51 protein-coding genes (2 of these 51 cut by a window edge) are annotated in these 57,671 nt (G+C 56.7%); 34 read left to right on the forward strand and 17 right to left on the reverse strand.

The window, feature by feature from the left end; genetic code table 11:
• From leuO to mutT, 23 genes are all read left to right on the forward strand, one after another.
• Window positions 1-259 carry the 3' portion of a transcriptional regulator LeuO gene (gene leuO / locus V1599_RS06450; protein WP_112011111.1) on the forward strand. The gene continues 686 nt to the left of window position 1, outside the view, so 259 of the gene's 945 nt are visible here — the last part of the coding sequence; its start codon lies beyond the left edge, outside the window; it ends in the stop codon at window positions 257-259.
• A gap of 381 nt (window positions 260-640) precedes the next feature.
• Entirely contained in the window at window positions 641-2,365 is a 1,725-nt protein-coding gene (ilvI, locus tag V1599_RS06455) for an acetolactate synthase 3 large subunit (RefSeq protein ID WP_112011112.1), read from the forward strand.
• Between the two features lies 1 nt (window position 2,366).
• Window positions 2,367-2,858 (forward strand): acetolactate synthase small subunit, encoded by a 492-nt coding sequence (gene ilvN, locus V1599_RS06460; RefSeq protein ID WP_112011113.1) that lies wholly within the window; start codon window positions 2,367-2,369, stop codon window positions 2,856-2,858.
• A gap of 178 nt (window positions 2,859-3,036) precedes the next feature.
• Window positions 3,037-4,041 (forward strand): catabolite repressor/activator, encoded by a 1,005-nt coding sequence (gene cra, locus V1599_RS06465; RefSeq protein ID WP_006173866.1) that lies wholly within the window; start codon window positions 3,037-3,039, stop codon window positions 4,039-4,041.
• Window positions 4,042-4,643: 602 nt separating this feature from the next.
• Window positions 4,644-5,102 (forward strand): division/cell wall cluster transcriptional repressor MraZ, encoded by a 459-nt coding sequence (gene mraZ, locus V1599_RS06470; RefSeq protein WP_112011114.1) that lies wholly within the window; start codon window positions 4,644-4,646, stop codon window positions 5,100-5,102.
• 2 nt (window positions 5,103-5,104) lie between these two features.
• Window positions 5,105-6,046, forward strand: a complete 942-nt coding sequence (gene rsmH / locus V1599_RS06475; RefSeq protein WP_014068893.1) for a 16S rRNA (cytosine(1402)-N(4))-methyltransferase RsmH — start codon at window positions 5,105-5,107, stop codon at window positions 6,044-6,046.
• Window positions 6,043-6,408 (forward strand): cell division protein FtsL, encoded by a 366-nt coding sequence (gene ftsL, locus V1599_RS06480; RefSeq protein ID WP_006173860.1) that lies wholly within the window; start codon window positions 6,043-6,045, stop codon window positions 6,406-6,408. The genes rsmH and ftsL overlap by 4 nt, the downstream gene beginning before the upstream one ends.
• Window positions 6,409-6,423: 15 nt before the next feature.
• On the forward strand, window positions 6,424-8,190 hold the full coding sequence (locus V1599_RS06485) for a peptidoglycan glycosyltransferase FtsI (RefSeq protein ID WP_112011116.1): 1,767 nt from the start codon (window positions 6,424-6,426) through the stop codon (window positions 8,188-8,190).
• Entirely contained in the window at window positions 8,177-9,664 is a 1,488-nt protein-coding gene (gene murE / locus V1599_RS06490) for a UDP-N-acetylmuramoyl-L-alanyl-D-glutamate--2,6-diaminopimelate ligase (protein ID WP_395301225.1), read from the forward strand. Before V1599_RS06485 ends, murE begins: the two co-directional genes overlap by 14 nt.
• Window positions 9,661-11,019 carry a UDP-N-acetylmuramoyl-tripeptide--D-alanyl-D-alanine ligase gene (gene murF, locus V1599_RS06495; protein WP_297118612.1) on the forward strand — a complete coding sequence of 453 codons (1,359 nt, stop codon included), beginning with the start codon at window positions 9,661-9,663 and terminating at the stop codon, window positions 11,017-11,019. The genes murE and murF overlap by 4 nt, the downstream gene beginning before the upstream one ends.
• A complete protein-coding gene (mraY, locus tag V1599_RS06500; protein WP_028016681.1) occupies window positions 11,013-12,095 on the forward strand; it encodes a phospho-N-acetylmuramoyl-pentapeptide-transferase in 1,083 nt (360 codons plus the stop codon). The genes murF and mraY overlap by 7 nt, the downstream gene beginning before the upstream one ends.
• A 2-nt stretch (window positions 12,096-12,097) precedes the next feature.
• Window positions 12,098-13,414 carry a UDP-N-acetylmuramoyl-L-alanine--D-glutamate ligase gene (murD, locus tag V1599_RS06505; RefSeq protein ID WP_297118606.1) on the forward strand — a complete coding sequence of 439 codons (1,317 nt, stop codon included), beginning with the start codon at window positions 12,098-12,100 and terminating at the stop codon, window positions 13,412-13,414.
• Window positions 13,414-14,658: a cell division protein FtsW gene (gene ftsW / locus V1599_RS06510; RefSeq protein WP_112011120.1), complete on the forward strand. Its 1,245-nt coding sequence runs from the start codon at window positions 13,414-13,416 to the stop codon at window positions 14,656-14,658. The genes murD and ftsW overlap by 1 nt, the downstream gene beginning before the upstream one ends.
• Window positions 14,655-15,719 carry an undecaprenyldiphospho-muramoylpentapeptide beta-N-acetylglucosaminyltransferase gene (gene murG / locus V1599_RS06515; protein ID WP_395301226.1) on the forward strand — a complete coding sequence of 355 codons (1,065 nt, stop codon included), beginning with the start codon at window positions 14,655-14,657 and terminating at the stop codon, window positions 15,717-15,719. Before ftsW ends, murG begins: the two co-directional genes overlap by 4 nt.
• A gap of 56 nt (window positions 15,720-15,775) precedes the next feature.
• The gene (gene murC, locus V1599_RS06520) at window positions 15,776-17,251 is read left to right on the forward strand and encodes a UDP-N-acetylmuramate--L-alanine ligase (protein ID WP_112011122.1); all 1,476 of its coding nucleotides are present in this window, start codon (window positions 15,776-15,778) and stop codon (window positions 17,249-17,251) included.
• Entirely contained in the window at window positions 17,244-18,164 is a 921-nt protein-coding gene (locus V1599_RS06525; protein ID WP_395301227.1) for a D-alanine--D-alanine ligase, read from the forward strand. Before murC ends, V1599_RS06525 begins: the two co-directional genes overlap by 8 nt.
• Before the next feature lies 1 nt (window position 18,165).
• The gene (gene ftsQ / locus V1599_RS06530; RefSeq protein ID WP_112011124.1) at window positions 18,166-19,008 is read left to right on the forward strand and encodes a cell division protein FtsQ; all 843 of its coding nucleotides are present in this window, start codon (window positions 18,166-18,168) and stop codon (window positions 19,006-19,008) included.
• On the forward strand, window positions 19,005-20,261 hold the full coding sequence (ftsA, locus tag V1599_RS06535) for a cell division protein FtsA (protein WP_112011125.1): 1,257 nt from the start codon (window positions 19,005-19,007) through the stop codon (window positions 20,259-20,261). Before ftsQ ends, ftsA begins: the two co-directional genes overlap by 4 nt.
• A gap of 61 nt (window positions 20,262-20,322) precedes the next feature.
• Window positions 20,323-21,474, forward strand: coding sequence for a cell division protein FtsZ (gene ftsZ, locus V1599_RS06540; protein ID WP_112011126.1), 1,152 nt, complete (start codon window positions 20,323-20,325; stop codon window positions 21,472-21,474).
• Between the two features lie 101 nt (window positions 21,475-21,575).
• On the forward strand, window positions 21,576-22,493 hold the full coding sequence (gene lpxC / locus V1599_RS06545; RefSeq protein WP_112011127.1) for a UDP-3-O-acyl-N-acetylglucosamine deacetylase: 918 nt from the start codon (window positions 21,576-21,578) through the stop codon (window positions 22,491-22,493).
• 278 nt (window positions 22,494-22,771) lie between these two features.
• Window positions 22,772-23,275, forward strand: coding sequence for a secA translation cis-regulator SecM (gene secM, locus V1599_RS06550; protein ID WP_112011128.1), 504 nt, complete (start codon window positions 22,772-22,774; stop codon window positions 23,273-23,275).
• 57 nt (window positions 23,276-23,332) lie between these two features.
• The gene (gene secA / locus V1599_RS06555) at window positions 23,333-26,038 is read left to right on the forward strand and encodes a preprotein translocase subunit SecA (RefSeq protein WP_112011129.1); all 2,706 of its coding nucleotides are present in this window, start codon (window positions 23,333-23,335) and stop codon (window positions 26,036-26,038) included.
• A 57-nt stretch (window positions 26,039-26,095) separates the two neighbouring features.
• Window positions 26,096-26,488, forward strand: a complete 393-nt coding sequence (gene mutT / locus V1599_RS06560) for an 8-oxo-dGTP diphosphatase MutT (protein ID WP_297118580.1) — start codon at window positions 26,096-26,098, stop codon at window positions 26,486-26,488.
• Window positions 26,489-26,517: 29 nt separating this feature from the next.
• Here mutT and yacG read toward each other — a convergent pair whose 3' ends face one another.
• Genes yacG through coaE form a run of 3 tightly spaced genes read right to left on the reverse strand, consistent with a single transcriptional unit; the run spans window position 26,518 to window position 28,088 of the window.
• Window positions 26,518-26,715, reverse strand: a complete 198-nt coding sequence (gene yacG, locus V1599_RS06565; protein ID WP_112011131.1) for a DNA gyrase inhibitor YacG — start codon at window positions 26,713-26,715, stop codon at window positions 26,518-26,520.
• A gap of 9 nt (window positions 26,716-26,724) precedes the next feature.
• Window positions 26,725-27,468: a cell division protein ZapD gene (zapD, locus tag V1599_RS06570; protein ID WP_112011132.1), complete on the reverse strand. Its 744-nt coding sequence runs from the start codon at window positions 27,466-27,468 to the stop codon at window positions 26,725-26,727.
• Window positions 27,468-28,088, reverse strand: coding sequence for a dephospho-CoA kinase (gene coaE, locus V1599_RS06575; RefSeq protein WP_112011133.1), 621 nt, complete (start codon window positions 28,086-28,088; stop codon window positions 27,468-27,470). Before coaE ends, zapD begins: the two co-directional genes overlap by 1 nt.
• A gap of 228 nt (window positions 28,089-28,316) precedes the next feature.
• Here coaE and V1599_RS06580 point away from each other — a divergent pair, with 228 nt between their 5' ends.
• Window positions 28,317-29,360 (forward strand): GMP reductase, encoded by a 1,044-nt coding sequence (locus tag V1599_RS06580; protein WP_395301228.1) that lies wholly within the window; start codon window positions 28,317-28,319, stop codon window positions 29,358-29,360.
• 32 nt (window positions 29,361-29,392) lie between these two features.
• Here V1599_RS06580 and hofC read toward each other — a convergent pair whose 3' ends face one another.
• From hofC to nadC, 4 genes are all read right to left on the reverse strand, one after another.
• Complete coding sequence (hofC, locus tag V1599_RS06585; protein WP_112011135.1) at window positions 29,393-30,589, reverse strand: protein transport protein HofC; 1,197 nt, start codon at window positions 30,587-30,589, stop codon at window positions 29,393-29,395.
• Entirely contained in the window at window positions 30,579-31,961 is a 1,383-nt protein-coding gene (gene gspE / locus V1599_RS06590) for a type II secretion system protein GspE (protein WP_112011136.1), read from the reverse strand. Before gspE ends, hofC begins: the two co-directional genes overlap by 11 nt.
• A gap of 12 nt (window positions 31,962-31,973) precedes the next feature.
• Window positions 31,974-32,411, reverse strand: coding sequence for a prepilin peptidase-dependent pilin (gene ppdD, locus V1599_RS06595; protein WP_297118564.1), 438 nt, complete (start codon window positions 32,409-32,411; stop codon window positions 31,974-31,976).
• 174 nt (window positions 32,412-32,585) lie between these two features.
• Entirely contained in the window at window positions 32,586-33,479 is an 894-nt protein-coding gene (gene nadC, locus V1599_RS06600) for a carboxylating nicotinate-nucleotide diphosphorylase (RefSeq protein ID WP_112011138.1), read from the reverse strand.
• An 87-nt stretch (window positions 33,480-33,566) separates the two neighbouring features.
• Between nadC and ampD the strand changes: the two genes are divergently transcribed.
• A complete protein-coding gene (ampD, locus tag V1599_RS06605) occupies window positions 33,567-34,130 on the forward strand; it encodes a 1,6-anhydro-N-acetylmuramyl-L-alanine amidase AmpD (protein ID WP_112011139.1) in 564 nt (187 codons plus the stop codon).
• Complete coding sequence (gene ampE / locus V1599_RS06610; protein WP_112011140.1) at window positions 34,127-34,981, forward strand: beta-lactamase regulator AmpE; 855 nt, start codon at window positions 34,127-34,129, stop codon at window positions 34,979-34,981. Before ampD ends, ampE begins: the two co-directional genes overlap by 4 nt.
• 18 nt (window positions 34,982-34,999) lie before the next feature.
• Here the strand turns inward: ampE and V1599_RS06615 are convergent, their stop codons facing one another.
• The 4 genes from V1599_RS06615 to V1599_RS06630 all read right to left on the reverse strand — a co-directional run bounded on the left by V1599_RS06615 (window position 35,000) and on the right by V1599_RS06630 (window position 39,161).
• Window positions 35,000-35,950, reverse strand: coding sequence for a family 43 glycosylhydrolase (locus tag V1599_RS06615; protein ID WP_112011141.1), 951 nt, complete (start codon window positions 35,948-35,950; stop codon window positions 35,000-35,002).
• The gene (locus tag V1599_RS06620; RefSeq protein ID WP_112011142.1) at window positions 35,943-37,352 is read right to left on the reverse strand and encodes a glycoside-pentoside-hexuronide (GPH):cation symporter; all 1,410 of its coding nucleotides are present in this window, start codon (window positions 37,350-37,352) and stop codon (window positions 35,943-35,945) included. The genes V1599_RS06615 and V1599_RS06620 overlap by 8 nt, the downstream gene beginning before the upstream one ends.
• A 165-nt stretch (window positions 37,353-37,517) precedes the next feature.
• Window positions 37,518-38,888 carry an aromatic amino acid transporter AroP gene (gene aroP / locus V1599_RS06625; RefSeq protein WP_112011143.1) on the reverse strand — a complete coding sequence of 457 codons (1,371 nt, stop codon included), beginning with the start codon at window positions 38,886-38,888 and terminating at the stop codon, window positions 37,518-37,520.
• A gap of 27 nt (window positions 38,889-38,915) precedes the next feature.
• A complete protein-coding gene (locus V1599_RS06630; protein ID WP_395301229.1) occupies window positions 38,916-39,161 on the reverse strand; it encodes a hypothetical protein in 246 nt (81 codons plus the stop codon).
• 263 nt (window positions 39,162-39,424) lie between these two features.
• Between V1599_RS06630 and pdhR the strand changes: the two genes are divergently transcribed.
• From pdhR to traT, 5 genes are all read left to right on the forward strand, one after another.
• Window positions 39,425-40,189, forward strand: a complete 765-nt coding sequence (gene pdhR, locus V1599_RS06635) for a pyruvate dehydrogenase complex transcriptional repressor PdhR (protein WP_112011145.1) — start codon at window positions 39,425-39,427, stop codon at window positions 40,187-40,189.
• A 241-nt stretch (window positions 40,190-40,430) separates the two neighbouring features.
• Entirely contained in the window at window positions 40,431-43,094 is a 2,664-nt protein-coding gene (gene aceE, locus V1599_RS06640; RefSeq protein WP_297118548.1) for a pyruvate dehydrogenase (acetyl-transferring), homodimeric type, read from the forward strand.
• A gap of 14 nt (window positions 43,095-43,108) precedes the next feature.
• Complete coding sequence (aceF, locus tag V1599_RS06645) at window positions 43,109-45,004, forward strand: pyruvate dehydrogenase complex dihydrolipoyllysine-residue acetyltransferase (RefSeq protein ID WP_395301230.1); 1,896 nt, start codon at window positions 43,109-43,111, stop codon at window positions 45,002-45,004.
• Window positions 45,005-45,179: 175 nt separating this feature from the next.
• A complete protein-coding gene (lpdA, locus tag V1599_RS06650) occupies window positions 45,180-46,604 on the forward strand; it encodes a dihydrolipoyl dehydrogenase (RefSeq protein WP_112011158.1) in 1,425 nt (474 codons plus the stop codon).
• A gap of 193 nt (window positions 46,605-46,797) precedes the next feature.
• On the forward strand, window positions 46,798-47,529 hold the full coding sequence (traT, locus tag V1599_RS06655; RefSeq protein WP_112011148.1) for a conjugal transfer complement resistance protein TraT: 732 nt from the start codon (window positions 46,798-46,800) through the stop codon (window positions 47,527-47,529).
• Between the two features lie 49 nt (window positions 47,530-47,578).
• Here the strand turns inward: traT and V1599_RS06660 are convergent, their stop codons facing one another.
• A complete protein-coding gene (locus V1599_RS06660; RefSeq protein ID WP_395301231.1) occupies window positions 47,579-48,370 on the reverse strand; it encodes a DUF2950 family protein in 792 nt (263 codons plus the stop codon).
• 10 nt (window positions 48,371-48,380) lie between these two features.
• On the reverse strand, window positions 48,381-49,856 hold the full coding sequence (locus V1599_RS06665; protein ID WP_395301232.1) for a DUF3300 domain-containing protein: 1,476 nt from the start codon (window positions 49,854-49,856) through the stop codon (window positions 48,381-48,383).
• A 403-nt stretch (window positions 49,857-50,259) separates the two neighbouring features.
• On the opposite strand from V1599_RS06665, the gene acnB reads away from it, so the two are divergent.
• Together acnB and yacL are read left to right on the forward strand one after the other, a co-directional pair.
• The gene (acnB, locus tag V1599_RS06670; RefSeq protein WP_395301233.1) at window positions 50,260-52,857 is read left to right on the forward strand and encodes a bifunctional aconitate hydratase 2/2-methylisocitrate dehydratase; all 2,598 of its coding nucleotides are present in this window, start codon (window positions 50,260-50,262) and stop codon (window positions 52,855-52,857) included.
• Between the two features lie 184 nt (window positions 52,858-53,041).
• The gene (gene yacL / locus V1599_RS06675) at window positions 53,042-53,404 is read left to right on the forward strand and encodes a protein YacL (protein ID WP_112012780.1); all 363 of its coding nucleotides are present in this window, start codon (window positions 53,042-53,044) and stop codon (window positions 53,402-53,404) included.
• Window positions 53,405-53,434: 30 nt separating this feature from the next.
• On the opposite strand, the gene speD is transcribed toward yacL, so the two are convergent.
• The 3 genes from speD to V1599_RS06690 all read right to left on the reverse strand — a co-directional run bounded on the left by speD (window position 53,435) and on the right by V1599_RS06690 (window position 55,548).
• A complete protein-coding gene (gene speD, locus V1599_RS06680) occupies window positions 53,435-54,229 on the reverse strand; it encodes an adenosylmethionine decarboxylase (RefSeq protein ID WP_112012781.1) in 795 nt (264 codons plus the stop codon).
• Window positions 54,230-55,099 carry a polyamine aminopropyltransferase gene (speE, locus tag V1599_RS06685; protein WP_112012783.1) on the reverse strand — a complete coding sequence of 290 codons (870 nt, stop codon included), beginning with the start codon at window positions 55,097-55,099 and terminating at the stop codon, window positions 54,230-54,232. It lies immediately after the preceding gene.
• A gap of 101 nt (window positions 55,100-55,200) precedes the next feature.
• Window positions 55,201-55,548 (reverse strand): YacC family pilotin-like protein, encoded by a 348-nt coding sequence (locus V1599_RS06690; protein WP_014882582.1) that lies wholly within the window; start codon window positions 55,546-55,548, stop codon window positions 55,201-55,203.
• A 145-nt stretch (window positions 55,549-55,693) separates the two neighbouring features.
• On the opposite strand from V1599_RS06690, the gene cueO reads away from it, so the two are divergent.
• The gene (gene cueO / locus V1599_RS06695; protein WP_395301234.1) at window positions 55,694-57,262 is read left to right on the forward strand and encodes a multicopper oxidase CueO; all 1,569 of its coding nucleotides are present in this window, start codon (window positions 55,694-55,696) and stop codon (window positions 57,260-57,262) included.
• Between the two features lie 93 nt (window positions 57,263-57,355).
• Here the strand turns inward: cueO and V1599_RS06700 are convergent, their stop codons facing one another.
• On the reverse strand, window positions 57,356-57,671 hold the final stretch of the coding sequence (locus V1599_RS06700; RefSeq protein ID WP_297118516.1) for a glucose/quinate/shikimate family membrane-bound PQQ-dependent dehydrogenase. 2,075 nt of this gene lie beyond the right edge of the window; only the last 316 of its 2,391 coding nucleotides appear in the window; its start codon lies beyond the right edge, outside the window; the stop codon is at window positions 57,356-57,358.

The following is a 57,671-nucleotide window of genomic DNA, read 5'->3' on the forward strand; positions in this document are numbered from 1 at the left end:
GCCGGATAAACAGGCCAGCGTTGCCTATCAGGGCATGGCGATGGTAAGCGTATTAAACGTGGTATCCCAAACGCATCTGGTGGCTATTGCACCGCGCTGGCTGGCCGAAGAGTTTGCCGAGCAGCTTAACCTGCAGATTTTGCCATTGCCGCTGAAGTTAAACAGCCGCACCTGCTACCTCTCCTGGCATGAGGCTGCTGGCCGTGATAAAGGCCACCAGTGGATGGAAGAGTTGCTTACCAGCGTCTGTCGTCGCTAGGCCATTCAGGGTAAACCGTATTAAAGACTGCGGTTTATCCTGTTATTTTTCTGAAGTGAAGTATTTTATTCTGTTGTGATTTTTTTCATTCCAAGAGGATGTCGTGAAAAATAGATGATTTCCTGATTCACCCTCCTTTTTAAACATGATTTGTTAGCGCATTCTCTTATTCCAGTTGAATTAACCAGTTCCTGTCGTAATGCTTCTTTATTCTGCTTTGAACGCCATTTGCTCTTCCCCGTTTGCTAATTGCCTGCCTCATAACGAGCGGTTAAGGTAACCCTCACTCTGCATATAGAACTGGGTTATCCCGATCGCAAGACGGCTCGGAAATGATTTCTGCCCACTGTCTATCTATAACAAAAAGCCTGGAGGCAAAGCATGGAGATGTTGTCTGGCGCGGAAATGGTCGTCCGGTCGCTCATCGATCAGGGCGTGAAGCAAGTGTTCGGCTACCCGGGGGGCGCAGTCCTCGATATTTATGACGCGCTGCATACGGTGGGGGGTGTCGACCATGTTCTGGTGCGCCACGAGCAGGCCGCGGTGCATATGGCCGATGGGCTTGCACGCGCAACGGGCGAGGTGGGCGTTGTGCTGGTTACTTCCGGCCCCGGCGCGACAAACGCCATCACCGGCATCGCGACCGCCTACATGGACTCCATCCCGCTGGTCATTCTTTCCGGGCAGGTTGCGACGTCTTTAATAGGCTACGACGCCTTTCAGGAGTGCGATATGGTGGGGATTTCCCGCCCCGTCGTTAAGCACAGCTTTCTGGTGAAGCAAACGGAAGACATCCCGGGCGTGCTGAAGAAGGCCTTCTGGCTGGCGGCGAGCGGTCGTCCCGGTCCGGTGGTTGTCGATCTGCCAAAAGATATACTTAATCCGGCCAACAAGCTTCCCTACGTTTGGCCTGAGACGGTCAGCATGCGTTCATACAACCCGACAACGCAGGGCCACAAGGGCCAGATCAAGCGTGCGCTGCAAACGCTTTTGGCCGCTAAAAAACCGGTGGTGTACGTTGGGGGAGGGGCGATCAACTCGGCCTGCGAACCGCAGCTGCGCACGCTTGTTGAAACGCTGAACCTTCCCGTCGCATCCTCATTGATGGGGCTGGGCGCTTTTCCGGCAACGCATCGCCAGGCGCTGGGAATGCTTGGGATGCATGGCACCTACGAAGCAAATATGACGATGCATCACTCCGATGTGATCTTCGCCGTCGGCGTCCGCTTTGACGACCGCACGACCAATAATTTGGCAAAATATTGCCCGAATGCGACCGTACTGCACATTGATATCGATCCTACGTCGATCTCTAAAACGGTATCGGCCGATGTGCCGATCGTCGGCGACGCGCGTCAGGTGCTGGAGCAAATGCTGGAGCTACTCCCGCAGGAGAGCGCGTCCCAGCCGCTGGACGAGATCCGCGACTGGTGGCAGCAGATTGAGCAATGGCGGGCGCGGCAGTGTCTGAAATACGACGCGCACAGCGAACATATCAAGCCGCAGGCGGTGATCGAAACGATCTGGCGTCTGACCCAGGGTGACGCGTACGTTACCTCTGACGTGGGCCAGCACCAGATGTTCGCCGCATTGTACTATCCGTTCGACAAGCCGCGTCACTGGATCAACTCCGGCGGCCTGGGCACAATGGGCTTTGGCCTTCCCGCCGCGCTGGGGGTCAAGATGGCGCTTCCGCAGGAAACCGTGGTCTGCGTGACCGGGGACGGCAGCATTCAGATGAACATTCAGGAACTTTCGACGGCGCTACAGTATGAGCTGCCGGTGCTGGTGCTGAACCTGAATAACGGCTACCTCGGGATGGTGAAGCAGTGGCAGGACATGATCTACTCGGGCCGCCACTCGCAGTCGTATATGACGTCGCTCCCGGATTTTGTTCGCCTGGCGGAAGCCTATGGCCATGTCGGCATGCGCGTGACCAGTCCGGCGGAACTGGAAGCCCGACTCGGCGAAGCGCTTGAGCAGGTCAAAAACGGTCGCCTTGTGTTTATGGATGTCATCGTCGACGGCGCCGAGCACGTCTATCCAATGCATATCCGCGGCGGCGGTATGGACGAAATGTGGCTCAGCAAAACGGAGAGAACCTGATATGCGCCGGATATTATCGGTATTACTGGAAAACGAATCTGGCGCACTGTCACGCGTCATTGGCCTTTTTGCCCAGCGCGGCTATAACATTGAAAGCCTGACCGTCGCCCCGACCGACGATCCCACGCTGTCACGAATGACCATCCAGACCGTGGGCGATGCAAAAGTTCTTGAACAGATTGAGAAGCAGCTGCACAAGCTGGTTGATGTGCTCCGCGTGAGCGAGCTGGGGCAGGGGGCATATGTCGAACGCGAAGTGATGCTGGTAAAAATTCAGGCCAGCGGCTACGGGCGTGAGGAGGTTAAGCGCAACGCGGATATTTTCCGCGGGCAGATTATTGACGTGACCCCTTCTTTATATACTGTGCAGCTTGTGGGCACCAGCGACAAGCTGGACGCCTTCATCGCTTCGGTACGCGACGTGGCAAAAATTGTTGAAGTGGCGCGCTCGGGCATCGTTGGCCTGTCGCGCGGCGAGAAAATCATGCGGTAGTTGTCTGAAAGGTTCGCCTCTTTCTGCCCGGTCACCAAAGCCGGGCTTTTTTTTGCGTAATCAGCCGACAACGTGGATAAAAGCGGTTGCCGCGAAGGCTAATCTGCGTTTAGATGTTAAAATATTTAACCATAACCTTGACAGGGCCATGGACTTTTCTTTTTTTTGAGGGGCAATTGTGAAACTGGATGAAATCGCCCGGCTTGCCGGCGTGTCACGAACGACGGCCAGCTATGTGATTAACGGTAAAGCCAAGCAGTACCGCGTCAGCGATAAGACCGTTGAAAAAGTTATGGCGGTGGTTCGTGAGCATAACTACCATCCGAATGCCGTCGCCGCGGGCCTGCGCGCCGGGCGAACCCGCTCTATTGGCCTGGTGATCCCCGATCTGGAAAACACCAGTTACACCCGTATCGCGAACTATCTTGAGCGTCAGGCTCGCCAGCGGGGCTATCAGCTGCTGATTGCCTGTTCCGAAGACCAGCCCGATAACGAGATGCGCTGCATTGAGCATCTTCTGCAGCGCCAGGTGGATGCCATTATTGTTTCGACCTCTTTACCGCCAGAGCATCCCTTCTACCAGCGCTGGGCGAACGATCCTTTCCCCATTGTGGCGTTGGACCGCGCGCTGGACCGCGAACATTTCACCAGCGTGGTGGGCGCCGACCAGGACGATTCAGAGATGCTGGCCGCCGAGCTGCGTACCTTCCCTGCCGAGACGGTGCTGTATCTTGGCGCATTGCCCGAGCTTTCCGTGAGCTTCCTGCGCGAGCAGGGCTTCCGTACCGCCTGGAAAGACGATCCGCGCGAGGTTCATTATCTCTATGCAAACAGCTACGAGCGTGAAGCCGCCGCGCAGCTTTTTGAAAAGTGGCTGGAAACGCACCCTATGCCGCAGGCGTTGTTCACCACCTCGTTTGCTCTCCTTCAGGGAGTAATGGACGTGACGCTGCGCCGCGATGGAAAATTACCGTCCGACCTGGCCATTGCCACCTTCGGCGATAATGAGCTGCTGGACTTCCTGCAATGCCCGGTGCTCGCGGTGGCGCAGCGCCATCGGGACGTCGCCGAGCGCGTGCTGGAAATCGTTCTGGCGAGCCTGGATGAGCCACGAAAGCCGAAGCCAGGCCTGACGCGCATCAAACGCAACCTTTACCGCCGCGGGATACTGAGCCGCCATTAATTAAATTGTTGGGGCAGTTAAACTGCCCCAATCTTGATCTACCAGGGCTTAAGGTAATTCCCGGATGAAAATTAGGATAATTCTTTGAAACGGATAGTCTGCTATTAATCTTAATTCCTGCTGCGCATTTAAAATGCACATTTAAGGAAGATTTAACCCTTTTTTGATTGTTCTTTTGTATTATTTTGTTACAAAGGCCGCATGGCCGATGAATATTCAGACGTTTTTTCGACAGTGGTATCGTTCAGCGCGCCAGCGCGCACGCTCTGGAGCCCCCGTGTTGCATCTGGCGCTGTTATCCCCTCCCAATATGTCCTAAAATGCTGCCCGCGTCGCAAACTGACACTTTATATTTTCACGCGATGATATTGAGTGGTGCTTTAACGCCGATTGGATATTTGATTTTTTTCTTACAAATATTCATGACGTTAATTTTGCCTCGCCTGTTGTGCAGTTATTAATCAGGTCAGGCGATATCTGTAAATAGGGTGTAATACAGCCCTGATAGGGAGAGTCCTGGCTTGACAAGCTTTTCCCTCGCTCCGTAAACTCCTTTAGGTGGGAATTTGTGGGTTAAAGTGGTGATAAGGGGTGAGGCTGGCATGTTCCGTGGAGCGACGTTAGTCAATCTCGACAGCAAAGGGCGTTTATCGGTGCCAACCCGATACCGTGACCAGCTGGTTGAGAACGCTTCAGGTCAAATGGTTTGCACCATTGACATCAACCACCCCTGCCTGCTGCTTTACCCTTTACCCGAATGGGAAATTATCGAGCAAAAGCTGTCGCGACTGTCGAGCATGAACCCACAGGAGCGCCGCGTACAGCGGCTGCTGCTGGGACATGCGAGTGAGTGCCAGATGGATAGCGCTGGGCGGTTACTGATTGCGCCTGTGCTGCGGCAGCATGCCGGTCTGACGAAAGAAGTGATGCTGGTCGGGCAGTTCAACAAGTTTGAACTGTGGGATGAAACGACCTGGTATCAACAGGTCAAGGAAGATATCGACGCTGAGCAGTCTGATTCTGAAACGCTATCGGAACGGCTGCAGGACTTGTCTCTATAAATATGATGGAAAATTATAAACATACTACGGTGCTGCTGGATGAGGCCGTAAACGGCCTGAATATTCGTCCGGACGGCATCTACATTGATGGCACTTTTGGCCGCGGTGGCCACTCGCGTTTGATCCTCTCTCAGCTTGGGGCGGAAGGACGCCTGCTGGCAATCGATCGCGATCCGCAGGCGATTGCCGTTGCGCAAACCATCGATGACCCACGCTTTTCCATCGTGCATGGACCTTTCTCTGCGCTGGCGGATTATGTTGCCGAGCGCGGCCTGACGGGCAAGATCGACGGGATTCTTCTCGATCTTGGCGTCTCTTCACCACAGCTTGATGATGCAGAACGCGGTTTTTCCTTTATGCGCGATGGCCCGCTGGACATGCGCATGGACCCGACGCGCGGCCAGTCTGCTGCCGAGTGGTTACAAACCGCTGACGAAGCGGATATCGCCTGGGTGATCAAAACCTTCGGCGAAGAACGTTTTGGCAAGCGCATTGCGCGCGCCATCGTCGAGCGTAACCGCATCGAGCCGATGACCCGCACCAAAGAGCTGGCGGAAGTCATCGCGGCGGCAACGCCGGTGAAGGATAAGCACAAACATCCCGCGACCCGTACCTTCCAGGCGGTTCGCATCTGGGTAAACAGTGAACTGGAGGAAATAGAGCTGGCGCTAAAAAGCTCGCTCGACGTGCTGGCCCCGGGTGGGCGGTTATCCATCATCAGCTTCCATTCGCTGGAAGACCGCATTGTGAAACGCTTTATGCGTGAGCAAAGCCGCGGACCTCAGGTTCCAGCAGGGCTGCCGATGACGGAAGAACAACTCAGGAAGCTGGGCGGCCGTCAGCTGCGAGCACTAGGCAAGTTGATGCCGGGCGAAGAAGAGGTGGCAGAGAATCCACGTGCCCGTAGTTCAGTTCTGCGTGTTGCAGAGAGGACGAACGCATGATCGGCAGAGTGACAGAGACCCTCAGCAAAGTTAAGGGATCGTTAGGAAGTAACGAGCGCCATGCCTTGCCTGGCGTGATCGGAGACGATCTTTTGCGGTTTGGGAAACTGCCACTCTGCTTGTTCATTTGCATCATTGTGACGGCAGTGACGGTGGTGACAACGGCCCACCATACCCGTTTATTAACCGCGCAGCGCGAGCAGCTGGTGCTGGAACGCGATGCGCTGGATATCGAATGGCGAAACCTGATTCTTGAAGAGAACGCGCTCGGCGATCACAGCCGGGTTGAACGGATCGCAACGGAAAAGCTGCAGCTGCAGCATGTTGATCCTTCTCAGGAAAATATCGTTGTACAAAAATAAGGGAAAACGCGACGCATGAAAGCAGCGGCAAAAACGCTAAAACCAAAACGTCAGGAAGAACAGGCCAACTTTGTCAGTTGGCGTTTTGCGTTGCTTTGCGGCTGCATTTTACTGGCGCTGGGTTTCCTGCTGGGCCGCGTGGCGTGGTTGCAAATCATTGCCCCTGACATGCTGGTTCGCCAGGGCGACATGCGTTCTCTGCGCGTGCAGGAAGTGTCCACGTCCCGCGGCATGATTACCGATCGCTCCGGGCGTCCGCTGGCGGTGAGCGTGCCGGTGAAAGCCATTTGGGCCGATCCGAAAGAGCTGCACGATGCCGGTGGCATAACGCTTGATAACCGCTGGAAAGCCCTTGCGGATGCCCTGAAGATGCCGCTCGACCAGATGGCATCGCGCGTGAATGCGAACCCGAAAGGGCGTTTTATCTATCTGGCGCGTCAGGTGAACCCTGACATGGCGGATTACATCAAAAAGCTCAAGCTGCCGGGGATTCATCTGCGTGAGGAGTCACGCCGCTATTATCCTTCCGGCGAAGTAACCGCTCACCTCATTGGCTTCACCAACGTTGATAGCCAGGGGATTGAGGGCGTTGAAAAAAGCTTTGATAAATGGCTTACCGGCCAGCCGGGTGAACGTATCGTGCGTAAGGACCGCTACGGCCGCGTCATTGAAGATATCTCTTCAACGGACAGCCAAGCGGCGCACAACCTTGCGCTCAGCATTGATGAACGTCTCCAGGCGCTGGTTTACCGCGAGCTGAACAACGCCGTGGCGTTTAACAAGGCGGAATCGGGCAGCGCCGTGCTGGTCGATGTCAACACGGGTGAAGTGCTGGCGATGGCTAACAGCCCATCCTACAACCCGAACAACCTGACCGGTACGCAGAAAGACGTGATGCGTAACCGCACCATCACCGACGTGTTCGAGCCTGGCTCTACCGTGAAGCCGATGGTGGTAATGACCGCGCTCCAGCGCGGCATCGTGAACGAAAATACCGTTCTGAATACGATCCCTTACCGAATTAACGGTCACGAAATTAAAGACGTGGCGCGTTACAGCGAATTGACCCTTACCGGGGTCCTGCAGAAGTCGAGTAACGTCGGTGTTTCAAAGCTGGCGTTAGCGATGCCGTCCTCAGCGTTAGTAGAGACTTACTCACGTTTTGGACTGGGAAAGGCGACCAATTTGGGGTTGGTCGGAGAACGCAGTGGCTTATATCCTCAAAAACAACGGTGGTCTGACATAGAGAGGGCCACCTTCTCTTTCGGCTACGGGCTAATGGTAACCCCGTTACAGTTAGCGCGAGTCTACGCAACGATCGGCAGCTATGGCGTCTATCGCCCGCTCTCGATTACCAAAGTTGATCCACCGGTTCCCGGCGAGCGTATCTTCCCGGAATCCACCGTTCGTACCGTTGTGCACATGATGGAAAGCGTCGCGCTGCCCGGCGGCGGCGGCGTGAAGGCGGCGATTAAAGGCTATCGCATTGCCATTAAAACCGGTACGGCGAAAAAGGTGGGGCCAGACGGCCGCTACATCAACAAATACATTGCCTATACCGCAGGCGTTGCGCCTGCAAGCAATCCGCGTTTTGCGCTGGTGGTCGTCATTAACGATCCACAGGCGGGTAAATACTACGGTGGTGCCGTTTCAGCGCCGGTGTTCGGGGCGATCATGGGCGGCGTGTTGCGCACCATGAACATCGAACCGGATGCGCTGGCGACCGGCGATAAGAGTGAATTTGTAACTAATCAAGGCGAGGGTACAGGTGGCAGATCGTAATTTGCGCGACCTACTCGCTCCGTGGGTGCAAAACGTGCCTGCGCGAGCGCTACGAGAGATGGTACTGGACAGCCGCATGGCGGCTTCCGGCGATCTTTTTGTGGCTGTAGTGGGCCATCAGGCGGACGGGCGTCGATATATCCCGCAGGCGATTGCGCAAGGTGTTGCTGCCGTTATTGCTGAGGCGAAAGATGAAGCAGCCGACGGTGAAATCCGCGAAATGCACGGCGTGCCGGTCATCTACCTCAGCCAGTTAAATGAGCGTCTTTCCGCGCTGGCAGGACGTTTTTACCACGAGCCGTCTGACCAGCTGCGTCTGGTCGGCGTGACCGGTACCAACGGTAAAACGACCACCACGCAGCTGATGGCGCAGTGGGCGCAGCTGCTCGGGGAAACCGGTGCCGTGATGGGTACGGTAGGCAACGGCCTTCTTGGCAAGGTGAGCCCGACGGAAAATACCACGGGTTCCGCCGTGGATGTGCAGCACGTGCTTGCTGGCCTGGCGGAGCAGGGCGCGACGTTTGCCGCAATGGAAGTTTCCTCTCACGGCCTGGTTCAGCACCGCGTCGCGGCGCTGAAATTTGCCGCATCAGTGTTCACTAACCTGAGCCGGGATCATCTTGATTATCACGGCGACATGGAACACTACGAAGCCGCGAAGTGGCTGCTGTATTCAACGCACCACGCCGGTCAGGCCATCATCAATGCTGATGATGAAGTCGGTCGTCGCTGGCTGGCGAAGCTGCCGGATGCGGTAGCCGTCTCGATGGAAGATCATATTAATCCTGACTGCCACGGCCGCTGGCTGAAGGCGGTTGAGGTGAACTATCACGACAGCGGCGCAACGATCCGCTTTGCCTCTTCATGGGGGGAAGGCGAGATTGAAAGCCGCCTGATGGGCGCGTTTAACGTCAGCAATCTGCTGCTGGCGCTGGCGACCCTGCTGGCGCTGGGCTACCCGATGGCCGATCTGCTGAACACCGCAGCGCAACTGCAGCCGGTCTGTGGCCGTATGGAAGTGTTTAGCGCGCCGGGCAAGCCGACCGTGGTGGTGGATTATGCCCACACGCCGGATGCGCTGGAAAAAGCGCTGGAAGCCGCGCGTCTGCACTGCGCGGGCAAGCTGTGGTGCGTCTTTGGCTGCGGCGGGGACCGCGACAAAGGCAAGCGCCCGCTGATGGGCGCGATTGCCGAGCAGTTCGCGGATATTCCGGTTGTGACCGATGACAACCCGCGTACCGAAGAGCCGCGCGCCATCATCAACGATATTCTGTCCGGCATGCTGGACGCGGGCCGCGCTCGCGTCGTCGAAGGCCGCGCGGAAGCGGTGACCAACGCCATTATGCAGGCGCAGGAAAACGACGTGGTTCTGCTGGCCGGTAAAGGCCATGAGGACTATCAGATCGTCGGCAATCGTCGTCTGGACTATTCCGACCGCGTCACCGCAGCCCGCCTGCTGGGAGTAGTGGCATGATTAGCATCACGCTAGGCCAGGCCGCAGCCGTACTGCAGGGTGAACTGCGCGGTCAGGATGTGACCATTGACGCCGTCACGACCGATACCCGTAAGGTGACCGCGGGCTGTCTGTTTGTGGCGCTGAAAGGCGAGCGCTTTGACGCTCACGACTTTGCTGAACAGGCCAAAGAGAACGGCGCAGGCGCACTGCTCGTAAGCCGCATGCTGGATATCGATCTGCCGCAGATTGTGGTGAAGGATACCCGTCAGGCATTTGGCGAGCTGGCCGCATGGGTGCGCCAGCAGGTCCCGACGCGCGTCGTTGCGCTGACGGGATCGTCCGGCAAAACCTCCGTAAAAGAGATGACCGCGGCGATTCTGAGCCGCTGCGGAAATACGCTCTACACGGCGGGCAACCTTAATAACGACATCGGCGTGCCGATGACGCTGCTTCGCCTGACGAAAGAACATGAATTTGCCGTGATTGAGCTGGGCGCTAACCATCAGGGTGAAATTGCCTGGACCGTCAGCCTGACGCGTCCGGAGGCCGCGCTGGTGAATAACCTGGCGGCGGCGCATCTGGAAGGTTTCGGTTCTCTGGAAGGCGTGGCGAAAGCCAAAGGTGAGATTTACACCGGCCTGCCGGCTGAGGGCATCGCCATTATGAATGCCGATAACAACGACTGGCTGAACTGGCAAAGCATCATTGGCGATCGTAAAACCTGGCGCTTCTCGCCGAATGCCGCCAACAGCGACTTTACCGCGACTAACGTTCACGTCACGTCGCACGGCACCGAGTTTACGCTCAATACGCCTACGGGCGGCATTGACGTGCTGTTGCCGCTGCCGGGCCGTCATAACATCGCCAACGCGCTCGCCGCCGCCGCGCTGTCTATGGCCGTTGGCGCAACGCACGACGCAGTTAAAGCGGGGCTGGCGAATCTGAAAGCGGTACCGGGGCGTCTGTTCCCGATCCAGCTTGCGCAGAACAAGCTGCTGCTGGACGACTCCTACAACGCCAACGTCGGTTCGATGACGGCGGCCGTGCAGGTGCTGTCCGAAATGCCGGGCTATCGCGTAATGGTTGTTGGCGATATGGGCGAGCTGGGCGAAGAAAGCGAAGCTTGCCATATCCAGGTCGGCGAAGCGGCGAAGGCGGCAGGTCTGGATTGCGTGCTAAGCGCAGGAAAACTGAGCCAGGCGATTAGCCAGGCCAGCGGCGTTGGCGAGCACTTTGCTGATAAAGCGGCGCTAATTAAACAACTTAAAATGATTATTGCAGAAAAACCAATTGTGACAGTGCTAGTGAAAGGTTCACGCAGTGCCGCCATGGAAGAGGTTGTGCACGCACTACAGGAGAACGGGACATGTTAGTTTGGTTGGCCGAGCATTTGGTCAAATATTATTCAGGCTTTAACGTCTTTTCGTATCTGACGTTTCGCGCCATCGTCAGCCTGCTGACCGCGCTGTTCATCTCATTGTGGATGGGCCCGCGCATGATCGCCCGTCTGCAAAAACTCTCATTTGGTCAGGTTGTTCGAAACGACGGCCCCGAGTCACACTTCAGCAAGCGCGGCACGCCAACGATGGGCGGGATTATGATCCTGACCGCCATCGTGGTCTCCGTGCTGCTGTGGGCCTATCCATCTAACCCGTACGTCTGGTGCGTGCTGACCGTACTGATTGGCTACGGAATCATTGGCTTTGTCGACGACTACCGCAAGGTGGTCCGAAAAGACACTAAGGGCCTGATTGCCCGCTGGAAGTACTTCTGGATGTCGGTGATTGCGCTGGGCGTGGCCTTCGCGCTTTACCTGGCGGGAAAAGATACGCCGGCCACCGAGCTTGTCGTTCCGTTCTTTAAGGACGTGATGCCGCAGCTGGGGCTGTTCTACATCCTGCTGGCCTATTTCGTGATCGTCGGGACCGGCAACGCCGTCAACCTCACGGACGGTCTGGATGGCCTGGCGATTATGCCAACCGTCTTTGTCGCCGCGGGCTTCGCGCTGGTGGCGTGGGCGACCGGTAACATGAACTTTGCCAACTACCTGCATATTCCTTATCTGCGCCACGCCGGGGAGCTGGTGATTGTCTGTACGGCAATTGTCGGCGCGGGCCTTGGCTTCCTGTGGTTTAACACCTATCCGGCTCAGGTCTTTATGGGGGACGTCGGATCGCTGGCTCTGGGCGGCGCGCTGGGTATTATTGCCGTGCTGCTGCGCCAGGAGTTTCTGCTGGTGATTATGGGCGGCGTATTCGTGGTGGAGACCCTGTCGGTGATCCTGCAGGTCGGCTCCTTCAAGCTGCGCGGACAGCGCATTTTCCGCATGGCGCCTATTCACCACCACTATGAACTGAAAGGCTGGCCGGAACCGCGCGTGATTGTGCGCTTCTGGATTATTTCGCTGATGCTGGTGCTGATTGGCCTGGCAACGCTGAAGGTACGTTAATCATGGCAGATTACCAGGGTAAAAAAGTCGTTATCATCGGGTTAGGCCTGACCGGCCTTTCCTGCGTGGACTTTTTCCTTGCGCGTGGCGTCACGCCGCGCGTGATGGACACGCGTGTCTCTCCGCCGGGTCTGGACACGCTGCCGGAGCAGGTTGAACGCCACCTTGGTGGTCTGAATGATGACTGGCTGCTGGCCGCCGATCTGATTGTTGCTAGCCCGGGCATGGCGCTGGCACATCCTTCATTAAGCGCGGCAGCGGATGCGGGCGTTGAAATTGTTGGCGATATCGAGCTGTTTTGCCGCGAGGCGCAGGCGCCGGTTATCGCCATCACCGGTTCTAACGGAAAAAGCACCGTCACCACGCTGGTGGGCGAGATGGCCAAAGCGGCGGGCATGAACGTTGGCGTCGGCGGAAATATCGGTCTCCCGGCCCTGATGCTGCTGGATAAAGGCTGCGAGCTCTACGTTCTCGAGCTTTCAAGCTTCCAGTTGGAAACAACTTCCAGCCTGCGAGCCGCGGCGGCGACGATCCTGAACGTGACCGAAGATCATATGGACAGATATCCGTTTGGCCTTCAGCAGTACCGTGCCGCTAAGCTGCGCGTCTATGAAAACGCCAAAGTATGCGTGGTGAATGCCGATGATGCTTTGACCATGCCGGTACGCGGCGCGGACGAGCGCTGCATCAGCTTTGGCATCACCATGGGTGACTACCACCTGAACCGCCAGCAGGGCGAGACCTGGCTGCGCGTGAAGGGCGAAAAAGTGCTGAACGTGAAGGAGATGAAGCTTTCCGGCCAGCATAACTACACCAATGCCCTGGCGGCGCTGGCGCTGGCGGATGCCGTTGGCCTGCCGCGCTCGTCGAGCCTTCAGGCGCTGACCACCTTTACCGGCCTGGCTCACCGCTTCCAGCTGGCGCTGGAACACAACGGCGTACGCTGGATTAACGACTCCAAGGCGACGAACGTCGGCAGCACCGAAGCCGCGCTGAACGGCCTGCACGTTGACGGCACGCTGCACCTGCTGCTGGGCGGCGACGGCAAATCAGCTGACTTCTCCTCTCTGAAACAGTATCTCGCCGGGGATAACGTTCGCCTGTACTGCTTCGGCCGCGATGGAAGCGAACTGGCCGCGCTGCGCCCTGACGTTTCTGAGCAAACCGAAACGATGGAGCAGGCGATGCGCCTGATTGCGCCGCGCGTGAAGCAGGGCGATATGGTGCTGCTCTCACCGGCATGCGCAAGCCTCGATCAGTTTAAAAATTTCGAACAGCGTGGCGATGTCTTTACCCGCCTGGCGAAGGAGTTAGGCTGATGCGTTTATCTTTCCCTCGCCTGAGAATGCCGCGCCTGCCAGGATTTGGCATCCTGGCGTGGCTGTTTGCGGCGCTTAAAGGCTGGGTAATGGCGTCGCGGGAGAAAGATTCCGACAGCCTGATCATGTACGACCGCATGTTGTTCTGGCTGACGCTGGGGCTGGCGGCGATTGGTTTTATTATGGTGACGTCGGCATCAATGCCCGTTGGGCAGCGTCTTGCCAACGATCCGTTCCTGTTTGCCAAACGCGATGGCCTGTACATCATTCTGGCGTTCTGCCTGGCGCTGATTACCCTGCGCCTGCCGATGACGTTCTGGCAGCGCCACAGTACGGCGATGCTGATTGCGTCCATCATCATGCTGCTTATCGTGCTGGTCGTCGGTAGCTCCGTTAACGGGGCATCGCGCTGGATCGCGTTTGGTCCGCTGCGCATACAGCCCGCGGAGTTTACCAAGCTGTCGCTGTTCTGCTACCTGGCCAACTACCTGGTGCGCAAGGTGGATGAAGTGCGAAACAACCTGCGCGGCTTCCTGAAGCCGATGGGCGTGATTCTGGTGCTGGCTATTTTGCTCCTGGCGCAGCCTGACCTTGGTACCGTTGTGGTACTGTTCGTGACCACGCTGGCCATGCTGTTCCTCGCCGGGGCGAAGCTGTGGCAGTTCATCGCGATTATCGGGATGGGGATTTCGGCGGTTGTTCTGCTGATCCTCGCCGAACCGTATCGTATTCGACGCGTTACCTCCTTCTGGAACCCGTGGGAAGACCCCTTCGGCAGCGGTTATCAGCTGACGCAGTCGCTGATGGCGTTTGGCCGCGGCGAACTCTGGGGACAAGGGCTGGGTAACTCCGTCCAAAAACTGGAGTATTTACCCGAGGCACATACCGACTTTATCTTCTCCATCATTGGGGAAGAACTGGGTTATATCGGTGTGGTATTGGCGCTTTTAATGGTATTCTTCGTCGCTTTCCGCGCCATGTCGATTGGCCGTAAAGCGCTGGAGATCGATCACCGCTTCTCAGGTTTCTTAGCCTGCTCAATTGGTATCTGGTTTAGCTTCCAGGCGCTGGTTAACGTTGGGGCCGCAGCAGGTATGCTGCCGACCAAAGGCCTGACGTTGCCGCTGATCAGCTATGGTGGTTCGAGCCTGTTGATTATGTCGACGGCCATTATGTTTTTGTTACGCATAGATTATGAGACGCGTCTGGAGAAAGCCCAGGCGTTTACGCGAGGTTCACGATGAATCAACCGAAGCGGTTAATGGTGATGGCAGGCGGTACCGGCGGACACGTGTTCCCGGGGCTGGCGGTTGCGCACCATTTGATGGAGCAGGGCTGGCAGGTACGCTGGCTCGGAACCGCGGACCGTATGGAAGCCGACCTGGTACCGAAGCACGGGATTGAGATCGACTTTATCCGCATTTCCGGCCTGCGGGGCAAAGGCGCTAAGGCGCTGTTTTTGGCTCCCGTCCGTATTTTCAATGCCTGGCGCCAGGCCCGCGCGATCATGAAGCGCTTTAAGCCTGACGTTGTGCTGGGTATGGGTGGCTATGTTTCTGGGCCAGGCGGGCTTGCCGCGTGGTCTTTGGGTATTCCCGTTGTGCTGCACGAGCAGAACGGTATAGCCGGGTTGACTAACAAATGGCTGGCGAAAATAGCCACCAAGGTCCTGCAGGCATTCCCGGGCGCATTTCCGAAAGCGGACGTGGTAGGCAACCCGGTTCGCGTGGACGTGCTGGCACTTCCGCTGCCTGAAGAGCGTCTGAGCGGTCGTGAAGGGCCGGTCCGCGTGCTGGTCGTTGGCGGTTCCCAGGGGGCGCGCGTCTTAAACCTGACGATGCCTCAGGCTGCCGCAAAGCTGGGTAGCGCGGTAACTATCTGGCACCAGAGCGGGAAAGGCGCGCAGCAGATGGTTGAGCAGGGCTACGCCGAGGCGGGCCAGCCGCAGCACAAGGTGACGGAATTTATCGACGACATGGCCGCAGCTTACGCCTGGGCCGACGTCGTGGTGTGTCGCTCCGGCGCGCTGACGGTGAGCGAAATCGCCGCTGCGGGTTTACCCGCGGTGTTTGTGCCTTTCCAGCACAAAGACCGCCAGCAGTACTGGAATGCGCTGCCGCTTGAACAGGCTGGCGCCGCAAAAATTTTTGAACAGCCGCAGTTTACCGCTGAGGCGGTCGCCACCACCCTGGCGGGCTGGAACCGTGAAACATTGCTGGAGATGGCCGTGCGCGCGCGCGCAACGGCCATTCCCGATGCGACGGAACGGGTGGCAAAAGAAGTGAGCCTGGCAGCACGGGCTTAACCCTCGCAGCGCGTGTTGCGCTGCACGAATTTTAAGTAGTCGATGGCGTTTAGAGAATGAATACACAACAACTGGCAAAACTGCGTTCAATCGTGCCCGAGATGCGTCGCGTCCGGCACATTCACTTTGTCGGCATTGGCGGTGCTGGCATGGGCGGTATTGCCGAAGTGTTGGCGAACGAAGGTTACCAGATCAGTGGTTCCGATCTGGCCCCCAACCCTGTTACGCAGCAGCTGGCGTCGCTTGGGGCGACTATCTATTTCAACCACCGTCCGGAAAACGTGAGCGACGCGAGCGTGGTGGTGGTTTCAAGCGCTATCTCCTCTGATAACCCGGAAATTGTTGCCGCGCATGAAGCGCGTATTCCGGTCATCCGCCGCGCTGAAATGCTGGCAGAGCTGATGCGCTTTCGCCACGGTATTGCCGTTGCGGGGACGCACGGTAAAACCACGACCACGGCGATGGTGTCCAGCATTTACGCCGAAGCGGGCCTGGACCCAACCTTCGTTAACGGTGGTCTGGTAAAAGCAGCGGGCGTTCACGCCCGCCTGGGCCACAGCCGTTACCTTATTGCGGAAGCGGATGAGAGCGACGCGTCGTTCCTTCACCTGCAGCCGATGGTGGCGATCGTCACCAACATCGAAGCCGACCACATGGATACCTACCAGGGCGACTTCGAAAATTTAAAACAGACCTTTATTAATTTCCTGCACAACCTGCCGTTTTATGGTCGTGCGGTCATGTGCGTAGACGACCCGGTGATCCGTGAGCTGTTGCCGCGCGTTGGGCGTCAAATTACGACGTACGGCTTCAGTGAAGATGCCGACGTTCGCGTGGAGGATTACAAACAACTGGGCGCGCAGGGGCATTTCACCCTGGCGCGTCAGGACAAAGAGCTGCTTCACGTCACGCTTAACGCGCCTGGGCGCCACAACGCCCTCAATGCGGCGGCGGCCGTTGCGGTCGCAACGGAAGAAGGCATCGACGACGACGCCATTCTGCGCGCGCTGGAAAGCTTCCAGGGCACGGGCCGTCGTTTTGACTTCCTCGGCGAATATCCGCTGGAGTCGGTAAACGGCAAGCCGGGAACGGCCATGCTGGTAGATGACTACGGTCACCACCCAACGGAAGTCGACGCCACCATTAAGGCGGCGCGCGCGGGCTGGCCGGAAAAAAATCTGGTGATGATTTTCCAGCCGCACCGTTATACCCGTACTCGCGATCTGTATGACGACTTCGCGAGCGTGCTGTCACAGGTTGATACGCTGCTAATGCTGGATGTTTATTCAGCGGGCGAAACTCCGATTCCGGGCGCGGACAGTCGTTCTCTGTGTCGAACCATTCGGGGACGCGGTAAAGTAGACCCTATTTTGGTTTCGGACCCCGCAGAGGTGGCCGAAATCCTCGCGCCGGTCCTGACGGGGAACGATCTGGTGCTCATTCAGGGTGCGGGAAATATCGGCAAAATCGCCCGTACCTTAGCCGAAATCAAACTGAAGCCGCAAACCCAGGAGGACGAGCATCATGGCTGATAAGATTGCTGTCCTGTTTGGCGGCACCTCCGCCGAGCGTGAGGTTTCACTCAATTCCGGCGCTGCCGTTCTGGCTGGCCTGCGTGAAGGTGGCGTAGACGCACACCCGGTCGATCCAAAAGAGGTCGATGTTACGCAGCTCAAAGCGATGGGCTTCGATAAAGCCTTTATTGCGCTGCACGGACGCGGTGGTGAAGACGGTACCCTGCAAGGGCTGCTGGAGCTGATCGGCATGCCGTATACCGGCAGCGGCGTGATGGCGTCGGCGATCTCGATGGATAAACTGCGCAGCAAGCTGCTGTGGCAGGGCGCTGGATTGCCGGTTGCGCCGTGGGTTGCGCTGACGCGCCGCGAATGTGAATTAGGCCTCTCTGATAGCGTTAATACGCGCATTGCAGAGCTGGGCCTTCCGGTTATTGTTAAGCCGAGCCGCGAAGGGTCGAGCGTTGGAATGTCCAAAGTTGACGAAGCTGGCAAATTGGCAGATGCGTTAAAACTGGCATTTCAACATGATGAAGAAGTTCTGATCGAAAAATGGCTGAGCGGGCCGGAATTTACCGTAGCCATGCTGGGTGAAGAAATTTTACCGTCAATTCGCATTCAACCCGCTGGCGTCTTCTATGATTATGAGGCGAAGTATCTCTCTGATGAGACGCAATATTTCTGCCCAAGTGGTCTTGAAGCAGAACGTGAAGCAGATTTACAGTCCCTGGTGCTTAAAGCCTGGAATATTTTGGGCTGCCGTGGCTGGGGGCGCATTGATGTGATGCTCGACGGTGATGGGCAATTTTATTTGCTGGAAGCGAATACGTCTCCAGGCATGACCAGCCATAGCCTTGTGCCAATGGCCGCGCGTCAGGCTGGGATGAGCTTCTCGCAGTTAGTTGTACGTATTCTGGACCAGGCGGGCTGATATGTCGCAGGCTGCATTGAACACGCGCAACCGTGATGATGAGGAAGACTATTCTTCTTCGCGGCGGAGTAATGGAACGCGTCTTGCAGGGATTATTTTCCTTCTGGGCGTGCTGTTTACCGTGTTTATCAGCGGCTGGATGGTGCTGGGCTGGATGGAAGACGCGCAGCGTTTACCGCTCTCGAAGCTGGTGGTGACGGGGGAGCGCCATTACACGCGTAATGACGATATTCGCCAGTCGATTCTGGCACTTGGGTCGCCTGGCACCTTTATGACCCAGGACGTGAACATTATCCAGAGCCAGATTGAACGTCTGCCATGGATAAAACAGGCGAGCGTAAGAAAGCAATGGCCTGATGAATTGAAGATTCATCTGGTTGAATATGTGCCCATTGCGCGTTGGAATGATCAGCACATGGTTGACGTAGACGGAAATTCGTTCAGCGTCCCATCCGATCGCGTCAACAAGCAAAATTTACCGATGTTGTATGGCCCGGAAGGTAGTGAAAATGAAGTGTTGCAGGGTTTTCGCGACATGGGGCAGGTGCTGGCTAAGGATCGTTTTACGCTGAAGGATGCTGCGATGACGGCGCGCCGCTCGTGGCAGTTAACGTTAACGAACGGCATTAAGCTCAATCTTGGCCGCGGCGACACCATGAAGCGTCTGGCACGTTTTGTTGAACTCTACCCGGTTCTACAGCAACAGGCCCAAACGGACGGCAAACGGATAAGCTATGTTGATTTGCGCTATGACTCAGGCGCAGCAGTCGGTTGGGAGCCGGCTCCGGTCGAGGAACCTAATCAGCAACAGAATCAGGCACAGGTACAGGCAGAACAACGATGATCAAGGCGACGGACAGAAAACTGGTAGTTGGACTGGAGATTGGCACCGCGAAGGTTGCCGCTTTAGTAGGGGAAGTTCTGCCCGACGGTATGGTCAATATCATTGGCGTGGGCAGCTGCCCGTCCCGTGGTATGGATAAAGGTGGGGTTAACGACCTTGAATCGGTGGTGAAATGCGTACAGCGCGCTATCGATCAGGCTGAACTGATGGCAGATTGCCAGATTTCATCTGTCTATCTGGCCCTTTCTGGAAAGCACATTAGCTGCCAGAACGAAATTGGCATGGTGCCCATTTCAGAAGAAGAAGTGACGCAGGAAGACGTTGAGAACGTGGTTCACACCGCGAAATCCGTCCGCGTGCGCGATGAGCACCGCGTGCTGCACGTTATCCCGCAGGAATATGCGATCGATTATCAGGAAGGGATTAAAAACCCGGTCGGTCTTTCCGGCGTGCGTATGCAGGCAAAAGTGCACCTGATCACATGTCACAACGATATGGCGAAGAACATTGTAAAAGCCGTTGAACGTTGTGGCCTGAAAGTTGACCAACTTATTTTTGCAGGGCTGGCCGCCAGCTACTCGGTGTTGACCGAAGACGAACGTGAACTGGGCGTCTGTGTGGTCGATATAGGTGGTGGTACAATGGATATCGCCGTGTATACCGGCGGTGCGCTGCGCCACACCAAAGTGATCCCTTATGCAGGGAACGTTGTGACCAGCGACATTGCCTACGCCTTTGGTACGCCACCGAGCGATGCAGAGGCGATTAAGGTCCGTCACGGCTGCGCACTGGGCTCTATCGTCGGTAAAGATGAGAGCGTGGAAGTGCCAAGCGTGGGCGGTCGTCCGCCGCGCAGCCTGCAGCGTCAGACGCTGGCTGAGGTGATTGAGCCGCGTTACACCGAGCTGCTTAACCTGGTCAACGAAGAGATTTTGCAGTTACAGGAACAGCTTCGCCAGCAGGGTGTGAAACATCATCTCGCGGCGGGGATTGTATTAACCGGCGGGGCAGCGCAAATTGAAGGGCTTGCGGCCTGCGCTCAGCGGGTGTTCCATACGCAGGTGCGTATTGGTGCACCGCTGAATATTACCGGTTTAACGGATTATGCCCAGGAGCCGTATTACTCAACGGCTGTGGGCCTGCTCCACTACGGGAAAGAGTCCCATTTGAGTGGTGAAGCAGAAGTGGAAAAACGCGTCTCGGTGGGGTCGTGGGTCAAACGACTGAACACCTGGTTGCGAAAAGAGTTTTAATTTTTTTAAGAGACCGGAGAGAATTAACGGTCTCGGGCGACAGGCACAACGGAGAGAAACTATGTTTGAACCAATGGAATTAACCAACGACGCGGTGATTAAAGTCATCGGCGTCGGTGGCGGCGGCGGCAACGCCGTAGAGCATATGGTGCGCGAGCGCATTGAAGGCGTTGAATTTTTCGCGGTAAACACCGATGCACAGGCACTGCGTAAAACGGCCGTAGGCCAGACGATTCAGATCGGTGGCGGTATCACCAAAGGTCTGGGCGCAGGCGCTAACCCGGAAGTCGGCCGCAATGCGGCTGAAGAAGATCGTGAAGCCCTGCGCGCAGCGCTGGACGGCGCTGACATGGTCTTCATCGCAGCGGGCATGGGCGGCGGTACTGGTACCGGTGCAGCGCCTGTTGTGGCAGAAGTGGCTAAAGATTTAGGTATTCTGACCGTTGCCGTCGTGACCAAGCCTTTCAACTTTGAAGGCAAGAAGCGTATGGCTTTCGCGGAGCAGGGTATCACCGAGCTGTCCAAGCATGTGGACTCTCTGATTACCATTCCGAACGACAAGCTGCTGAAGGTATTGGGACGCGGTATCTCCCTGCTGGATGCGTTTGGCGCGGCGAACGACGTGCTGAAAGGCGCGGTTCAGGGCATCGCTGAACTGATTACCCGTCCAGGCCTGATGAACGTTGACTTTGCAGACGTTCGCACCGTGATGTCCGAAATGGGCTACGCGATGATGGGCTCCGGCGTGGCAAGCGGTGAAGACCGTGCAGAAGAAGCCGCTGAAATGGCGATCTCTTCTCCACTGCTGGAAGATATCGACCTGTCCGGTGCGCGCGGCGTGCTGGTCAACATCACCGCTGGCTTTGACCTGCGTCTGGACGAATTTGAAACTGTGGGTAACACCATCCGTGCGTTCGCGTCCGACAACGCGACCGTGGTTATCGGTACATCCCTTGACCCGGAAATGAACGACGAGCTGCGCGTCACGGTTGTTGCTACCGGTATCGGCATGGACAAGCGTCCTGAGATCACGCTGGTGACCAACAAGCAGGCTCAGCAGCCGGTGATGGATCGTTTCCAGCAGCACGGTATGGCTCCGCTGACTCAAGAGCAAAAACCAGCTGCGAAAGTGGTGAACGATACCACGCCACAAACCGCGAAAGAGCCGGATTATCTGGACATTCCAGCGTTCCTGCGTAAGCAAGCTGACTAAGAATTGACTGGAATTTGGGGATTTTCGCTCTTTGTGCTAAACTGGCCCACCGTTAGTGAGATACACTCTCGGTTGGATAGTTAATTTGGCGAGATTATACGATGATCAAACAAAGGACACTTAAACGTATCGTTCAGGCGACTGGCGTCGGTTTACATACCGGCAAGAAAGTCACACTGACGTTACGCCCTGCGCCGGCCAATACCGGGGTCATCTATCGTCGCACCGACTTGAATCCACCGGTAGATTTTCCGGCCGATGCAAAATCTGTGCGTGATACTATGCTCTGTACTTGCCTGGTGAACGAGCATGACGTGCGGATTTCTACCGTAGAGCACCTTAACGCCGCCCTGGCGGGGCTGGGTATCGACAACATCGTTGTTGAAGTCGATGCGCCAGAAATCCCGATCATGGATGGCAGTGCTGCACCGTTCGTCTATCTGTTGCTGGATGCCGGCATCGAAGAACTGAACTGCGCGAAGAAATTTGTTCGCATCAAAGAGACCGTTCGCGTCGAAGATGGCGACAAGTGGGCTGAATTTAAACCGTACAATGGTTTCTCGTTGGACTTTACCATCGACTTTAACCATCCGGCGATTGATGCCAGCACCCAACGCTATGCGATGAACTTCTCTGCTGATGCGTTTATGCGCCAGATCAGTCGTGCCCGTACTTTTGGTTTCATGCGTGATATTGAATATCTGCAGTCCCGCGGCCTTTGCCTGGGCGGCAGCTTCGATTGTGCCATCGTTGTTGACGATTATCGCGTACTGAACGAAGACGGCCTGCGTTTTGAAGATGAATTCGTTCGTCACAAAATGCTGGATGCAATCGGCGATCTGTTTATGTGTGGTCACAATATCATTGGTGCATTTACCGCGTTTAAATCCGGTCATGCGCTGAACAACAAGCTGTTGCAGGCAGTCCTGGCAAAACAGGAAGCTTGGGAATATGTGACCTTCGAAGACGAAGCTGAACTGCCGCTGGCATTCAAAGCACCGAGCACGGTCCTGGCGTAACGGTTTAAGCCGTTTCGTAAAAAACGACTGGTTTACCTGGTACTCTCTCCGGCCAGGGAGGCCGGTCGTTTTTATTTTTACCCTTTGATTTCTATCTCAGCGTCTTTCGTGATGTCTACGGCGTAGAAAATCTGCGCGTTAGCTGCATTCTTGACCGTTTTTCCCCGCTGTTAATCGTCATTCCTGCTGCTGTAGAGTGGCTTTAGTGGTACTATCTTGGCGCTAAAAAAGAATAATCAAACTCAGCCTTACTAAGGCTGGCTTATCTGGTGGAGCAAGTGAGCGGAATACTGACGCGCTGGCGACAATTTGGCAGACGTTACTTCTGGCCGCATCTCTTATTAGGGATGGTCGCGGCGAGCTTCGGCTTGCCTGTGCTCAGCAACAGTGCCGAGGCGGCGACGCCTGCCAACACCTCCACCACCAAACACGATTTCTCAACGCGGGTTAATTTCACTAATCTCGCGTGGCTTGAAGCCAGCCGTCGTCCGAATTTCTCCGTCGATTACTGGCAGCAACATGCCATCCGCACGGTTATCCGCCATCTCTCTTTCGCGATGGCACCTCAGACGGTGCCTGTTGCTGAAGAAACGCTCCCGGTTCAGGCCCATCATCTTGCGCTGCTGGACACGCTGAATGCGCTGCTCACTCAGGACGGCCAGCCGCCGGTCTCCGTTCGCCAGCCGACGCAAACGGCATTTGTTTCCCCGGCAGCATTCTCTGTCTCTACGTGGATTAGCCAGGCTCATGGCATTCGCGCCGGGCCTACACGCCTCAGCTAAATTAACTTTTTCAATACCTTAATTTATCTGCCCAACTGGGGCGTTTGAGAATTTATTATGCTAATCAAATTATTAACAAAAGTTTTCGGTAGTCGTAACGATCGTACCCTGCGCCGCATGCGCAAAGCTGTTGCTGTCATCAATGGTATGGAACCGGCGATGGAAAAGCTCTCTGATGACGAGCTCAAAGCAAAAACGGTTGAGTTCCGCGCGCGTCTTGAAAAAGGGGAGACCTTAGAAAGCCTGATCCCTGAAGCTTTCGCGGTAGTGCGTGAAGCCAGTAAACGCGTTTTTGGCATGCGTCACTTCGACGTGCAGCTGCTGGGCGGTATGGTGCTTAACGAGCGCTGCATCGCGGAGATGCGTACGGGTGAAGGTAAAACGCTGACGGCGACCCTGCCTGCTTACCTGAACGCGCTGACCGGTAAGGGCGTTCACGTTGTTACCGTCAACGACTACCTCGCGCAGCGTGACGCCGAAAATAACCGCCCGCTGTTTGAGTTCCTCGGCCTGACCGTCGGCATCAACATGTCTGGTCTGCCTGCGCCGGCCAAGCGTGAAGCGTACAACGCGGATATCACCTACGGTACCAACAACGAATACGGCTTTGACTACCTCCGTGACAACATGGCGTTCAGCCCTGAAGAGCGCGTACAGCGTAAGCTGCACTATGCGCTGGTGGATGAGGTGGACTCCATTCTGATCGATGAAGCCCGTACCCCGCTGATCATCTCCGGTCCGGCTGAAGACAGCTCCGAGATGTACCGCAAAGTCGATAAAATCATTCCGCACCTGCTGCGCCAGGAGAAAGAAGACTCCGATACTTTCCAGGGCGAAGGCCACTTCTCCGTGGATGAAAAAGCGCGCCAGGTTAACCTGACCGAACGCGGTCTGGTGAAAATCGAAGAGCTGCTTGTAGCTGAAGGCATTATGGAAGAGGGCGAGTCGCTGTACTCTCCAGGCAACATTATGCTGATGCACCACGTGACTGCCGCACTGCGCGCGCATGCGCTGTTCACCCGTGACGTTGACTACATCGTAAAAGACGGCGAAGTGATCATCGTTGATGAACATACCGGTCGTACCATGCAGGGTCGCCGCTGGTCCGATGGCCTGCACCAGGCGGTTGAAGCCAAAGAAGGCGTTGATATTCAAAACGAAAACCAAACGCTGGCGTCCATCACCTTCCAGAACTACTTCCGTCTGTACGAGAAGCTTGCGGGGATGACCGGTACCGCCGATACCGAAGCGTTTGAGTTTAGCTCTATCTACAAGCTGGACACCGTGGTCGTGCCGACCAACCGCCCAATGATCCGTAAGGATATGGCGGATCTGGTGTACATGACGGAAGCGGAAAAAATCCAGGCAATCATTGAAGACATTCGTGAGCGTACCGCGAACGGCCAGCCCGTTCTGGTGGGTACCATCTCGATTGAAAAATCTGAAGTGGTTTCCAATGAGTTGACGAAAGCGGGCATCAAGCACAACGTGCTGAACGCCAAATTCCACGCCAAAGAGGCGGATATTGTTGCGCAGGCGGGCTATCCGGGGGCGGTAACAATCGCCACCAACATGGCGGGTCGTGGTACCGACATCATGCTTGGCGGTAGCTGGCAGGCGGAAGTCGCCGAGCTGGAAAACCCAACGCCAGAGCAGATCGCGCAGATCAAAGCCGACTGGCAGGTGCGTCACGATGCCGTTCTGGCTTCAGGCGGCTTGCATATCATCGGTACCGAACGTCACGAATCTCGCCGTATCGATAATCAGCTGCGTGGTCGTGCGGGTCGTCAGGGGGATGCCGGTTCTTCTCGCTTCTATCTGTCTATGGAAGATGCGCTGATGCGTATTTTCGCCTCTGACCGCGTCTCCGGCATGATGCGTAAACTGGGCATGAAGCCTGGCGAAGCGATCGAACACCCGTGGGTAACCAAGGCGATTGCCAACGCCCAGCGCAAAGTGGAAAGCCGCAACTTCGATATTCGTAAGCAGCTGCTGGAATATGATGACGTGGCGAACGATCAGCGTCGTGCGATCTATACCCAGCGTAACGAACTGCTGGACGTGTCCGACGTAAGCGAAACCATCAACAGCATCCGCGAGGACGTGTTTAAAGCAACGATCGACGCGCATATTCCACCGCAGTCTCTGGAAGAGATGTGGGATATTGAAGGCCTGCAGGAGCGTCTGAAAAACGACTTCGACCTCGAGCTGCCGATCAAAGAGTGGCTGGACAAAGAGCCAGAACTGCACGAAGAAACTCTGCGTGAGCGTATCTTTGAGCACGCGCTGGAAGTGTACAAGCGTAAGGAAGAAGTGGTTGGCGCTGAGATGATGCGTCACTTCGAAAAAGGCGTGATGCTGCAAACGCTGGACTCCCTGTGGAAAGAGCATCTGGCGGCCATGGACTACCTGCGCCAGGGTATCCACCTGCGCGGCTACGCGCAGAAAGATCCGAAGCAGGAGTACAAGCGCGAATCCTTCTCTATGTTTGCCGCTATGCTGGAGTCGCTGAAGTACGAAGTGATCAGCACCCTGAGCAAAGTTCAGGTACGCATGCCGGAAGAGGTGGAAGCGATGGAGCAGCAGCGTCGTGAAGAAGCCGAGCGTCTGGCGCAGATGCAGCAGCTGAGCCACCAGACGGAAGAAAGTGAAGCGGCGGCGGCGATCGCGGCGCAAACCGGCGAACGTAAAGTGGGACGCAACGATCCGTGCCCTTGCGGTTCCGGTAAAAAATATAAGGCGTGCCACGGCCGTCTGAACTAAGTTCATATAAAAATGAAAAGGCGCAGATATCTGCGCCTTTTTTATGGAAGTGACACAATGAAAACACTGCAAATTTCAGTCGGGATTATTCGCAACCCGCAAAACCAAATCTTTATCACCCAGCGCGCCGCCGATGCCCATATGGCGAACAAATGGGAGTTTCCCGGCGGGAAAATCGAGGCAGGTGAAACGCCGGAACAGGCGCTAGCGCGTGAGCTTCAGGAAGAGGTGGGTATCACGCCGCTGGGCGCCACGCTTTTTGATAAGCTTGAGTATCAGTTTCCGGATCGGCATATCACGCTCTGGTTCTGGCTGGTCGAAAGTTGGGAAGGAGAGCCCTGGGGGAAAGAGGGGCAGCCGGGAAACTGGGTTGAGCTACAGGAGAGCGACGCTGAAAAATTCCCTCCAGCAAATGCGCCCGTCATCACTCGGCTGACGGGCAACCTGTAGGCCTGCGAAGCGGCGGCTGGCTTTTTAGGCTAGCGCTGCTGCTCTTCGCTCCAGTCATCGCTGTCGGAAAGATCGCCTTCGCTGGGAATGCGTTTCTCTTCCGCCGCCCATTCGCCAAGGTCAATCAGCTGGCAGCGCTTGCTGCAGAATGGGCGAAACGGACTCACTTCCCCCCAGACAACGGTTTTCCCACAGGTAGGGCAGCTTACGGTGGTTATGTCAGACATCGGCGCTCCTTAACAACAGGCCAGTTCAAAATCGAGGCGTTCCGGCACGGTGCCATTTTCGCTGTCCAGCGGCATAAAGCGAATCGCGAAGCGGCTCTTATGCCCGGAAATCTGCGGATACAGCTGTTCGTCGAGGGACAGGTTCAGGCGCAGCAGATCGGCATCATCCCCGTTGTCCTGGTAAAATCCGTTCAGGCTGGTTTGCTTGCGGAAAGGGGCCGAGTTTCGAACGAGATCTAGAATGAGCGTTAAGGCCTGATTTACCGGTTCCAGGCTCGCCATCCAGCCGTCAACCTGCGCATCACGCTGGGCCTGCGGCATATGAAGCCACATATGCAACGTTGGAAGATCGAAGCTACAGCAGCCGCCTGGGATGCTCAGACGCTGGCGCACCAGGCCAATCAAACGATCTTCTCGTAAAAACTGCCCCACGCGCGGCGCGGCCATCAGAATAGCGCTGCTGTTTTTGAGCTGCTGACGCAGAGCGTCGATACGGCTCTGGTCAACGCCCGGCACTTCGGCCCAGGCCTGTAATTTACGCTGCTGGCGTTCCAGCTCTTTCAGCAGTTCGGTGCGAACGTCGCCGCGCTCAACCACATCCAGCAGATCGCCAACGTTGCGGAAAAAATGCAGCGCCGTGGCATGATCGTGTACCGGCAGATGCTCTGAAAGCTGTTGAATGAGAAACTCAATGCGCAGCCAGGTACGCATTTTTTCATTCAGCGGGTGCTCAAAAAGAATATGAGTAGACATTAGGGTTTTTCCTGTGCAACGGCCTGCGCGGCGAACGTCAGATACTGCTCGTGCAGGCGGGCAACATCCGATGCAATGGCATCTGGTGCGCCGTTGTTATCAATAACATCATCCGCCACGGCAAGGCGCGCGTCGCGCGTGGCCTGGGCGGCAAGAATTTGTTCAGCATGTTCGCGTGAAACGCCATCGCGCGCCATCGTTCGCCGGATCTGCGTTTCGGGAGAAACATCGATTACCAGAACTCTGTTCGCTTTTCCGTGCAGCTGATTTTCAACCAGCAGCGGAACCACCCATAAACAATAGGGAGAGGTTGAGGCGGCAATCTGACGCTGAGTTTCCTGGTGGATAATGGGGTGGAGCAGCGAATTGAGCCAGTCTTTTTCAGAAGAATCAGAAAAAATGTATTCGCGCAGACGACGGCGGTTGAGCGTCCCATCGTCATTCAGGATGGTATGGCCGAAATGCGCTTCGATAGCCTGGAGTGCAGGTGTATGCGGCTCTACCACCTGACGGGCAATGACATCTGCATCAACTATGGTGATGCCGAGACGATAAAATGCGTCCGCAACGGTGCTTTTGCCACTACCGATGCCGCCGGTTAACGCGACGATATACCCCATTACATCAAATCCTGGGAATTATTCATTATTAAAATCAGTTGCTTAAAAAACAAACTTACAACAGCGCATGTTAAGCTCTCTTTACCTGCTTTTTACCAGGTAAATTTATAGGATTGTAGCGTAAAAAAAGAGAATTTCGCAGTCTTGCGGAGCAGGTATTAGTGCGTATGATAGCGTCACTGGAGTTGTGCTTTTACTTTATTTGCCTCTAACCCCAGGAATCCGCACATGCGTATCGAAGAAGATCTGAAGTTAGGTTTCAAAGACGTTCTTATCCGCCCTAAACGCTCTACGCTGAAAAGCCGCTCAGACGTTGAACTCGAACGTCAGTTCACCTTTAAACACTCCGGTCAGTCCTGGTCTGGCGTACCGATTATCGCAGCCAACATGGATACCGTGGGCACGTTCGGGATGGCTTCAGCGCTGGCAAAATTCGACGTACTGACTGCGGTGCATAAGCACTACAGCGCCGAAGAGTGGAGTGCATTCGTCGTGTCCGCATCGGATGACGTCATTAAGCATGTGATGGTCTCTACCGGCACGTCTGACGCCGATTTCGAAAAAACCAAACAGATCCTGAACGCGAATCCTGCGCTGAACTTTGTGTGCATTGACGTGGCGAATGGTTATTCCGAACACTTCGTGCAGTTCGTCAGCAAGGCGCGCGAAGCATGGCCGACCAAAACCATCATCGCGGGCAACGTGGTGACCGGTGAGATGTGTGAAGAGCTGATCCTCTCCGGTGCGGATATCGTAAAAGTCGGCATTGGTCCGGGCTCCGTCTGCACCACGCGCGTGAAAACCGGCGTGGGTTATCCACAGCTGTCTGCCGTTATTGAGTGTGCCGATGCGGCTCACGGCCTGGGCGGGCAGATTATCAGCGACGGCGGCTGCACAACGCCGGGCGACGTGGCAAAAGCCTTTGGCGGCGGCGCAGATTTCGTGATGCTGGGCGGTATGCTCGCGGGCCATGAAGAGAGCGGCGGTACCGTAGTGGAAGAGAACGGCGAGAAGTTCATGCTGTTCTACGGTATGAGCTCAGAATCCGCGATGACCCGTCACGTGGGTGGCGTAGCGAAATACCGTGCGGCAGAAGGCAAAACCGTAAAGCTGCCTCTGCGCGGCCCGGTTGCGAATACCGCGCTGGATATCCTCGGCGGCCTGCGTTCCGCCTGTACCTACGTTGGCGCCTCCCGCCTGAAAGAGCTGACTAAGCGTACGACGTTTATCCGCGTTCAGGAGCAGGAAAACCGCGTATTCAATAGCCTGTAACGCTTTCGCTGGCGCATGCCCGTGCGCCAGCGCTACCCCGCGCTCATCGCATCCCCCAGATGGAAAATAGGCAGATACATCGCCACAACCAGCGTACCGATTATCACGCCCGTCACGATGAGCAGCAGAGGTTCAAGCACGGCGGCCAGGCCGTCTGCCTGCTCAAATGTCTGATCCATATGATGACGAGCAAGATTCTCCAGCATAACGTCCAGCGCGCCCGATGCTTCACCGGTTTGAATCAGCTGAATGCAGAGCGGCGTGAAAACGCTGGCTTTCTGAAAGGATGACCAGACGGGAGCACCTCCTTCAATATGCCTATACACGTCACCAAGTTTTTCTCGCCAATACAGGCTATCAACCGTTTCTTCTGCGCTGACCAGCCCCTGCAGAAAGGGAATGCCGGCCTGCTGCGTCAACGACAGCACGGTAAAGATTTGCCCTAGTTTCTGGCCTCGCGCCAGCGCGCCCATGACCGGCAACCGCAGCAGCATACGCTGAGCCAGCCGCTGCCAGCGTGGCCGTTGCCGCAGGCCATAGAGGGTAAAACCGGATAGAAACAGCATGACAAAAAGCGCAAAGGCATAGTCCTGGATAAATGCCGCAAAGCCCATAACGGCCTGCGTCAGCGCGGGTAGCGGCGTATTGAACGTTTTGTAGATTGCCGCGAATTCCGGGAGGACCAGCGTGACCATCGCCAGCACCACGCCGGCGGCCAGGCCAAGAATGATGAGCGGATAGCGCAACGCCTTCTTCACCTTCGCGCGAAGCCGCTGTTGGTTCTTTTGCTGCAGCGCAAGCTGGCGGCAGCACGTCTCCAGCTTTCCCGTCAGCTCGCCGGTTTTCACCAATGAGACATAAAGCGGGCTGAAGGTCGCGGGCCATTTCCCTAATGCATCCGAAAAGGAGCATCCTTCACGCAGGTCATCGGCCAGGCGCTGTAGTAACGCCTGCCAGTGGGGTAAGGGGTGTTGACGCGCCTGCATCTCCAGGCTTTCCGTCAGCATCAGGCCCGCCTGCAGTAGCGTCGCCAGCTGGCGGAAAACCTCGCAGCAGTGGTGCGGCTGCCAGCGTGGAAGGTGTGAACATCTGCCGAGCGCCAGCGGGTTTAAGCCTTTTTTCATTAATGCGGAATAGGCCTCTTCACGGTTAGCCGCCCAGAGCATACCGCGCCGCGCTCCCCCTTCGGAGGAAATCGCCCTCCAGCGCCAGAGCCGATTAGCCTTCATCGGGCATCTCCAGAACGCGCAGCAGCTCTTCGAATGTGGTAAGCCCCTGCTCGACGGCCATGCAGCCATGTTCAAATAAAGAGAGCATCCCCGCCTGCCGGGCGCTGGCTTTTATTACCTCAATCGCCGCGCCGGTGGCAATGGCCTGCCGAAGCGTGCTGTCGATATTCAGCACCTCGAAAATCGCCTGGCGGCCGTAAAAACCATGATAGCAACGATCGCAACCGACGGCCTGCCAGCGGGGAAGAGGCCGCGGCCAGAGCGCGCGCGGCAGCTCGGACTGATACTGTGTTTTCTGTCGACAGTGGGGACAAAGGCGCCGAACCAGTCTTTGGGCAACCACCAGCGAGAGTGCCGATGAGATCGTCCAGCGGGCGACCCCCATCTGCTGAAGGCGAACGAGGGTTTCTGCCGTGGAGTTGGTATGCAGCGTCGACAGGACAAGGTGGCCGGTCTGCGCGGCATTGATCGCAATTTCTGCCGTTTCACCGTCGCGAATTTCCCCCACCATGATGATGTCCGGGTCCTGGCGCAGCAGCGCGCGCAGCACGCTCTGAAAGGTGAGGCCGGCGCGCGGGTTGATTTGCGTCTGGTTCAATCCTGATAGAGGTATTTCGACAGGATCTTCGACGCTGCAAATATTCACGTCAGGCTTATTTCGCGCCTGAAGCGCGCTGTAAAGCGTGACGGTTTTACCGCTTCCGGTGGGGCCCGTGACCAGAATCAGCCCCTGCGGTTTCTGGAGCATTTCCGTAAAGCAGGCATGCTGTTCGGCGCTCATCCCTAGCTGGGTGGTGTCCAGCGCCTGCTGGACCTGATGAAGCAGGCGCAGCACGATTTTCTCGCCGCCGTTGCAGGGAAGCGTGGCGATGCGAAAAGAGACCGGCTCGTTCGCCAGCTCAACCGTGAACTGCCCGTCCTGGGGCAAACGGCGTTCCGCAATATCAAGGTTGCCCAGCACTTTTAAGCGGGCAATGAGCATCGTCGCCAGCGCGCTGGCGAGCGGGGGCTGCGGGCAGAGCACGCCGTCGATCCGCAGGCGAATCTGGCACGCCTGTTCGTCTGGCTCAATATGAATATCCGATGCGCGCTGCTTTATTGCCTGCAGCAGCGTGTGGTTTAAAATATCAACTGCCGAATGCGGCGCCACAGCAGCCGGAAGCTGCGATTGCGCCATCATTTGCAGGTGTTTTTCCATTCTTTCGGCGTTCCAGCACTCGATATCAATGCGTTTTTGAGTCGCGAACCGTAATGCTTCCATCAGCTCTGCCGCAGGGCTGCCCACCACCGCGATGTCGATTGTTTCGCTGCTGCTGTTCAGCAGCAGGGCATGGTGACGCTGGCAGAGGGCGGTCAGTTGTTCAACATTCATTGTCTGCCTCCGTCAGTTGTTGTCGAAACGGAAGACTTCTTCACACGCCTGCCTGAGCGCACCGTCGCTGCTGATGTTGCAAACGCGCGTCCAGCCCGTCATGCCGTTGCCATTGTTCCACTGGGGCGTCATCACGACCTCAAGCCCGTTCAGACTTTCCTGGCCGGTCAATGCCACTACGCCTTTTGCCACGCTCATTCCTGACACATAGCGGGTGGTTGTCGGTGACGGGACGCCGTTACTTCCCCCGTCGCAGCGATCTACGCCGCCGTGATCCAGGGCGCAAAGCTCAATCGCCGTGCGGTACGGTACGAAGGTTTGCAGCATATCGGTGAGGGCGGCCTTGCGCAGGTAGTTCTGGTAGGCCGGAATGCCGATAGCGCTCAGAATGGCAATAATGCCGATGACCACCATTAGCTCAATAAGCGTAAATCCTTGCTGTCTGTTCATGTCTGCTCCTCAGGTTAAGTGGCGCAACTCTGGCAGGAGAAACAACGTCAGACGAGGAGCAAAAAGAGAAACGTGAAGGCGCTTTCAGCGTTTTTACGCTGCGTTGCAGCGGGGAACGGCGGGTCTGCGAGCGGTGTCGAATTTCCCCTCTCCGTCAGAGAGGGGAGAAGGGCATTATTTGAAGCGCATGGAGAGATCCAGGGCGCGCACGTGCTTAGTGAGCGCGCCGACGGAGATGTAGTCGACGCCGGTTTGGGCGAATTCGCGGATGGTGTCGAAGGTCACGTTGCCGGACACCTCCAGCTGCGCCTGGCCATTGGTGCGTTTTACCGCCTCGCGCATCCGATCGGCGTCGAAGTTATCCAGCATGATGATATCGGCGCCGGCTTTGATGGCCTCGTCCAGCTCCTCCAGGCTTTCGACCTCGACCTCAACCGGCACGTCCGGATGCAGCCAGAAGGCTTTTTCCACGGCCTGGCGCACGGAGCCGGAGGCAATGATGTGGTTTTCTTTAATCAGGAAAGCGTCGGACAAGCCCAGACGGTGGTTGGCCCCGCCGCCGCACAGCACCGCATATTTCAGCGCGGTGCGCAGGCCCGGCAGCGTTTTACGGGTGTCCAGAAGCTGCGTGCGGGTGCCCGCCAGCAGGTCAACATAGCGGCGTACTTCGCTGGCGACGCCGGAAAGGGTCTGCACAAAGTTCAGCGCGGTGCGCTCGCCGGTCAGCAGCACGCGGGACGGGCCATCGAGCTCGAACAGCGGCTGATTGGCCACCACCGCGTCGCCATCGTCCACGTGCCAGGTGACCTGAACGTCGTCACCCGCAAGCTGGGTAAAGACCTCTTCGACCCAGCGCTTGCCGCAAAACACGCCGTCTTCGCGGGTTATGATGACCGCATGCGAGCGCGTCTCTTTTGGCAGCAGCTGCGCGGTAATATCGTTATCGGCGCTGACGTCGCCGCCCAGGTCTTCCTTGAGCGCATGGGCAACGCTTGCCGGGATATCCATGTTAATACGTTCCAGAAGCGCGTCACGTCGGTGGTCGGGGTTATAGCGGCGAGGCGGCATGATAAAACTCCAAATTGGTAACGAATCATAAGATTGAAACATGCTACTCTGAACCGAGTAACAGCACCATACATAAGGAGTTCCAGCATGTTGTTAGAAAACGGATGGCTGGTGGACGCGCGGCATGTACCTTCGCCGCACCACGATTGCCGCCCGGAGGATGAAAAGCCCTCACTGCTGGTGGTTCACAATATTAGCCTCCCGCCGGGAGAATTTGGCGGCCCGTGGATTGACGCGTTATTCACGGGAACGATAGATCCCGCAGCGCATCCGTTTTTTGCCGAAATTGCGCATCTGCGCGTATCGGCGCATTGCCTGATTCGCCGCGACGGAGAAGTGGTTCAGTATGTTCCGTTTGATAAGCGGGCCTGGCATGCGGGCGTGTCGCAGTACCAGGGGCGCGAGCGCTGCAATGATTTCTCTATTGGCATTGAGCTGGAAGGCACTGACACCACGCCCTACACCGATGAACAGTATCAGCGGCTGGTGGCTGTCACCGAAACGCTTATGACGTTATACCCCGCCATCGCCGGGAACATTACGGGGCACAGCGATATTGCCCCCGCAAGAAAAACCGATCCTGGCCCGGCGTTTGACTGGCCCCGGTTTCGCGCCATGCTTACCGCGTCGTCAGATAAGGAGATAACATGACGTTGTTTACCATGCTGTTAGTGATGATCGCCGAGCGCCTGTTCAAGCTGGGCGAACACTGGCACCTCGATCATCGCCTGGAAGTGCTGTTCCGCCGGATCAAACACTTCTCCCTTTTCCGCACGCTCCTGATGGCCGCTGCCGTGATGGCCGTAACGTTTCTGCTGCTGCGTTCCCTTTACGGCCTCTTTTTCAACGTGCCGCTGCTGGTGGTGTGGATCTTGCTCGGCGTGCTGTGTATCGGCGCGGGCAAGGTGCGGCTGCATTACCATGCTTACCTGAAAGCCGCCTCCCGCGAGGATGCGCACGCCCGTGACGCGATGGCGAGCGAGCTGACCATGATCCACGGGGTACCGCCTGACTGCGACGAGCGCGAGTTTTTACGCGAGCTGCAAAACGCGCTGCTGTGGATCAACTTTCGCTATTACCTCGCGCCGCTGTTCTGGTTCGTGGTCGGCGGCCCGTGGGGGCCGGTTCTGCTGATGGGGTACGCGTTCCTGCGCGCCTGGCAGACGTGGCTGGCGCGTTACCTTACGCCGCATGAGCGTCTGCAGTCCGGCATCGACGGCATTCTGCACGTGCTCGACTGGCTCCCGGTGCGTCTGGTCGGCGTGGTATACGCGCTGATTGGCCACGGTGAAAAAGCGCTGCCCGCGTGGTTTGCCTCGCTGGCTGACCGTCACACCTCTCAGTATCAGGTCTTAACGCGCCTGGCGCAGTTCTCACTGGCGCGCGAGCCGCACACCAACAGGGTTGAAACGCCAAAAACCGCCGTCTCAATGGCGAAGAAAACATCGTTTGTGGTGGTGGTGATCGTGGCGCTGCTGACCATTTACGGCACGCTGGTTTAGGCCAGCGCGCCGTATCGATTACTGCGTATCAGCAGGCGGGATGCCGAAATCTGGCATCCCGTTCTCGTCCCATCGGACGCGCTTCAGGCGGGTATGGCGATTCGGATCGTACAGCGGATCGCCCTCAATTTCGGTGTAGTTCCTTGCGTGGTACACCAGCACATCGTCCCCTTCCGGCGTCTGCGTAAAGCTGTTATGGCCTGGCCCATACTGGCGGTTTTCATCGCTGGTGACGAACACCGGACGCGGAGACTTATACCAGTTCCGCGGGTTTTTCGGGTCGGCCTGCCCGTCTATCCACAGTAGCCCCATGCAGTAGTTTTCATCGGTGGCGCTGGCGGAATAGCTGATAAACAGCCTGTCGCCGTGAACCAGCACCGCCGGGCCTTCGTTAACCAGAAATCCGCGGCACTCCCAGTCGTACTCCGGCTTGCTGAGCATCACCGGCTCGCCTTTCAGCGTCCACGGGTTTTCCATCTCGCACAGGTAAAGGTTGGAGTTACCCTGAATGTCCGGCGCTTTTTGCGCCCACAGATACCAGCGCTTGCCCTGATGCACAAAGGTGGTGGCGTCCAGCGCGAAGGTGTCGAAAGGCGTGTGGATTTGCCCTTTTTCCACCCACGTTCCGGTGAGCGGATCGGCATCCGTGCATTCCAGGGCGAACATGCGGTGCTGGAACATGCCAAGCCTGTCGAGCGCCTGGGTATGCGCCGCGGCAAAATAGATGTACCACCTGCCGTCGATGCGGTGCAGCTCCGGCGCCCAGATCAGCTGGCTCATCGGGCCGGTTGCGGGTTTACGCCACACCACCACCTCTTCAGCGCTGCGCAGGCCGTCGAGTGAGCCTGCGCGGCGGATCGCCAGCCGATCGTATTCGGGCACCGAGGCGATAAAGTAGTACAGCCCTTCGTGGTGGAGAAGGTACGGATCGGCGCGCTGTTCGATAAACGGGTTTGGCCAGCTATGCATGAGGGGCTCCTTTGGGTTCTGTCCTTAACGTCTGATAGTCGTTCAGCTCGCGGTAATTGTTGCGACGCTTTTCAAGGTCTGACTGGATTTGCTTCATGGTCTCGCGATCTACCTTCAGCAGGCGAACTACGCCTGCCGTGATGAGGTAGCCCACGCCCGGAATGACGGTAAACAGCAGCACGATGCCGTTGATCGCATCCGCGCTCTGCGCTTTGGCTCCCGCGTCGTAGCCGTACCAGGAGAGCAGGAAGCCGACCATTGCGCCCGCAATCGCCAGACCCAGCTTGAGGAAGAAGATATTGCCGGAGAAGCTGATCCCGGTGATGCGCTTCCCGGTCTTCCATTCGCCGTAGTCATCCACGTCGGCCATCAGCGACCAGTGCAGCGGAGAAGGGATTTGGTGCAGGACGTTCAGCAGGACGTAGAGCACCACGATGGTGACCGTCGCTTTCGGATCGAAGAAGTAGAAGGCGGTTGAGAAAATGGCCAGCGCGATATTGGTCCAGAAGAACACTTTCAGCTTGCACCAGCGGTCGGTGAGCACTTTTGCCAGCATGCTGCCCCCCATCATGCCCACCACGCCGAGGCTAATAAACAGCGTGGCGAAGTGGGTGCTTTGGCCCATCACCCAGGTGACGTAATACATGGTGGCCGCCATGCGGATAAAGCCCGGGCAGACGTTGCACAGCGTCAGCAGCAGAATGCGCACCCACTGATCGTTTTTCCACACGTCCCTGAGATCGTTTTTCAGCTCGTCGTGCGTCTGCACTGCCGGACGCACGCGCTCGCGCACGGTGGCGAAGCAGAACAGGAACATGCAGGTGCCGATCAGCGCCAGCACGGTCATCGCCATCTGGTAGCCTTTGGCTTTGTCATCGCCGCCGAACCAGTCGGCCATCGGCAGCAGGGTCAGGGAGAGCAGCAGCGTGGCGATGCCCACCATCACGAAGCGGTAAGACTGACAGGCCACGCGCTCTTTCGGATCGTTGGTGATCACGCCGCCCAGCGAGCAGTAGGGGATGTTAATGGCAGTGTAGGTCAAAGAGAGCAGGAAATAGGTGACAAACGCATAGATAACTTTGCTGTTGTAGCTCCATTCCGGCGTGGTGAACATCAGGATGCTGAACAGCGCGTAGGGAAAGGCGATCCATAAAAGCCATGGACGAAAGCGGCCATATTTACTGCGGGTCCGGTCGGCGATGGCGCCCATGATCGGGTCCGTGACGGCGTCAATCACGCGCACGGAGAGCAGCAGAACGCCAACCAGCGCAGGGGCCAGGCCAAAAATGTCGGTATAAAAGTAGTTAACAAACAGCATGATAGCGCCGAAGATGATGTTGCACCCTGCGTCGCCCATGCCGTAGCCGATCTTTTCTTTTACTGAAAGTTTATTGTTATCCATCGACAGCTCTCCGGTTTTCGGTATGGAGAGAATTATTTGCTGGCAAAGGGATTTTTGCGTTGCAGTATCAGGGCGGTGATATGGATAAACGGGCTGTTGAGAGGAATTTGTGAGGCAGGTAACAACGCGCTGCACCCGCAAAAACGGGGGCAGCGTCGGTTGAGATTAATGCGCTTTGAGGGCGGCTGCGTTTTTCTGCTTCACCAGGTAGCCCACGCCGAGGATCGCAATCCAGACCGGGATCAGGTAAACGGAAATCGCCATGCCCGGCGTCATCAGCATGATGACCAGAACGGCAGCCATAAACAGCAGGCAGACCCAGTTACCCAGCGGATAAAGCAGGGCAGGGAAGCGGGTTTTGACGCCCTGCTGCTGCTTCGCGCGGCGGAACTTAATGTGCGCGAGGCTGATCATCGCCCAGTTAATCACCAGGGCAGAGACCACCAGCGCCATCAGCAGGCCGAAGGCCGATTCCGGCGCGAGGTAGTTGATCAGCACGCACAGCGCGGTGACCACGGCGGAGACGATAATGGTGTTCACCGGCACGCCGCGCTTATCCACGTTGAGCAGCGCTTTTGGCGCGTTGCCCTGCTGCGCCAGGCCGAACAGCATGCGGCTGTTGCAATATACGCAGCTGTTGTACACCGACAGTGCTGCGGTAAGCACCACGATGTTCAGCGCGTTTGCCACGAAGGTATCGCCCAGCTCGTGGAAGATCAGCACAAACGGGCTGACGTCAGCGGTAACGCGCGTCCACGGCATCAGGGAAAGCAGCACCGCCAGCGAGCCCACATAAAAAATCAGAATACGGTAGATAACCTGGTTGGTGGCCTTCGGGATGCTCTGCTCCGGGTTGTCCGCTTCTGCCGCGGTGATGCCCACCAGCTCAAGGCCGCCGAAGGAGAACATAATGATCGCCATCATCATCACCAGGCCGGTCATGCCGTGAGGCAGGAATCCGCCCTGTTCCCAGAGGTTACGCACCGTGGCCTGCGGGCCGCCGTTGCCGCTAAACAGCAGCCAGCCGCCGAAGAGGATCATCGCCACAACGGCAACCACCTTGATGATCGCAAACCAGAACTCCATCTCACCGAACACTTTGACGTTGGTCAGGTTGATGGCGTTAATAATGACGAAGAAGGCCGCCGCGGATGCCCAGGTGGGGATCTCCGGATACCAGAACTGAACGTACTTCCCGACGGCTGTCAGTTCGGCCATGGCAACCAGAACGTACAGCACCCAGTAGTTCCAGCCGGAGGCGAACCCGGCAAAGCTGCCCCAGTATTTGTAGGCAAAGTGGCTGAACGAGCCTGCAACGGGCTCTTCAACGACCATTTCACCCAGCTGACGCATGATCAGAAAGGCGATGAAACCCGCAATCGCGTAACCCAAAATAATGCCGGGACCGGCAGACTGGATGACGGATGCGCTTCCCAGAAACAGGCCGGTACCGATGGCGCCGCCCAATGCGATAAGCTGAATATGGCGGTTCTTAAGGCCGCGCTTTAGCCGATCGCCATGCTGTTGAGCTTCCATTTGAAACCTCGTGTGTGGTTGTTATGTTCACGCTGAGCGTGTGTAATTATGAAAGTCCATTTCTGTATTATTTTCTTTACGGTTAAAGTGACCGAAAAAAGCGGGAGTGACTTCCGTAAGCGCAAGAATAATGGTAAGCGCCAGCGAATGCACCTGCTTTATCAAGGGATGATGACGACCTGGATAAAAAGAAAGCGTTTGTAAATTCCGACCCAATCCCTTCGTATCCCAACCTATAGAATAGAAATGCGCCTTAAGCGGGCGAAATTTCATTATTTGCGCTGTTGAATCGCTTCAGATTGCAAAAACCTTCGTTTCACTAAGGTTAAATCTGCCTCTTTGTGGGTAATCAACTCATTTGTGCAAAGTTACATTTCTGAAACGTTATTTCTGTAGGGTTGTTAAAAAGTGCAGGCTTTACTGATTTCAATCAAAACCAATATGGACAGAAGGTGAATACTTTGTTACTTTAGCGATACGAACATGAAATTGGTAAGACCAATTGACTCCGGGCAAAAAGGCGTAAGACAGGGAATATGGCCTACAGCAAAATTCGCCAACCAAAACTATCCGATGTGATTGAGCAACAGCTGGAGTTTTTGATCCTCGAAGGGACGCTGCGCCCGGGTGAAAAGCTTCCGCCAGAACGCGAGCTGGCAAAACAGTTCGACGTTTCCCGTCCCTCTCTGCGTGAGGCGATTCAACGTCTCGAAGCAAAGGGCTTGCTCCTTCGTCGTCAGGGCGGCGGAACCTTTGTGCAAAACAGCCTGTGGCAGAGCTTCAGCGACCCGCTGGTAGAACTTCTCTCTGACCACCCAGAATCCCAGTTTGACCTGCTTGAGACCCGTCACGCGCTGGAAGGCATCGCGGCCTATTACGCCGCCCTTCGCAGTAATGATGAAGATCGCGTGCGTATCCGCGAGCTGCATCAGGCCATTGAACGGGCACAGCAGTCCGGCGACTTAGACGCCGAGTCCAGCGCCGTTGTCCAGTATCAAATTGCCGTCACCGAAGCGGCCCACAACGTGGTGCTCCTCCATCTGCTACGCTGCATGGAGCCGATGCTGGCCCAGAACGTTCGTCAGAATTTTGAATTGTTGTATGCCCGTCGGGACATGCTCCCGCTGGTCAGCAACCATCGCACCCGAATCTTCGAGGCGATAATGGCCGGGGAACCGGAGCAGGCGCGCGAAGCGTCGCACCGCCACCTGGCTTTCATTGAGGAAATCTTGCTGGACCGCAGCCGTGAACAATCACGCCGTGAGCGTTCGCTTCGCCGCATACAGCAACGAAAGGATTAAGCGCCAGTTTTTTAGAGCGCGGCAACTAAACGCAGAACCTGTCTTATTGTGCTTTTAGTTTTCGACATAGTTTGGGATGTATCGCGTCGGCAAGTGCGCGAATCCCCAGTCACATAGTTAACTATGTGACTGGGGTGAGGAAGCGCAGCCAACAAGGAGACAGCCCGAAATATGAAGAAGGAAAGTGCAATGGGACAGGTTCCAGACAAATCAACGTATTAGATAGATAAGGAATACCCCCATGTCAGAACGTCTCCAAAATGACGTGGATCCGATCGAAACTCGCGACTGGCTACAGGCGATCGAATCGGTCATCCGTGAAGAAGGTGTTGAGCGCGCTCAGTATCTGATTGATCAGCTGCTTTCAGAAGCCCGCAAAGGCGGCGTGAAGGTTGCTGCAGGTGCAGGGGCTAGCAACTACGTAAACACGATTGCCGTTGAAGACGAACCGGAATACCCGGGCAATCTGGATCTGGAACGCCGCATTCGTTCTGCTATCCGCTGGAACGCAATCATGACCGTTCTGCGCGCGTCCAAGAAAGACCTCGAGCTGGGCGGCCACATGGCGTCCTTCCAGTCTTCTGCGACCGTGTACGAAGTGTGCTTTAACCACTTCTTCCGTGCGGCCAACGAGAAAGACGGCGGCGACCTGGTGTACTTCCAGGGCCACATCTCTCCGGGCATCTACGCGCGTGCGTTCCTGGAAGGTCGTCTGACCGAAGAGCAGATGAACAACTTCCGTCAGGAAGTTCACGGTAAAGGTCTGTCTTCTTATCCGCACCCTAAACTGATGCCAGAATTCTGGCAGTTCCCGACCGTATCTATGGGTCTGGGCCCAATCGGTGCGATTTATCAGGCTAAGTTCCTGAAATACCTGGAACACCGTGGTCTGAAAGACACCTCCGAGCAAACCGTTTACGCCTTCCTGGGCGACGGCGAAATGGATGAGCCAGAATCAAAAGGCGCGATCACCATCGCGACCCGCGAGAAGCTGGACAACCTGTGCTTCATCATCAACTGTAACCTGCAGCGTCTGGATGGTCCGGTAACCGGCAACGGCAAGATCATCAACGAACTGGAAGGCATCTTCGCGGGTGCTGGCTGGAACGTAATCAAAGTCATGTGGGGCGGTCGTTGGGACGAGTTGCTGCGTAAAGACACCAGCGGCAAGCTGATCCAGCTGATGAACGAAACCGTTGACGGCGACTATCAGACCTTCAAATCCAAAGACGGTGCCTACGTTCGCGAGCACTTCTTCGGCAAATATCCAGAAACCGCAGCCCTGGTTGCAGACTGGACTGATGAGCAGATCTGGGCCCTGAACCGCGGTGGTCACGATCCGAAGAAAGTCTACGCTGCACTGAAAAAAGCGCAGGAAACCAAAGGTAAAGCGACCGTTATCCTGGCCCACACCATTAAAGGTTACGGCATGGGCGATACCGCAGAAGGTAAAAACATCGCTCACCAGGTTAAGAAAATGAACATGGACGGCGTGCGTTATATCCGCGACCGTTTCAACGTTCCAGTGACCGATGAGCAGGTAGAAAACCTGTCTTACATCACCTTCCCGGAAGGGTCTGAAGAGCACAAGTACCTGCACGAACGTCGTCAGGCGCTGAAAGGCTACCTGCCGGCTCGTCAGCCTAACTTCACCGAGAAGCTGGAACTGCCAGCGCTGGAAGACTTCTCTCAGCTGCTCGAAGAGCAGAACAAAGAGATCTCTACCACTATCGCTTTCGTTCGTGCCCTGAACGTGATGCTGAAGAACAAGTCGATCAAAGATCGCCTGGTGCCAATCATCGCCGACGAAGCGCGTACTTTCGGTATGGAAGGTCTGTTCCGTCAAATCGGTATCTACAGCCCGAACGGCCAGCAGTACACCCCGCAGGACCGTGAGCAGGTTGCATACTACAAAGAAGACGAGAAAGGTCAGATCCTGCAGGAAGGTATCAACGAGCTGGGCGCAGGCGCATCCTGGCTGGCTGCTGCGACCTCTTACAGCACCAACAACCTGCCGATGATCCCGTTCTACATTTACTACTCCATGTTCGGGTTCCAGCGTATCGGTGACCTGTGCTGGCAGGCAGGCGACCAGCAGGCTCGCGGCTTCCTGGTAGGCGGTACCTCCGGTCGTACGACCCTGAACGGTGAAGGTCTGCAGCACGAAGATGGCCACAGCCACATTCAGTCTCTGACGATCCCTAACTGTATCTCTTACGACCCGTCTTACGCGTACGAAGTGGCGGTCATCATGCATGACGGCCTGCAGCGCATGTACGGTGAGAAACAAGAGAACGTGTACTACTACATCACCACCCTGAACGAAAACTACCACATGCCGGCCATGCCAGCAGGTGCCGAGGAAGGTATCCGTAAAGGTATCTACAAACTCGAAACCCTCGAAGGTAGCAAAGGTAAAGTTCAGCTGCTGGGCTCCGGCTCTATCCTGCGTCACGTGCGTGAAGCGGCACAGATCCTGGCGAACGACTACGGTGTGGGTTCCGACGTGTACTCTGTGACTTCCTTCACCGAGCTGGCGCGTGATGGCCAGGATTGTGAACGCTGGAACATGCTGCACCCGCTGGAAACCCCGCGCGTTCCGTACATCGCTCAGGTGATGAACGACGCACCGGCGGTGGCGTCTACTGACTATATGAAACTGTTCGCAGAGCAGGTTCGTACTTACGTACCAGCGGATGATTATCGCGTACTGGGCACCGACGGCTTCGGTCGTTCTGACAGCCGCGAAAACCTGCGTCACCACTTCGAAGTTGATGCTTCTTACGTGGTTGTAGCAGCCCTGGGCGAACTGGCTAAACGTGGCGAAATCGACAAGAAAGTGGTGGCGGAAGCAATCACCAAATTCAACATCGATGCAGATAAAGTTAACCCGCGTCTGGCGTAAGAGGTAAAAGAACAATGGCTATCGAAATCAATGTACCGGACATCGGGGCTGATGAAGTTGAAATCACCGAGATCCTGGTCAAAGTGGGCGACAAGGTTGAAGCTGAACAGTCGCTGATCACCGTAGAGGGCGACAAAGCCTCTATGGAAGTCCCGTCTCCTCAGGCTGGCATCGTTAAGGAGATCAAAGTCTCCGTTGGCGATAAAACCGAGACCGGCAAACTGATCATGATTTTCGATTCCGCCGACGGTGCAGCTGATGCTGCACCTGCTAAGGCAGAAGAGAAGAAAGAAGCCGCTCCGGCTGCAGCACCTGCTGCCGCGGCAGCGAAAGAAGTGAACGTGCCTGACATCGGCGGTGACGAAGTTGAAGTCACTGAAATCCTAGTGAAAGTGGGCGATACCGTTGCGGCCGAGCAGTCTCTGATTACCGTAGAGGGCGATAAAGCCTCTATGGAAGTGCCAGCGCCGTTCGCGGGTACTGTTAAAGAGATCAAGATCAACACCGGTGACAAAGTGTCTACTGGCTCTCTGATCATGGTCTTCGAAGTGGCGGGTGCAGAAGGCGCCGCTGCGCCAGCTCAGGCTGCTGCCCCGGCTCCGGCCGCAGCACCAGCCGCTGCCGGTGGCGCGAAAGACGTTAACGTACCGGATATCGGCGGTGACGAAGTTGAAGTGACCGAAGTGATGGTTAAAGTGGGCGACAAAGTTGCCGCTGAACAGTCGCTGATCACCGTTGAAGGCGACAAGGCTTCTATGGAAGTCCCTGCGCCGTTCGCCGGTACCGTTAAAGAGATCAAAATCAGCACCGGCGACAAAGTGTCTACCGGCTCTCTGATCATGGTCTTCGAAGTGGAAGGCGCTGCGCCTGCCGCGGCTCCGGCTGCTGCTGCTCCGGCACCTGCTGCTGCACCGGCTCAGGCTGCGAAACCTGCTGCTGCCCCTGCTGCGAAAGCGGAAGGCAAATCTGAGTTCGCTGAGAACGACGCTTACGTTCACGCCACCCCGCTGATTCGTCGCCTGGCGCGCGAGTTCGGTGTAAACCTGGCGAAAGTGAAAGGGACTGGCCGTAAAGGTCGTATCCTGCGCGAAGACGTTCAGGCCTACGTGAAAGACGCGGTGAAACGCGCCGAAGCGGCACCTGCTGCAGCCGCCGGTGGCGGTATCCCGGGCATGCTGCCATGGCCGAAAGTCGACTTCAGCAAGTTCGGCGAAATCGAAGAAGTGGAGCTGGGCCGTATCCAGAAAATCTCTGGTGCTAACCTGAGCCGTAACTGGGTGATGATCCCGCACGTTACGCACTTCGATAAGACCGATATCACCGACCTGGAAGCGTTCCGCAAGCAGCAGAACGCCGAAGCCGAGAAGCGCAAGCTGGACGTGAAATTCACCCCGGTGGTCTTCATCATGAAAGCCGTTGCTGCTGCGCTTGAGCAGATGCCACGCTTCAACAGCTCCCTGTCTGAAGATGGCCAGAAGCTGACGCTGAAGAAATACATCAACATCGGTGTTGCGGTTGATACGCCAAATGGTCTGGTGGTTCCGGTCTTCAAGGACGTGAACAAGAAGAGCATTACCGAGCTGTCCCGCGAGCTGACCACCATCTCCAAGAAAGCGCGCGATGGTAAGCTGACTGCCGGCGAAATGCAGGGCGGCTGCTTCACTATCTCCAGCATCGGCGGCCTGGGTACCACCCACTTCGCGCCGATTGTTAACGCGCCGGAAGTGGCTATCCTCGGTGTGTCCAAGTCCGCGATGGAGCCGGTGTGGAACGGCAAAGAGTTCGTGCCGCGTCTGATGATGCCAATCTCTCTGTCCTTCGACCACCGCGTGATCGACGGTGCTGATGGTGCGCGCTTTATCACCATCATCAACAACACCCTGAGCGACATTCGCCGCCTGGTGATGTAATCGAAAAGCCGGCCAATCGGCCGGCTTTTTTCTGGTAATCTCATGAAGTCCATGAGGTTATTAGCGAAAGCAAAAATTCATGAACCGTTTGTTGTTTCAAAATTGTTAACAATTTTGTAAAATACGGGCGGATAGAACGACCCGGTGGACGACGGGTATACATTAAGAGGTCATGATGAGCACAGAAATCAAAACTCAGGTCGTAGTACTTGGGGCAGGCCCGGCAGGTTATTCCGCAGCATTCCGCGCGGCGGATTTAGGTCTGGAAACCGTCATCGTAGAACGTTACAGCACCCTCGGCGGTGTCTGTCTGAACGTCGGCTGTATCCCTTCTAAAGCGCTGCTGCACGTCGCGAAAGTGATCGAAGAAGCCAAAGCGCTGGCTGAACACGGTATCGTCTTCGGCGAGCCGAAAACCGATATCGACAAAATTCGTACCTGGAAAGAGAAAGTTATCACTCAGCTGACCGGCGGTCTGGCCGGTATGGCGAAAGGCCGTAAGGTCAAAGTGGTTAACGGTCTGGGTAAATTTACCGGCGCGAACACCCTGGAAGTGGAAGGCGAAAACGGCAAAACCGTGATTAACTTCGACAACGCGATCATCGCCGCAGGCTCTCGCCCAATCGAACTGCCGTTCATTCCGCATGAAGATCCGCGCGTGTGGGATTCCACCGATGCGCTGGAGCTGAAAACCGTTCCTAAGCGTCTGCTGGTTATGGGCGGCGGTATCATCGGTCTGGAAATGGGTACCGTGTACCATGCGCTGGGTTCAGAGATCGACGTGGTTGAAATGTTCGACCAGGTTATCCCGGCCGCAGACAAAGACATCGTTAAAGTCTTCACCAAGCGCATCAGCAAGAAATTCAACCTGATGCTGGAAACCAAAGTGACTGCCGTTGAAGCGAAAGAAGACGGTATTTACGTTTCCATGGAAGGCAAAAAAGCGCCTGCTGAACCACAGCGTTACGACGCCGTGCTGGTGGCTATCGGCCGCGTGCCGAACGGTAAAAACCTCAACGCTGGCGCTGCTGGCGTGGAAGTGGACGACCGTGGCTTTATCCGCGTTGACAAGCAGCTGCGCACCAACGTGCCGCACATCTTTGCTATCGGCGATATCGTCGGTCAGCCAATGCTGGCGCACAAAGGCGTTCACGAAGGTCACGTTGCCGCAGAAGTTATCGCCGGCATGAAGCACTACTTCGACCCGAAAGTGATCCCATCTATCGCCTACACCGAGCCAGAAGTGGCATGGGTTGGTCTGACCGAGAAAGAAGCGAAAGAGAAAGGCATCAGCTATGAAACGGCCACCTTCCCGTGGGCGGCTTCTGGCCGTGCTATCGCGTCCGATTGTGCAGATGGCGTGACCAAGCTGATCTTCGACAAAGAGACTCACCGCGTAATCGGTGGTGCGATTGTCGGCACCAACGGCGGCGAGCTGCTGGGTGAAATCGGCCTGGCGATCGAAATGGGCTGCGACGCGGAAGACATCGCGCTGACCATCCACGCTCACCCAACTCTGCACGAGTCCGTGGGCCTGGCGGCAGAAGTGTTTGAAGGCAGCATCACCGACCTGCCAAACGCGAAAGCGAAGAAGAAATAAGTTTCTTGAGCCTGATGATAACGCCTCTTCGGAGGCGTTTTTTTTGCCTGTAAACTACCTGATTTGGTCGCTATATCCTTGATATTTTCCTAAAAATCCCCTCATCGCTGCCGATAACATTTTCTTACATTGTTGGTTGATCGGCTCATCGCTATGATGCGCCGGATTATTATTACCAGGCAAAGGAAAACATATGTCTTTTAAGAAAGTAGCGGTAGTTGGCTTAGTGGCAGCGACGATGACGCTGGCCGGATGCGGGGCAATGACCACCGCGGTGAAGAAACGTAATCTGGAAGTTAAAACCCAGATGAGCGAAACCGTCTGGCTGGAGCCTTCCAGCGAAAAAACGGTCTACATTCAGGTGAAAAATACCTCTGATAAAGACATGAGCAACCTGCAGGCTCAGCTGGCGAACGAGCTGACGGCGAAGGGCTATAAGGTGACCAGTTCTCCCGACAGCGCCTACTACTGGGTGCAGGCGAACGTGCTGAAAGCGGACAAAATGGACCTTCGCGAAGCGCAGGGCTTCCTGAAAACCGGCTATGAAGGTGCCGCCGTGGGCGCCGCGCTGGGTGCCGGTATCACTGCGTACAACAGCAACTCCTCCGGTGCCGCGCTGGGCGTGGGCCTGGCGGCAGGCCTGATCGGCATGGCGGCGGATGCGATGGTAGAAGATGTGAACTACACCATGGTCACCGATCTGCAGATTTCCGAGCGCAGCAAGGCGAAAGTGACCACTGACAACATCGCGGCGCTGCGTCAGGGGACGTCCGGCGTGAAGCTGCAGACCAGCAGCGAGCAGGGCGATCGCGCGAAGTACCAGACCCGCGTGGTGTCGAACGCCAACAAGGTGAACCTGAAGTTTGAAGAGGCGAAGCCGGTGCTTGAAGCGCAGCTGGCAAAATCGGTTGCCAATATTCTGTAATAAAATGGCCGGATAGAGGGAAGCCTTATCCGGCCTTCACGTTAATGCTTTACGGCGCGACGGGCTGCCAGGCACTATCAGGGCTGAATGCGGCTAACGCCTGCGCTTTTTGCGCGGTATCGCTGCCCAAATTCGTCTCGTATACCCTGTCGCTCTGATTAACCACAAAGCTCATCACCCCCGTCTGTCCGTAGCTGACCGGCCAGGCGACCATTGCAAAGCCGTGCCTATCGGGCAGGATCTTGAATCGATAACCGTGATAGCCTGCGCCGGGCTCTGGCGGGCTAAACGCAGGCCCCAGCGGGCTGGGCGCTTCGCCGGGCGATACGGGCCAGTAAAGGCCATCTTTTTTCCCCTTCGAGCTGACGATTTTCGCCGCGTAGGTCTGGTTGAGGGCGAAATAGCTTTGCTGGGCGTCCACGTAGGCATGCAGCGCTTCGATGGCGGCAAGCTCGTTGCGCCCGATTTCGCGCGTCAAAATTTCGTCCGCGGCCTGCTGAATATCAAACTGCCAGCCGTTTGACGTTTTCACGACGGGGATCGGCAGCTGCCAGGCGTTCTCGCCCACGATCAGGTGCGCCGTATCGCCGCTCACAATCGTGGTGTGTTTCACCTTCCAGTCGCGCAGGAACCGGGCGACGGCTTCGGGGTCAACGCCCTCCGGCGGCAGAACGTTGCGCCAGTTTTCACCAAGCAGATTTCCCATCGCACCTTCATTCTGCTCGCTGATGGCCTGCGTTAAGGCATCGGTAGCTTGTTCAGGCGTGCTGAACTGCTGTTGCGCCACGGCGACGGTGGATGCCATGAACAGCGCCACACCGCTGAGTAAAGTCATCTTCATGTTAGCTCTCTTAACGATGGCGAATGTCATGAGGTAAAGGCCGCGCGGCCGGTAACGGATGCTGCGATATATGCGTAGCGAGCTGCCGGCTTTGCAGGCCGCGCTGCTGCTGAGCACGCCAGCTTGCCGCGCGGCTTTCGTTCCCGCTGAGGGCATTGGCCCTGAACGTCTGGTGCTGCAGCGAGGAGGGCTGAAGGGCATGCTGTCCGTGCGTTTCGCCGGAGAGCGCGTGCGGTTTCGCAGCGTCGTAGCCGCGGAAGTTATTTCGCTGCGAAATCTGCTTAAGCTGCTGACTGGACGGCTGATGCTGCAAAGGTCGGGTAGCCTGGAGCTGTGAAAGCGATTTCCCCGTCGATTTTTGCACCTGCGCCATCGCCGCCTGCCGCTGGCTGTCGCGACTGGCCGCCTGATGTGGCGTGGCGCTCAGCCCCGTGGGCGTGCTCGTTGGATGAAACTGGCTGGCGACCTTACCGTTGGGGTAAGGTACGCCGTTACGGTAGCCAGGATTGTGCTGCCAGAGCATAGTGTTGTCCGTGCGGTGCTCGCCCGTGATCTTGTTGAAATTATTCACATTGATATTGATGTTATCGCCGTTATGGGTGTAACCATCGTGGTGATAGTCGTCATGGTGGTGGTCATCATCATGGTGATGATCATCGTCGTCCCAGTCGATATTGCTAAACAGCGCGTACGTGGTGGCAACCCCGAGGCTGAAGCCCAGCCCGTTCACAAAGCTATTGCTGAACTGCTCGCCGGGAGAGGGCGGCAGGTACACCGGAGGGTAGCTGGCGTTTGGCCATGCTCCGTAGACAGTGGACGGATTATAGGTCGGTACGTAAACAACCTGAGGATCGGCAGGTTCGATTTTTATAATCGTCGGGCTGGCAGGTGCTATCGCAGCGGCTGTTGTGCTTTGGACTGGCGCCGATTTTTTCTCCACGCTTACCGTCTGCTGTGGCGACGATTTCAGCGCACCGGTTTGCTGCGCCAGCGCGCGCAGCCGCTGCACGGAGTCCATCACGTCTTTTGGCTGGGCAAGAAACGCGTTGCCCAGGTTTTGCACCCATTCCGGATTGCCGCCCAGCAGCGACATCAGCTGCGGGAAAGCCACCAGCGACTTCACGCTGGCATCCCACGGCTGGCTGGAAACCGCCTGGATCGCCGCATCGCCCTGCAGTTTTGGATTGTCCTGCGACCACTGCGCGGCCTGAATCACGTTTGACGGATAGGTTGAGGCCATCAGGATCTGTGACAGGAGCGCGTCCGGGTAGAGCGCAATCGGCGCCGTCCACTGGTCCAGCTGTACCGCAGTGTAGGTCGGGGCGATAACCGGTGCAGGCGGCGCGGCCGGTGGAGCAGGCTGCTGCTGAGAAACTGGCGCGGGCGTTTCGGTGGCGCGGCTTTTGACGAACATCACGCCCGAGGCGGCAAAGAGTCCGGTGCTGCACAGGAGAACGAGCAGGTGTGGCTTAAAAGGCAACTTCATAGAATGGCTCCAACGAGACCCGTACCGTGCCGTGAGGCGTTTTAATTGCCGCGAGTATCATTCACCCGTCATTTACAGTTTTAGCTTTTGTTGGGAATTTACCCGATGCGTCCGGATAAAGAGTGTGTGCATTTATTACACAATGATATTGCCAGTGAGGGGATTCCGCGCATCGCTGTTGACTGGATTTTGTCGCGACCATTCGTCTTACCTGCCCGCTATACCATCCTTAACGATTCAGCAAATCATTTAATGTTGCTTTTTTGTAAACAGATTAACACTGTGCAGAAATCCTGCTATGCTGCCCGACGCGGTATCGGGCATTTACCCTACAAACTGCTGTCTCACAGGAGCGTGAAGAGAACGCCGGCCGCAATTGACAATGAGAGCGAGGAGAACCGTCGTGCTAGAAGAATACCGTAAGCACGTAGCAGAACGTGCCGCCGAGGGAATTGTACCCAAACCTTTAGATGCAACCCAAATGGCCGCGCTCGTCGAGCTGCTGAAGAACCCGCCTAAGGGCGAAGAAGAATTCCTGTTAGATCTGCTGATCAACCGCGTACCGCCTGGCGTAGATGAAGCTGCCTACGTTAAAGCCGGATTCCTTGCCGCCGTTGCTAAAGGCGAAGCAACCTCCCCGCTGGTCACTCCTGAAAAAGCGATTGAACTGCTCGGCACCATGCAGGGCGGCTATAACATTCACCCGCTGATTGACGCGCTGGATAACGACACGCTGGCGCCGATTGCCGCCAAAGCGCTCTCTTCTACGCTATTGATGTTCGATAACTTCTACGATGTGGAAGAAAAAGCCAAAGCGGGCAACGTCTACGCGAAGCAGGTGATGCAGTCCTGGGCCGATGCCGAATGGTTCCTGAACCGTCCAGCTCTGGCTGAAAAGATCACCGTTACCGTCTTTAAAGTCACCGGTGAAACCAACACCGACGATCTCTCTCCGGCGCCGGACGCGTGGTCCCGCCCGGATATCCCTCTGCACGCCCTGGCGATGCTGAAAAACGCCCGTGAAGGCATTGAGCCGGATCAGCCTGGTGCCGTAGGCCCAATCAAGCAGATCGAAGCGCTGCAGAAGAAAGGCTTCCCGCTGGCCTACGTGGGTGACGTTGTGGGCACCGGCTCTTCCCGTAAGTCCGCGACAAACTCCGTGCTGTGGTTCATGGGCGACGATATTCCGCACGTGCCGAACAAGCGCGGCGGCGGCCTGTGCCTTGGCGGCAAAATTGCACCTATCTTCTTCAACACCATGGAAGATGCGGGCGCGCTGCCGATTGAAGTGGACGTAAGCAACCTGAACATGGGAGACGTGATTGACGTTTACCCGTTCAAAGGTGAAGTGCGTAACCACGAAACCAACGAACTGCTTGCCAGCTTCGAGCTGAAAACCGACGTGCTGATCGACGAAGTGCGCGCCGGTGGCCGTATCCCGCTGATCATCGGCCGCGGCCTGACCACCAAGGCGCGTGAAGCGCTGGGGCTGCCGCACTCTGACGTGTTCCGTCAGGCGAAGGACGTGGCGGAAAGCAGCCGCGGCTACTCTCTGGCGCAGAAAATGGTCGGCCGCGCGTGCGGCGTAGCGGGCGTGCGTCCGGGCGCGTACTGCGAGCCGAAGATGACCTCAGTAGGCTCTCAGGACACCACCGGCCCAATGACTCGCGACGAGCTGAAGGACCTGGCGTGCCTGGGCTTCTCTTCCGATCTGGTGATGCAGTCCTTCTGCCACACCGCGGCCTATCCGAAGCCGGTTGACGTCACCACGCACCATACGCTGCCGGACTTCATCATGAACCGCGGCGGCGTTTCCCTGCGTCCTGGCGACGGCGTAATCCACTCCTGGCTGAACCGCATGCTGCTGCCGGATACCGTGGGCACCGGCGGCGACTCCCATACCCGCTTCCCAATCGGGATCTCCTTCCCGGCCGGGTCAGGTCTGGTGGCGTTTGCCGCAGCGACCGGCGTGATGCCGCTGGATATGCCGGAGTCCGTGCTGGTGCGCTTCAAAGGCAAAATGCAGCCGGGCATCACCCTGCGCGACCTTGTTCATGCGATCCCGCTGTATGCGATTAAACAGGGCCTGCTGACCGTTGAGAAGAAAGGGAAGAAAAACATCTTCTCTGGCCGCATTCTGGAGATTGAAGGTCTGCCGGACCTGAAGGTGGAGCAGGCGTTCGAGCTGACCGATGCCTCCGCCGAGCGTTCCGCCGCGGGCTGTACCATCAAGCTGAACAAAGCGCCAATCGAAGAGTACCTGACCTCCAACATCGTGCTGCTGAAGTGGATGATTGCAGAGGGCTACGGTGACCGTCGTACGCTGGAGCGCCGTATCCAGGGGATGGAAAAATGGTTGGCCGATCCGCAGCTGCTGGAGGCCGACGCTGACGCAGAGTATGCGGCGGTGATCGACATCGATCTGGCGGACATCAAAGAGCCAATCCTGTGTGCGCCAAACGATCCGGACGACGCGCGTCCGCTGTCCGAGGTTCAGGGCGAGAAGATCGACGAAGTGTTTATCGGCTCCTGCATGACCAACATCGGCCACTTCCGCGCGGCCGGCAAGCTGCTGGATACCCACAAAGGCCAGCTGCCAACCCGCCTGTGGGTAGCTCCGCCAACCCGTATGGACGCGGCGCAGCTGACCGAAGAAGGCTACTACAGCGTGTTTGGCAAAAGCGGTGCGCGTATCGAAATCCCTGGCTGTTCCCTGTGTATGGGCAACCAGGCGCGCGTGGCGGACGGTGCGACGGTGGTCTCTACCTCTACCCGTAACTTCCCTAACCGTTTAGGTACGGGAGCTAACGTCTTCCTGGCCTCAGCGGAGCTGGCGGCGGTTGCGGCGCTGATTGGCAAACTGCCAACGCCGGAAGAGTATCAGACCTTCGTCGCGCAGGTTGATAAGACGGCGGTGGATACCTATCGCTATCTGAACTTCGACCAGCTCTCTCAGTACACCGAGAAGGCCGACGGGGTGATCTTCCAAACCGCGGTATAAACAGCAACCCCTCACCCTAACCCTCTCCCCAAAGGGGAGAGGGAATATAACACCCCTCGCCCTTTTGGGGAGAGGGGTTGGGGGTGAGGGGTGTTTTTTTATTTTCATTCCTTTCACCCCACGCGCTTTTTTTCTTCCTCGCTGCTGCGATAATTACCCTATTGGCTTTGCAGAGGAAAATACTATGGATTACGAATTTCTGCGCGACATCACCGGCGTGGTGAAGGTGCGTATGTCGATGGGCCACGAAGCCGTTGGGCACTGGTTTAACGAAGAGGTGAAAGAGAACCTCGCGCTGCTGGATGAGGTGGAGCAGGCGGCGCTGACGGTAAAAGGCAGCGAGCGCTCCTGGCAGCGAGCCGGGCACGAATACACCCTGTGGATGGACGGCGAAGAGGTGATGGTACGCGCCAACCAGCTTGAGTTTTCAGGGGACGAAATGGAAGAGGGGATGAGCTACTACGACGAAGAGAGCCTGTCGCTGTGCGGCGTTGAGGACTTTTTGCAGGTAGTGGCTGCGTATCGCGATTTCATGAAACAGAAGTAACACGTCGGAGCGTCCTTGCTCCCGCGCGCTTTACACGGCCGGAATATTGCGGCCGTAGTAGATTTCGCGCATCTCTTTCCAGAGCAGGCTGGTAATCGCCTCGCGCTCTTCTTCGCTCAGGTCTTCCGGCCTGGTGTGGAACATGTAGTGCTTCAGATCGAACTCTTTCAGCAGCATCTTGGTATGGAAGATATTTTCCTGATACACGTTCACGTCCATCATGTCGTACAGGGACTTCATATCCTCTGACATAAAGTTCTGGATGGAATTAATCTCATGATCGATGAAATGCTTCATGCCGTTGATATCGCGGGTAAAACCGCGCACGCGATAGTCAACGGTGACAATGTCGGACTCCAGCTGGTGGATAAGGTAGTTCAGTGCATTCAGCGGTGAAATCACCCCGCAGGTCGACACTTCAATATCCGCGCGGAAGGTGCACAGGCCGCCCTCTGGGTGGCTTTCAGGGTAGGTATGTACGCAGATGTGGCTTTTATCGAGATGGGCCACCACCGCTTCCGGCAGCGGGCCCGGGTGCTCGGTCTTGTCAATAAGCGTCGGGTCGACGGGCTCTTCGCTCACCAGAATGGTCACGCTTGCGCCCTGCGGCTCGTAGTCCTGACGCGCGATGTTCAGGATGTTCGCGCCGATAATGGAGCAGGTCTCTGACAAAATTTCGGTCAGACGGTTGGCGTTGTAGAGTTCATCGATATAGGCGATGTAGCCATCGCGCTCTTCTGCGGTTTTAACGTAGCAGATATCGTAAATACAAAAACTCAGGCTTTTGGTCAGGTTGTTAAAGCCATGCAGTTTAAGCTTTTTCAATTAGTTCACCCCCTCGGAGGACAGTGCGTCTTGCAGATACTGCGGTAAGGCAAACGCGGCGGTATGGATTGCAGGGTTGTAGTAGCGGCACGTGAGCCCGGCCTTGTGGAAGCGGGCCTGAATGATTTCGGCGGAGAGATGACGCAGCACGTCATTGTCCGTCGCCCAGGCAAAGGTCATGATCCCGCCGTAGTAGGTCGGAATGGCCGCCTGATAGAAGCTGACGTCGCTAAAATAGGTGCTCAGCTTGCGGTGGCTGTCGAGGGCCTCATCCTGCTGCAGGAAGCAGACGCCGTTTTGCGCAACGAAGATGCCGCCCGGGTTCAGGCAGCGTTTGCAGCCTTCGTAAAAGGCGGAGGTAAACAGCGATGCGCCAGGGCCGATAGGGTCGGTACAGTCGGAGATAATCACGTCAAACGTTTGCGTCGTCTGGTTAACAAAATTGACGCCGTCGTCGATAACCAGGTTAAAGCGCGGATCGTCGTAGCTACCCGCGTTATGGTTAGGCAGATACTGACGGCAGAACGACACAACGCCCGCATCGATTTCCACCATGGTGATCGATTCTACGGTGCGATGGCGAGAAACTTCGCGCAGCATCGCGCCGTCGCCGCCGCCGATGATGAGGACGCGCTTCGCGTGGCCGTGCGCCAGCAGCGGCACGTGGGTCATCATTTCGTGATAGATAAACTCATCGCGCTCGGTGGTTTGCACCACGCCGTCCAGCGCCATCACGCGGCCAAAGGCGGCGTTCTCGAAGATGATCAAATCCTGATGATCGGTTTTCTCATGATAAAGCACGTTATCCACGGCAAAATACTGACCAAACTGGTCATGCAGCGTTTCTTGCCATACCGTTTTATCGGTCATGGGGAGCACCTCCTTCGTTAACATCCATTACATCCGGCAGATGGGCGCAACACAAAACCGCCGTGAAGCGGTTAGCGGGTCAACAAGGGGCGTCGGGAAGGTTACTTCACGTAGGCGAGCAGGCTGAGTGAATCGCGAGCCAGCGCTTTGCATTTTTTAGCAGTGGGAATGCCAATACCGCTTAAATCGCGGTAGCTGTCTTCACCGAGCGCCTTCATGTCGAAGCTGTCGTAGTTGCTGAGGTCCCATTGGTTCTGCTGGGCAAAAAAGACCAGTGCGCGACGAATTTGCCCATTGGGCAAATTCTGGTAACCACAATCGTTCTTCAGAAAAACAAAAACTGCCGTCAGATCGGCCATATCTTCCGCTTCGTTTTCACTTAGCGCGTAACTGTTCGCACACATCGCCATCAGGCTACCGAACAAAATTGTTCTGAAAAACGTCTTCATTACCTTTACCACTGCATCACGGAAAATTAACGTTAGCACACTTGATGCCAGGCCGACGATCTTTATTATCGCCGCCGCGCTTGACCTTCCGGTAAGGGGAGGGTTTATGCTCAAAAGATCGCCTGGTGGAAATAAGGAAATGCACATGCAACGTCGTGATTTTTTGAAATATTCTGCCGCGCTGGGGGTTGCCAGCGCGTTACCACTCTGGAGCCGCGCCGTTTTTGCCGCCGACAGACCGGCTTTACCCATTCCTGAATTACTCGCCGCAGACGCCCGCAGCCGCATTCAGCTTGTGGTGCAGGCCGGTAAAACCACGTTCGGTCAGCACGCCGCAACAACGTTGGGTTATAACGGCAATCTGCTCGGCCCTGCGCTCCAGCTGCGTAAGGGGAAGGCGGTCACCGTTGACATTCACAACACGCTTGCTGATGAGACCACCCTGCACTGGCACGGCCTGGAAGTTCCGGGCGAGGTCGACGGCGGGCCGCAGGGCGTGATTAAGCCCGGCGGCAAGCGCACCGTCACTTTTACCCCTGACCAGCGCGCGGCAACCTGCTGGTTCCACCCGCATCAGCACGGCAAAACGGGCCATCAGGTGGCGATGGGGCTGGCCGGTCTGGTGCTGATTGAGGATGATGAGAGCCGCCTGCTTCGCCTGCCAAAACAGTGGGGCATCGACGATGTGCCCGTTATCGTGCAGGACAAAAAATTCAACGCGGACGGGCAGATTGACTACCAGCTGGACGTAATGAGCGCGGCGGTAGGCTGGTTTGGCGATACGCTGCTGACCAACGGCGCGATCTACCCGCAGCACGCCGCGCCGAAGGGCTGGCTGCGCCTGCGTTTGCTTAACGGCTGTAACGCCCGGTCGCTGAATTTTGCCGCCAGCGATCAGCGCCCGCTTTACGTGGTGGCAAGCGACGGCGGCCTGCTGCCCGAGCCGGTTAAGGTGAGCGAGCTGCCGATGCTGATGGGCGAGCGCTTTGAGGTGCTGGTGGACATCAGCGACGGCAAGGCGTTTGACCTCATTACGCTGCCGGTGAGCCAGATGGGGATGGCCGTTGCGCCGTTTGATAAGCCGCATCCGGTGCTGCGCATCCAGCCGCTGCAGGTCACCGCCTCCGGCGTGCTGCCGGACGCGCTGGCTACGCTCCCGGCGCTGCCTTCTCTTGAAGGGTTAACCCAGCGCAAGCTGCAGCTCGCAATGGACCCGATGCTCGACATGATGGGCATGCAGGCGCTGATGAAGAAATACGGCAATCAGGCGATGGCCGGTATGCAGCACGGCGAAATGACGGGCCATATGAATATGGATCACGGGAAAATGGGCGGCATGGGAAACATGAATCACGGCGGCCACGGATTTGATTTCCATAACGCCAATACGATCAACGGCAAAGCGTTCGACATGAACACGCCGATGTTTGCCGCCGAAAAGGGCAAGTATGAGCGCTGGGTGATTTCCGGCGAAGGCGACATGATGCTGCATCCGTTCCACATTCACGGCACGCAGTTCCGCATCCTGTCCGAAAACGGCAGCGCGCCTGCGGCGCATCGCCGGGGCTGGAAAGATACGGTAAGGGTAGAGGGCGGCGTCAGCGAAGTGCTGGTGAAGTTCGACCACGACGCGCCGAAGGAGTTTGCCTATATGGCCCACTGCCATCTGCTTGAGCATGAGGATACGGGGATGATGCTGGGGTTCACTGTTTAAAGCAGGTGCGGCCTGATGTCCTCACCCTGACCCTCTCCCCATGGGGAGAGGGAACAGATACTAAAAACGGCAACTTTCGTTGCCGTTTTGCATTTATTTTGCGTCGTCAGGCAGCGCATACGCGACGATATAGTCGCCCATCTTCGTGCCAAACGAACCGTGACCGCCCGCAGAGATGACAACGTACTGCTTGCCATTCACTTCATAGGTCATCGGCGTTGCCTGTCCACCCGCTGGCAGGCGGCCTTGCCACAGCTTCTCACCGTTGGTCATGTTGTACGCGCGCAGGTAGTTATCTGCGGTTGCCGCGATGAACAGCACGTTACCGGCGGTGGAGATTGGGCCACCCAGCATCGGCATACCCATATTGAACGGCACCGGAACCGGCATCGGGAACGGCATGCTGTCC

The sequence above is a fragment of the Enterobacter sp. ECC-175 genome (assembly GCF_043968675.1).
In the GTDB taxonomy this organism is placed as follows: Bacteria; Pseudomonadota; Gammaproteobacteria; order Enterobacterales; family Enterobacteriaceae; genus Enterobacter.

Bases quoted from the DNA above. Each gene is read 5' to 3' on its own strand.
- ilvI (WP_112011112.1), top strand. From the start codon at position 641: ATGGAGATGTTGTCTGGCGCGGAAATGGTCGTCCGGTCGCTCATCGAT.
- ilvN (WP_112011113.1), top strand. From the start codon at position 2,367: ATGCGCCGGATATTATCGGTATTACTGGAAAACGAATCTGGCGCACTG.
- mraZ (WP_112011114.1), top strand. From the start codon at position 4,644: ATGTTCCGTGGAGCGACGTTAGTCAATCTCGACAGCAAAGGGCGTTTA.
- rsmH (WP_014068893.1), top strand. From the start codon at position 5,105: ATGATGGAAAATTATAAACATACTACGGTGCTGCTGGATGAGGCCGTA.
- ftsL (WP_006173860.1), top strand. From the start codon at position 6,043: ATGATCGGCAGAGTGACAGAGACCCTCAGCAAAGTTAAGGGATCGTTA.
- V1599_RS06485 (WP_112011116.1), top strand. From the start codon at position 6,424: ATGAAAGCAGCGGCAAAAACGCTAAAACCAAAACGTCAGGAAGAACAG.
- murF (WP_297118612.1), top strand. From the start codon at position 9,661: ATGATTAGCATCACGCTAGGCCAGGCCGCAGCCGTACTGCAGGGTGAA.
- mraY (WP_028016681.1), top strand. From the start codon at position 11,013: ATGTTAGTTTGGTTGGCCGAGCATTTGGTCAAATATTATTCAGGCTTT.
- murD (WP_297118606.1), top strand. From the start codon at position 12,098: ATGGCAGATTACCAGGGTAAAAAAGTCGTTATCATCGGGTTAGGCCTG.
- ftsW (WP_112011120.1), top strand. From the start codon at position 13,414: ATGCGTTTATCTTTCCCTCGCCTGAGAATGCCGCGCCTGCCAGGATTT.
- murG (WP_395301226.1), top strand. From the start codon at position 14,655: ATGAATCAACCGAAGCGGTTAATGGTGATGGCAGGCGGTACCGGCGGA.
- murC (WP_112011122.1), top strand. From the start codon at position 15,776: ATGAATACACAACAACTGGCAAAACTGCGTTCAATCGTGCCCGAGATG.
- V1599_RS06525 (WP_395301227.1), top strand. From the start codon at position 17,244: ATGGCTGATAAGATTGCTGTCCTGTTTGGCGGCACCTCCGCCGAGCGT.
- ftsQ (WP_112011124.1), top strand. From the start codon at position 18,166: ATGTCGCAGGCTGCATTGAACACGCGCAACCGTGATGATGAGGAAGAC.
- ftsA (WP_112011125.1), top strand. From the start codon at position 19,005: ATGATCAAGGCGACGGACAGAAAACTGGTAGTTGGACTGGAGATTGGC.
- ftsZ (WP_112011126.1), top strand. From the start codon at position 20,323: ATGTTTGAACCAATGGAATTAACCAACGACGCGGTGATTAAAGTCATC.
- lpxC (WP_112011127.1), top strand. From the start codon at position 21,576: ATGATCAAACAAAGGACACTTAAACGTATCGTTCAGGCGACTGGCGTC.
- secA (WP_112011129.1), top strand. From the start codon at position 23,333: ATGCTAATCAAATTATTAACAAAAGTTTTCGGTAGTCGTAACGATCGT.
- mutT (WP_297118580.1), top strand. From the start codon at position 26,096: ATGAAAACACTGCAAATTTCAGTCGGGATTATTCGCAACCCGCAAAAC.
- yacG (WP_112011131.1), bottom strand. From the start codon at position 26,715: ATGTCTGACATAACCACCGTAAGCTGCCCTACCTGTGGGAAAACCGTT.
- zapD (WP_112011132.1), bottom strand. From the start codon at position 27,468: ATGTCTACTCATATTCTTTTTGAGCACCCGCTGAATGAAAAAATGCGT.
- coaE (WP_112011133.1), bottom strand. From the start codon at position 28,088: ATGGGGTATATCGTCGCGTTAACCGGCGGCATCGGTAGTGGCAAAAGC.
- V1599_RS06580 (WP_395301228.1), top strand. From the start codon at position 28,317: ATGCGTATCGAAGAAGATCTGAAGTTAGGTTTCAAAGACGTTCTTATC.
- hofC (WP_112011135.1), bottom strand. From the start codon at position 30,589: ATGAAGGCTAATCGGCTCTGGCGCTGGAGGGCGATTTCCTCCGAAGGG.
- gspE (WP_112011136.1), bottom strand. From the start codon at position 31,961: ATGAATGTTGAACAACTGACCGCCCTCTGCCAGCGTCACCATGCCCTG.
- ppdD (WP_297118564.1), bottom strand. From the start codon at position 32,411: ATGAACAGACAGCAAGGATTTACGCTTATTGAGCTAATGGTGGTCATC.
- nadC (WP_112011138.1), bottom strand. From the start codon at position 33,479: ATGCCGCCTCGCCGCTATAACCCCGACCACCGACGTGACGCGCTTCTG.
- ampD (WP_112011139.1), top strand. From the start codon at position 33,567: ATGTTGTTAGAAAACGGATGGCTGGTGGACGCGCGGCATGTACCTTCG.
- ampE (WP_112011140.1), top strand. From the start codon at position 34,127: ATGACGTTGTTTACCATGCTGTTAGTGATGATCGCCGAGCGCCTGTTC.
- V1599_RS06615 (WP_112011141.1), bottom strand. From the start codon at position 35,950: ATGCATAGCTGGCCAAACCCGTTTATCGAACAGCGCGCCGATCCGTAC.
- V1599_RS06620 (WP_112011142.1), bottom strand. From the start codon at position 37,352: ATGGATAACAATAAACTTTCAGTAAAAGAAAAGATCGGCTACGGCATG.
- aroP (WP_112011143.1), bottom strand. From the start codon at position 38,888: ATGGAAGCTCAACAGCATGGCGATCGGCTAAAGCGCGGCCTTAAGAAC.
- V1599_RS06630 (WP_395301229.1), bottom strand. From the start codon at position 39,161: ATGAAATTTCGCCCGCTTAAGGCGCATTTCTATTCTATAGGTTGGGAT.
- pdhR (WP_112011145.1), top strand. From the start codon at position 39,425: ATGGCCTACAGCAAAATTCGCCAACCAAAACTATCCGATGTGATTGAG.
- aceE (WP_297118548.1), top strand. From the start codon at position 40,431: ATGTCAGAACGTCTCCAAAATGACGTGGATCCGATCGAAACTCGCGAC.
- aceF (WP_395301230.1), top strand. From the start codon at position 43,109: ATGGCTATCGAAATCAATGTACCGGACATCGGGGCTGATGAAGTTGAA.
- lpdA (WP_112011158.1), top strand. From the start codon at position 45,180: ATGAGCACAGAAATCAAAACTCAGGTCGTAGTACTTGGGGCAGGCCCG.
- traT (WP_112011148.1), top strand. From the start codon at position 46,798: ATGTCTTTTAAGAAAGTAGCGGTAGTTGGCTTAGTGGCAGCGACGATG.
- V1599_RS06660 (WP_395301231.1), bottom strand. From the start codon at position 48,370: ATGAAGATGACTTTACTCAGCGGTGTGGCGCTGTTCATGGCATCCACC.
- V1599_RS06665 (WP_395301232.1), bottom strand. From the start codon at position 49,856: ATGAAGTTGCCTTTTAAGCCACACCTGCTCGTTCTCCTGTGCAGCACC.
- yacL (WP_112012780.1), top strand. From the start codon at position 53,042: ATGGATTACGAATTTCTGCGCGACATCACCGGCGTGGTGAAGGTGCGT.
- speE (WP_112012783.1), bottom strand. From the start codon at position 55,099: ATGACCGATAAAACGGTATGGCAAGAAACGCTGCATGACCAGTTTGGT.
- V1599_RS06690 (WP_014882582.1), bottom strand. From the start codon at position 55,548: ATGAAGACGTTTTTCAGAACAATTTTGTTCGGTAGCCTGATGGCGATG.
- cueO (WP_395301234.1), top strand. From the start codon at position 55,694: ATGCAACGTCGTGATTTTTTGAAATATTCTGCCGCGCTGGGGGTTGCC.